The following is a 57,671-nucleotide window of genomic DNA, read 5'->3' as shown; positions in this document are numbered from 1 at the left end:
TGGCCGGCGATAATAAAGCCCTTCTCGGCGCGCAGAACGTGCATCGTTTCGGTGCCGTAAGGCGTCAGGCCATACTTTTCACCGTGCTCGAACAGCGCTTCCCAGACGTGGCGCGCGTAGTTGGCCTGCACGTTCACCTCATAGGCGAGCTCGCCGGTAAACGAGATGCGGAACACCCGCGCCGGAACGCCGGCCACCGTGCCGGAGCGCCAGTCCATAAACTTAAAGGTGTCGCGCGACAGGTCGATATCGCACACCTCCTGCAGCAGGCGGCGGGACTCCGGCCCGGACAGGGAGAGGGTGGCCCAGTGGTCGGTTACCGAGGTGAAATACACCTGCAGATCCGGCCATTCGGTCTGATGCCACAGTTCCAGCCACTCCAGCACCGCCGCCGCACCGCCGGTGCTGGTGGTCATCAGGAAGTGGTTCGCCCCGAGACAGCTGGTGGTGCCGTCATCCATCACCATGCCGTCGTCCTTGCACATCAGGCCGTAGCGCACCCGGCCGAAGCCCAGCTTCGCCCACTTGTTGGTGTAGATACGCTCCAGGAAGGTGCGGGCGTCCGGCCCCTGAATATCGATCTTGCCGAGGGTCGACGCATCGAGGATCCCCACGCCGTTGCGCACGGCGCGGCATTCTCTGGCCACGGCCTCTTCCAGGGTTTCACTGCGTCCGTCGACGCGCTGCGGGAAGTACCACGGGCGTTTCCACTGGCCGACCTCTTCAAACTCCGCGCCCCGATCCAGATGCCACTGATGCATTGCGGTGTGACGTTCCGGTTCGAACAGTTCGGCGCAGTGGCGGCCGGCCACGGCGCCAAAGGCAACGGGCGTGTAGTTGGGGCGGAACACGGTGGTGCCGACCTCGGGGATGGCGCGCCGCAGACAGCGGGCGGCGATGGCCATCCCGTTGATATTGCCCAGCTTGCCCTGATCGGTGCCGAAGCCCATCACGGTGTAGCGCTTGATATGTTCGATGGACTCAAAGCCCTCGCGTATCGCCAGTTCAATGGCGGCGGCGGTGACGTCGTTCTGCAGATCGACAAACTGCTTCGGCGCTCGGGAGGTGGGCAGATCGTGTGGTACCTGATACAGCGCCAGCGCCGCGCCGTCGCGGCGTTTTGCCACCTCTGGCAGCGTAATGTCCTGCGGTTTGCCGCCGCTTTGTTCGGCGGCCTGGCGGCCCGCCGCCGCGCCGTCGCGCAGCGCCTGTTCGGTGGTAAACGCGCCGGTTACCGCGCCGGCGGCGATCATGCCCTCCACCTGCGGCGCGACAAAGCCCGGCACCTCATCGCGCCAGATCGGCCGCGCGCCGGTATGCACCGCCAGGTGAATCACCGGGCTGTAGCCGCCCGAGCTGGCGACGGTGTCGCAGTTCAGGGTTTCCACCCGATCCACCACCCGGAAACCGGCCGGGTCGATGCGGGCAACCCGCACGCGGCTGACTCGGGAACCGCCCTGAGCCTCGATCACCGCGCTGCCGCAGAGTACGCGGATGCCGCGGGCGCGCGCCTGGGCCACCAGTTCGCCGTCCGGGTTATCCCTGGCGTCGACGATCGCCACGACTTCCCGGCCGCTGTCCAGCCAGTCCAGCGCGGCGCAGTAGGCCTGGTCGTTGCTGGTCGACAGCACCAGACGCTGGCCCGGCGTGACGCCGTAGCGGTGAATATAGGTGGAGAGGGCGCCGGCGACGAAGTTGCCGGGAATATCGTTGCCGGCGTAGACCAGCGGCCGTTCGTGGGCGCCGCTGGCCAGCACGATGCGTTTGGCCCGCACCCGGTGCAGACGCAGACGCGCGCGATGGTCCGGCGCCGTTTCGCCCAGGTGGTCGGTGCGCCGCTCCAGCAGGGTGACAAAGTTGTGGTCGTGACGGCCGGTGGCGGTGGTGCGCGGCAGCAGCTGTACGTTGTCCAGCATCGCCAGCTCGCGCAGGGTGTCCGCCACCCAGGCGACGGCGTCGCGGCCGTTTAACGGTTCGCGGCTGTCGAGCAGCGAGCCGCCCATCTCTTCCTGTTCATCCGCCAGCATTACCCGCGCCCCACTGCGCCCGGCGGCCAGCGCCGCGGCCAGACCGGCCGGGCCGGCGCCGATAATCAGCACGTCGCAGTGCTGGTTAAGATGATCGTAGCGATCCGGATCGCGCGCCATCGGGCTGCGCCCCAGCCCGGCGCCCTTGCGGATATACTTCTCCCAGGTCATCCACATCGAGGCCGGTTTCATAAAGGTTTTGTAGTAAAAGCCGGGAGGCATAAAGCGCCCAAGCATTTTACCCACGGCGCCCATCAGATCGCGTTCGGTGCTGGGCCAGCCGTTGGTGCTGCTCGCCGTCAGCCCTTCATACAGCGCCTGCTGGGTGGCGCGCACGTTCGGCACCTGGCTGGCTTCTGTGCTGCCCAGCTGCACCACGGCATTCGGCTCTTCGGCGCCGGCGGCGACAATGCCGCGCGGGCGTCCGTATTTAAAGCTGCGGTTGACGATATCCACGCCGTTGGCCAGCAGCGCCGAGGCCAGGGTATCGCCGGCAAACCCCTGCAGGGTCTGGCCGTTAAAACGAAAATTCAGCGGACGGCTGCGGTCGATGCGACCGCCGTCGGCCAGACGATTCACCTGTTTCATGCGCCACCTCCGGCCTGGATCCGCTCATCGTGGGTTACGGTTTCAGTTTCGCTGTCGTCGCGGCGCGGCAGGGGTACCACATCGGCCCCGGCGCCGGTTTTCGGCTGTTCGCCAATCCGGTAGGTTTCCAGTATTTCGTAGCTCACCGTATTGCGCGCCACGTTAAAGTATTTGCGGCAGCCTGCGGCATGTACCCAGAGTTCCCGGTGTACGCCGCGCGGGTTATCGCGGAAAAACAGATATTCTCCCCACTCTTCGTCGCTACAGGCGTCGGGATCCGCCGGGCGCACGATATGCGCCTGGCCCTTGGGGTGAAACTCTTCTTCTTCCCGGTGTTCGCCACACCAGGGGCACCAGATATGCAGCATCTTGCTTCCTCCTCGTCAGTGGGCAACGCCGGCGGCGCCGTGTTCGTCCACTAAAGCGCCGGTATTGAATCGATCGATTGAGAACGGGGCCGCCAGCGGGTGCGGCTTGCCTGCCGCCAGGCTGGCGGCGAATACGTGGGCCGAGCCGGGCGTGGCTTTAAAGCCGCCGGTTCCCCAGCCGCAGTTAAACCACAGCCCTTTGACTTTGGTGGCCGACAGAATCGGGCTGGCGTCCGGCGTGGTATCGACGATGCCGCCCCATTGCCGGTTCATGCGCACCCGCGAGAAGGCCGGGAACATCTCGACGATCGCCTGCAGCGTATGCTCGATGGTGGAGTAGCTGCCGCGCTGGCCGTAGCCGTTGTAGCCGTCGATACCGGCGCCGATCACCAGATCGCCCTTGTCCGACTGGCTGATGTAACCGTGCACGTGGTTTGACATCACCACGGTATCCAGCACCGGTTTGAGCGGTTCGGACACCAGCGCCTGCAGCGGGTGGGACTCCAACGGCAGCTTCAGCCCGGCCATGCCGGCCAGCACCCCGGAGTTGCCCGCCGCCACGCAGCCGACGGTGCGGGCTTCGATATCGCCGCGGGTGGTATGCACGCCGTACACCTGGCCGTCGCGCATCATAAAGCCGGTGACCTCGGTCTGCTGCAGAATATCCACGCCCAGAGCGTCCGCCGCGCGGGCAAAGCCCCAGGCCACCGCGTCATGGCGCGCCACGCCGCCGCGCGGCTGCCATGAGGCGCCCAGCACCGGGTAGCGGGCGTTTTTCGAACAGTCGAGCATCGGCACCAGATCCTGCACCTGGCGGGCGTCCAGCACCTCGCCGTCGATGCCGTTCAGGCGGTTGGCGTTCACCCGGCGACGGATGTCGCGCATATCCTGCAGGGTATGCCCCAGGTTGAGCACGCCGCGCTGGGAAAACATCACGTTGTAGTTGAGATCCTGCGACAGTCCTTCCCACAGCTTCATCGAGTGTTCAAACAGCGCCGCGGCCTCGTCCCACAGGTAGTTGGAACGTACGATGGTGGTGTTGCGGGCGGTATTGCCGCCCCCCAGCCAGCCTTTTTCCACTACCGCCACGTTGGTGATGCCAAACTCCTTCGCCAAGTAGTAAGCGGTACCCAGCCCGTGGCCGCCGCCGCCGATGATAATCACGTCGTAGGCCTTCTTCGGCACGGGGTTGCGCCACATCCGCGGCCAGTTTTCATGGTGGTTGAGACCATGGCGCAGCAGACTTAAACCCGAATAATGTTGCATAGCGTCTCTTCCTGTCTGTTAGGCGAAAGCGGGGCGGGTCAGCGTCATGCCGTGGGTTTCGCCGTACACCGGATAGCGGGCGCACAGCTCCGCCACGTTGGAGCGCACCCAGGCTTCAATATTGTGCTGTTCTTCATGGTCGCCATCCTTGCCCCGGGCCAGGGTATCCAGGATGTCGCAGATCCAGTGCGCCAGCATTTCGCATTCGCGCAGGTCGAAGCCGCGGGTGGTGATCGCCGGGGTGCCGATACGCAGTCCCGAGGTGACGAAGGGGCTGCGGGGATCGTTGGGCACGGCGTTTTTATTGACGGTGATATGGGCGCGTCCCAGCGCGGCATCCGCCTCTTTGCCGGTAATGCCCTGACGGATCAGCGACACCAGGAACAGGTGGTTGTCGGTGCCGCCGGAGACCAGATCGAACCCGCGGCGGATAAACACCCCCGCCATCGCCCGGGCATTGTCGATCACCCGCGCCTGATAGCGGACGAACTCTTCGCTCATCGCCTCGCGCAGCGCCACCGCCTTGGCGGCGATCACGTGCATCAGCGGGCCGCCCTGCTGCCCCGGGAAGACCGCGGCATTCAGCTTTTTGTACAGCTCCTCATCGCCGCAGGCGGAGAGGATCATGCCGCCGCGCGGGCCGCGCAGCGTTTTATGGGTGGTGGTGGTGACCACGTGAGCGTGAGGCAGTGGGTTAGGGTAGCAGCGGGCCGCCACCAGCCCGGCGACGTGGGCCATATCCACCATCAGCCAGGCGCCGACCTCATCGGCGATTTCGCGAAAGCGCCGCCAGTTCACCACCCGGGCATAGGCGGAGAAGCCGGCGATAATCAGCTTCGGCCGGTGCTCGCGCGCCAGCGCCTGCACCTCGTCGTAATCAATTTCGCCGGTTTCCGGATTCAGGCCGTACTGCACCGCGTTGTAGTGCTTGCCGGAAACGTTAGGCGCCGCGCCGTGGGTCAGGTGGCCGCCGTGCGCCAGGCTCATACCCAGAATGGTGTCCCCCGGCGCCACCAGCGCCATAAACGCCGCGGCGTTAGCCTGAGCGCCGGAGTGCGGCTGCACGTTGGCGTAGTCGGCGCCGAACAGCAGGCAGGCGCGCTCGATAGCCAGCCGCTCCACCACGTCGACGTGCTCACAGCCGCCGTAGTAGCGCTTGCCCGGATAACCTTCGGCATATTTATTGGTTAACTGGCTACCCTGAACTGCCATCACCTGCGAGCTGGCGTAGTTTTCGGAAGCGATCAGTTCGATATGGTTTTCTTGACGCACCATTTCGCCAACGACGGCGGCGAAGAGCTGCGGATCGGTCTTGTTCAAATCATCGGCATTCATCTGATTATCCTCAGGGTTAGCGCTGCGGCGGCACCATCCGCCTACCGTCAGCCAAGATAGATCGGGGGGCGCCCCTGAAGATTGAACAGATGCGACAGCTTTATGTCACAATCGCGACATGTGTATTTAATGCTTTGTTATTTAAGGTTATTTAATAATGGTGTTGTTTTGTATTTTTGCGCTTAATCGCGAAACGGCCGGCGGCTCATCGTGTCGCTGAACGCCGGCGGGCGCGCCGATATGTAAAAAGAAGGGATCGACCGCCTGTTGGTGGCCCGTTTTACGCGCCTGCGACGGGGAGTAACCAAAGGTTTCGCGGAACTGGCGTGAAAAGTGAGCGGTGTCGGAAAAGCCGCACTGTTCGCCGATATCGGTGACGCTGCGCGGGGTGTAATGCAGCAGCCACAGGCCGTAGCGCAGCCGCAGGTTGCGCATAAAGCGCTGCGGGGTGACGCCCAGTTCGTCGCGGAATTTGCGCTCGATATTGCGCCGCGAGGTGCCGATGCGCCGCGCCAGATCGTCAATCGACAGCGATTCGCCCAGGTGCTGGGAAATAATATCGATCGCCCGGCGCAGCGAGCGATCCGCCACCCGTTCGAACACCACCGGCTGCGGCTGGGGATGCTCGCCGCGCCGTCCTTCATCAATCAGCATAATATGCAGGCTTTTCATCGCCCAGGCGCGCCCCAGGTGGCGCTCCACCAGATAAGCGGCCAGATCCGCCGCCGCGCTGCCGCCGGCGCAGGTGATCACATCGCCGTCGTCGACGAACAGCCGGTCGGCCACCGGCGTCACTTCGGGAAAGCGCCGGGTCAGATCGCCATGGTGATACCAGCTGACGCAGCAGCGCCGGCCGGGCATTACGCCGGCCTGAATCAGCGCGAACACGCCGGTGCAGACGCCCACCAGCGGTACGCCCGCCGCCGCCGCCCGACGGAGGTAGTCCAGCGCCACGCGGTCGGTGCGGTCGTGCTCGTCCTGTACGCCGCCGATCACCACCAGATAGTCAAAGCGCGTCGGATCGGCAAAGGGTTCGCAGGGAGAAACGGCGGCGCCGCAGCTGGAAGACGCCGCTTGGCCGTCGCTGGTCATAAAGCGCCAGTGGCAGCGTAGCTGGCGGCTGCGGTCCCCCTCATCGGCGGCCAGCCGCAGGCAATCGACGAACGCGGCAAACGGCAGCAGCGTAAAGCGCTGCAGCAGAACAAAACCCACCGTTAGCAGCGGGGAGGCGTCGGTCATCAGAGATTCCTCGTGGTGGTGACCGTCACAGCATAGCAAGAGAAGGGCCGTAGCGGCGACCGTATTGCAGCGTCAAATCGCTGCCCGTTCAGCACCACAGCGCGTCGACCGGCGTCTGCGCTGAAAAGTGGTGGGCTACTTGGGCCTGGAACAGTTCGGCGCAGGCCAGAGCGTCGGTAAGGGCATTATGCGCCGGATAGCGGGGTAGGTTATAGCGGGCGCGGCTTTCGGGCAGGCGCAGCGAGAGCCGCGCCCGGCCGCTGAACAGCCGCGCCGCCAGGCTGGCGGGACGGCTGCGGTGTCGGCGCGCCTCCAGCGCCAGCGTATCGATACAGGGAAAGGCAATCCCTTCGCCGATGCGCCGCTGCAGGGCGGCGTCGAGAAACTGCCGTTCGATGCCGCGGTGGTGCACCACCAGCACCTTGCCGGCCATCAGCTCGAGCAGCGTAATAAACAGCGCGTTCAGATCCGGCGCTTTTTCTACTTCGGAATGGGTGATGCCGTGGATCACCACCGACTCGTCGCGCAGGGCCGCGCGCGGTTTCAGCAGCCAGTGATGGCCGTGCCGCAGGCGGATGCGCTGCAGCGTCATCGGCACCAGACCGATGCTGACGATATCATCACGGCGGGCGTCGGTGCCGGTGGTCTCAAAGTCCATCGCCAGCAGCGGCACCTGGTCGATCGCGGTGTCGGGCGCGACGGCGCCCGCGCGGTAGAAGGCCCGCAGAGCGGGGTGACGCGCCTGACGGGCCAGTTCGGCCATCCGCGCCGGCCACGGCGGTGGACATTCGGCGGCGGGCTGCCGCGAGGCGGGGGTAAACGGATGCTTGCCGATATAGAACATGGGTGACCTCAGCGTATCCGGCCGGCCTGATAGCGGTATTTCAGGAACTTCTGGGCATTGCTCAGGATCTGGAAGGCATCCTTGAGGTTTTTGCGTTCGAAATCCGACAGGTTTTCCGGCTCGATATTGTTATCCGGCTGGCGTTCGGCATCCAGATCCAGCGCCTGATGGCGGATGCGCACCATCGAGATAAACTCCAGCGCGTCGCGCAGATCCTGGCCGCGCCCGTGCGGCAGAATATCCGCCTCGATAATTTCCTGCAGGCGGGCAAAAGAGTTGCGGGCGCGGGAGCCGATCGCCAGCGCATGCACGCGGATCAGATCCGCCAGCGGGGCGGTGCCGCGCCGTTTCATATTGATGGAGCGGCTGTGCTGGCCGGAAGGTTCCATCACAAACCCCTTAAAGAAGCCGAGCGGCGGCGTGCGCAGCAGCGCGTTGCGCGCCATGCAGGCCAAAAAGCGGGCGTTGTGGCGCGTCTGCAGCGCGATGCTCTGATTCAGGTGCTCCGCCCACTCGATTTTGCCCCAGACGCCGTCGAGGTCGAAAAAGATCGCGCTGTCGAGCAGGCTCTGCGGCGTGGGTTTGCCGATCCAATCGGCGAAGTAGCGCTCCCACACGGCGAGCGGCTGACGCCATTGGGCGGTGGTGGCCATAATTCCGCCTTTGCAGTAGCGGTAGCCGCAGGCCGCCAGGCCGTCGCTGACGAAGGTCGCCAGCGCGAGGAACCAGTCGTCGTGGCGAGCCGGATCGAAGGCGTTGTCGATCACCAGCGCGTTATCCTGATCGGTGACGATCAGCTGCTCCTGACGCGCCATCGATCCCAGCGCCAGAAAACAGTAGGGCACCGGCGGCGGCCCCAGCCGCTGCTCCGCCAACTCCAGCAGGCGCTGGGTAAAGCTGCGGCCAATCACCGCCATGGCGCTGCCGATCATCTGCGAGTTGGCGTCTTCGCGCACGATGCGCCTGAAGCAGGCGCGCACCTCGCCGCTCAGGGCGCGCAGTTCCTCGACGCTGTTGGCGTGGAAAATACGGCTGACGACAAACAGACTGTTCTGGGACTCATGGCGCAGGATATCCGACTGTGAAATCACGCCGATGGGCTGGCCCTGCCGCAGCACCGGCAGATGGTGCACGTTGTGGCGCATCATGGTCAGCATGGCTTCAAACACCATCTGGTGATGTTCGCCGTAAATCAGCTCCGGCGTCATGATCTCGCTGACCGGCGTATCCACGCTCAGCCCTTTGGCGATAACCCGGGTGCGCAGGTCGCGGTCGGTCAGCATGCCGGCCATTCGGGCGGCGTTGCCCATGGCGCCCTCCGGCACGCCGGCGTTCATCACCAGCAGCGAGGAGACTCCCTCGGTGCTCATCGTGATGGCGGCCTCGCGCACGGTGCCGGAGGTTTCGATGGTGACCAGCTTACGGCCGATCAGCGTATCGATACGCGAGGTCAGCAGTTCGTTGGCATCTTCGGAGCGCGCCACGGTGTGGCGCAGCCGGGTGCGGTCCTCCACCTCCACCACGTCGGCAAACGCTTCATACTGCGTAAACAGCTGGTGGAACACCGGCGCGGGGATCAGCCAGGCCAGCGTGTCTTCCAGCGCGGTGACCGGAAAGCGTACGCTGCTTTCGCGCAGCAGGCCGAACTGGCCGAAATAGCCCCCCGCGCTGAGGCGGTTGTAGAGATCGCCGTTGCGCCGGTAGACCTCAACGGCGCCGCTGCGGATCACATACCAGGCGTCCACCTGCTGGCCGAAGGACAGGATACTGCTGCCCGCCTTGAAGTAGCTGACCTCGATACTGCAGGCCGCCAGGGCCAGCGCATCCAGAGGCAGCGCGTCGAAAGGCGGATAGCGCCGCAGAAAGTCGATAATGTCCTGATGTTCGGCCTGCATGGTGACCTCCGTGGCAGCCGTAATGGTAGAGCGGTTCAGCTGCGCTCCGCGCCGGCGTTGGTACGCAGCCGCGGTTCCGTCGCCAGCCCCTTCAGCACCGAGACCGCGGCAATCAGCAGCACGATGGCGAACGGCAGCCCGGTGGTCAGCACCATGGTCTGCAGCGCCACCAGTCCGCCGCCCAGCAGCAGCGCTATCGCCACTACGCCTTGGAAGCTGCACCAGAATACCCGCTGCGGCGTTGGCGCGTTGACTTTCCCGCCCGCCGAGATGATATCGATCACCAGCGAGCCGGAGTCCGACGAGGTGACAAAGAACACCACCACCAGCAGGATGCCGATCAGCGAGGTAATCTGCGCCAGCGGCAGCGTGTCGAGCATGGTAAACAGCTGCAGCGGCAGCTCCGCATCGGCGACGGCCTTGTAGCCCAGGTCAAAAAACTGGTGGATGGCGGTGTTGCCGAGAATGGTCATCCACATCACGCAGGCCAGCGACGGGACGATCAGCACCGAGATAATAAATTCGCGCACGGTGCGGCCACGGGAAACGCGGGCGATAAACATGCCGACAAACGGCGACCAGGAGATCCACCAGGCCCAGTAGAAGGCGGTCCAGCTGGCGACGAAGTTGCCGTCGTCACGGCCGAAGGGGTTGGACAGCGCCGGCAGATACTGTAGGTAGGAGGCCAGATTGGAGAAGAAGCCGGTCAGCAGCGCCAGGGTCGGGCCGACGATAACGATAAACAGCAGCAGCAGCGCTGCCAGCATCATGTTGATTTCCGACAGGCGGCGTACGCCTTTTTCCAGCCCCGCCACCACCGAGAGCAGGGTAATGGCGGTAATGCCGATCACCAGAATAATTTGGGTGGGCTCGCCCATCGGGATGCCGAACAGATAGTTCAGCCCGGATGCGGCCTGGGAGGCGCCCAGCCCCAGCGAGGTCGCCAGGCCGAACAGCGTGGCCAGCACCGCCAGAATATCGATGATATGTCCGGGCCAACCCCAGACCGCATCCCCCAACAGCGGGTAAAACACCGAGCGCATGGTCAGCGGCAGCCCCTTGTTAAAGGAGAACAGCGCCAGCCCCAGCGCCAGCATGGCATAGATGGCCCAGGGATGCAGCGCCCAGTGGAAAATGGTGGTGGCCATGGCCAGATGGCGGGCGGTTTCTGGGTCGCCCGCGGCGGCGGCCAGCGGCGCCGTGTCGCTGCGCACGCCGTTTTCGATGCTGACGCCGCCGAGCGAGCTGGAGAAGTGCGACAGCGGCTCCGAGACGCCATAGAACATCAGGCCGATCCCCATACCGGCGGCGAACAGCATGGAGAACCAGGCCAGATAGTTGTAATCCGGCCTCGCCAGAGTACCACCCAGCCGCACCTTGCCGAGGGGAGAAAACACCAGCGCCAGGCAGAGGATCACGAAAATGTTGCCGACGCTCAGAAAGAACCAGCTCAGGTTGGTGGTCAGCCATTTCAGCACGCTGCTGAAGATAGGCTCCATCTGGCTGTGAAAGGCCAGCGTCAAGACGACAAAGATAACGATCGCCAATCCGGAGATGACAAACACGCGGTTATGAATATCCAGCCCGAACGGGCCGACGCTGACCACGATATTGTCCTGGCCCACCTGATAGTCGGTATCGTAGGGGTTAACCTCACCATCGGGTACCATCGGATCTTTTGAATCCGGCATAGTGATTCCTCCTAAGGGAATGGTTGGTGATTGCCTGAAGCCTGCGTGGGGACGGACGCAGCCTCTGGTTGATTCAGCCCGTCCAAGACGGATGATAACGGTGGGGGAGCGGTGCAAAATGCCTGTCAACGTCTTGACGGGGTCGATTTGCGACATGCGGCGCGGGCGGGATGAGACGGCGGTTTCCGGTCGGTGTGACGCCTGAAAGCGTCGTGATACGGCATTTTTTGCCGCGTATCCGCAGTAATAATGGATGCTGACATTTCAGGTTCACGGGAGAAGGTAATGAGTATCAGCGTCTTTGATCTGTTCAAGATTGGGATCGGCCCTTCCAGTTCACATACCGTGGGGCCGATGCGCGCCGCGCAGCGGTTCGTGCAGCAGTTAAGCGAACGGGGCGTGCGTGATGCGGTGACGCGCGTCCGGGTCGACCTGTTCGGTTCTCTGAGCGCCACCGGCGTAGGGCACGGCACCGATAAGGCGACGCTGATGGGGCTGATGGGCGAATCGCCGGATACGGTCGATCCCCGTACGATCGATCCCGCCATCCGCGCGGTGTGCGAGACCGGCTTTCTGACCCTGGCCGGCGGCGCCGGCGTGGAGTTTGACTGGAACCGCGACCTGCATTTCGTCGATGAAGTGTTGGCGTATCATCCCAACGCCATGCGCCTGACCGCCTTTAATACGCAGGGCGTGGCGTATGAAAACACCTTCTACTCCATCGGCGGCGGCTTTGTGCTGGATGAGAGCGAAGCCACTGCGACCGCGCATCTGGTGCCGCAGGTGGCGCTGCCTTACGATTTTAACTCCGGTGCGGAGCTGCTGGCGCACTGCCGGCGGCAGGGATTAAGGATCGCCGAACTGATGCTGGAAAACGAAAAGGTATGGCGCGATGAGGCCGATATCCGTACCGGTATCGCCGGCCTCTGGCAGGCGATGCAGGACTGTATTGCCCAAGGGCTGGAAAATGAGGGCGTGCTGCCGGGCGGGTTGAACGTGAAGCGCCGCGCGCCCGGGCTGTACCGTTCCCTGCAGCGGGCGACGGGGGCGAATGTGATTGGCACCACGCTGTCGGCGATGGACTGGGTCAATCTCTATGCGCTGGCGGTCAATGAAGAGAATGCCGCGGGAGGGCGCATGGTTACGGCGCCGACCAACGGCGCGGCCGGGATTGTGCCGGCGGTGCTGATGTATTACATGCGCTTTAGCGAGCAGACGCGGGAGCAGGACGTGGTGGACTTTCTGCTGGCGGCGGCGGCGGTGGGGGCGCTGTGTAAGAAAAACGCCTCAATTTCCGGTGCGGAGGTGGGCTGCCAGGGAGAAGTCGGCTCCGCCTGCGCCATGGCCGCTGCCGGGCTGACCGAGGTGCTGGGCGGCACGCCGGAGCAGGTGGAGAATGCGGCCGAGATCGCGCTGGAGCATAACCTGGGGCTGACCTGCGATCCGGTGGCCGGGCTGGTGCAGGTGCCCTGCATCGAGCGTAACGCCATCGCCGCGATGAAGGCGATCAACGCCGCCCAGATGGCGCTGCGGGGAGACGGGCAGCACTTTGTGTCGCTCGATAAAGTGATCCGCACCATGCGCGATACCGGACGGGATATGCAGGACAAGTATAAGGAGACGTCGCGCGGCGGTTTGGCGGTGAATGCGATAGAGTGCTGACGCCTGGCCGATGTCTGCCCGCTTATTGGGCAGATGCACCAAAAAAGCATGTGGCGCTAGGGGATTACCCGGCTCAGCACGATCCGTGCCAGCTCTGTTTTTTTGATTGCAACAGCGGCGCTAAATCACTATCGATGAATGATTATCGAGATATTGCGCATATATTTTAAATGTAAAAAGGAAGTGGCATATTTGTTGCCTTATTGTTTTCTGTGGAAGTGAAGAAGTATCAGACCCGTTTGTTCCCTCTCCTGACGAGAGACCACAGAGGCAAGAGCATATGTCTGAAGCAAATACATCATCCCGGGCAAGTATTGATAACAATAAGACACATACGGTTGGTTTTTTACTGGTGAACAATTTCACCATGATGGCGCTGGCGACGGCGGTTGAACCGCTGCGCATGGCGAACCAGTTAAGCGGCCGCGAGCTGTATGACTGGCATACCATCAGCGAGGACGGCGGCGTGGTGATGGCCAGCGACGGCATTCACATTACGCCGGATTGCTCGATGGCCGACTCCAGCGCGCTGGACGTGCTGATCGTGGTCGGCGGCGTCAACATTACCCGCAGCTACAGCCGCCGCCAGGTATGTTGGCTGCAGGCGATGGCGCGTAAGCAAATTCTGATTGGCGGCGTCTGCACCGGCCCTTACCTGCTGGCGGAGGCCGGGCTGCTGGACGGCTACCACTGCAGCGCGCACTGGGAGTGCATTGCCTCGATGCAGGAAGCCTATCCCAAGGTGCGTTGCACTAACCAGCTGTTCGTCATCGAGCGCGATCGCATGACCTGCAGCGGCGGCACGGTGCCGATGGACATGATGCTCAGCATGATCAAGCGCGACTTCGGCTATCAGCTGACGGCGGCGATCTCGGAGATGTTTATCTGCGATCGGGTGCGCAATGAGTCCGACTACCAGCGCATACCGCTGCGCCATGTGCTGGGCACCGCGCAGCCGAATCTGGTGGAGGCGGTCTCGCTGATGGAGGCCAATATCGAAGAGCCGATCGATTTGGATGAGCTGGCCACCTATGTGGGGCTGTCCCGGCGTCAGCTTGAACGTCTGTTTCAGAAGTACCTGCAGTGCTCACCGTCCCGTTACTATATGAAACTCCGCCTGTTCCGGGCGCGGCAGCTGCTGAAGCAAACCTCGATGTCGATTATCGAGATCGCGCTGGCCTGCGGTTTTGTCTCGACGCCGCACTTTAGCAAATGCTACCGCGAGCATATCGGCATTCCGCCGCGCGAGGAGCGGCGCGGCATACGCAGCCAGGCGCTGAGCGAAACCCTGCCGCAGCTGGTGACCACCGCGCTGCCGGGCCTAAACGGCAAGAAAGAGCGCGTGGCGTCGGCGGTGGCGGTGCGCGCCCTGAGCGAGGCGCGTTTTGAACCCACCTACGGTTCGGTGTCGCTGGGCTGGAGCTCGCCGCCCTAAGACCGGGCTCACCTATCATCGCCGTCTGCCCGCAACGGGCAGGCGGTGGCTATGCCACCCAGTCTTCCAGCGCCAGTCCGGGCACGCGCGCAAACTCCTTGTGATTATTGGTGACCAGAATGGCGCCGGCGGCGATGGCATGGCCGGCAATTGCGGTATCGTTGGGCCCGATCGGCGTACCGACGGCGGCCAACGCGGCCTTCAGCGCCGTGGTTTCATCCACCGCGGCGCGGTCCCACGGCAAAATGGCGTCAAGGCGGCTGCAGAAGGCCTCGACCAGTTGCGCATGACGCGGTGAGGCCTTTTTACCGATCGCACCAAAGCGCATTTCGGCATAGGTAATGGCCGACACCACGATCCGGTGGCGTTGCATCACCGCCTGCTCCAGACGCCGGATCGCCGCTGCCGGCTGCTCGCGCATAATGTAAGAGCAAATACAGGTGTCCAGCATGTAGGTGTGGCTCATGGTTTGACGCGTCCCTCGTCATTAATGATGTCTTCACGTTCCGTCATAAAGTCCGCATCGGCTTTGTCTTCCAGCAGGAACGATCCCCAGTTCGGCTTTACCGGCCGCAGGATGATGGTGTCGCCTTCACGGGCGATCTCCAGTTCGTTGACGCCTGCAAAATCCATATCGCGGGGCAGGCGGATCGCGCGGTTATTGCCGTTTTTAAACACAGATACTGTTCTCATGTTGCTGCTCCTCGCCGGGTAAAAGCGTGTTGGTAGGCATAGGGCAAGTATATGCTCCAAATTTTCACTTGTATAGGCCAAGCATATGCCCATCTTTCCCCGGTAGGTGCGTCCAAACAAAGGCCCATGGTGAACGAAATTTTCTCCGGCGCGACATCGCGATGCGACATTTTCGAGACGCGCCGTATTTTTTCGTTCGGCGTTGGCTGCGCTGTGGGTCAGGCAGGTGACGTTTTCAGAACACTTTCTTTGTAGGGTTAACTCTATGCTGTCGAACATCAGGGCCGCTCTGGCCGTTACAGACAGGGGTGGAAAGATGAACGCAGCACAGTTGCACAACGACGCCATTGTTATCGATGGTCTGGTGATCGCCAAATGGGATCGCGAACTGTTTGAAGATATGCGGCGCGGCGGTCTGACCGCGGCGAACTGTACGGTGTCGGTCTGGGAAGGGTTCCAGAGCACCGTGGACAATATCGTCGCGATGAACGCGCTGATCGAACAGAATTCAGATCTAGTGATGAAGGTGCGCACCACCGCCGACATCATGAGCGCCAAAGCGGCGGGCAAGACCGGCGTGCTGATGGGGTTCCAGAATGCCAACGCCTTTGAGGACCAGCTCGGCTACGTGCAGATATTCAAGGATCTTGGCGTCGGGGTGGTGCAGATGGCTTACAACACCCAGAACCTGGTGGGCACCGGCTGCTATGAGCGCGACGGCGGGCTGTCCGGCTACGGCCGGGAAGTGGTGGCGGAGATGAACCGCGCCGGCGTGATGTGCGATCTCTCCCACGTCGGTGCCAAAACCTCCGAAGAGGTGATTCTGGCGTCGGAAAAACCGGTTTGCTACTCGCACTGTCTGCCTTCCGGTCTGAAGGACCATCCGCGCAATAAATCCGATGCCGAGCTGAAGTTTATTGCCGACCACGGCGGCTTTGTCGGCGTCACCATGTTTACCCCGTTCCTGAAAAACGGCATTCACTCCACCATTGACGACTATGTCGAGGCCATCGAATACATCTTTAACCTGGTGGGGGAAGATCAGATCGGCATCGGCACCGACTTTACCCAGGGGCAGGATCAGGCCTTCTTTGAGTGGTTAACCCACGATAAGGGATACGCCCGCCATCTGACCAGCTTCGGCAAAATCATCAACCCGGAGGGGATCCGCACCCTCGGCGAATTCCCCAACCTGACCGAAGCCCTGCTGCGCCACGGCTTCAGCGAACATCAGGTGCGCAAGATTATGGGCGAGAACTGGGTTCGCGTTCTGGGCGAAGTTTGGGGCGAATAACCGTCAACATAAAGATTGTCAGGGAGAAACCATGAGTTCACATGCACCTGAACTGCCGATTGCGGTAGACGACGAAACCGGCGTCTGGACCACTGATGCGCTGCCGATGCTGTACGTACCGCGTCACTTTTTCGTCAATAACCATATGGCGATCGAAGAGGAGATCGGTGCGGAACGCTATGCCGCCATCCTCTATAAGGCGGGCTATAAATCCGCCTACTACTGGTGTGAAAAGGAGGCCGAGGCCCACGGCATCGCCGGCGCCGCGGTATTTGAACACTATATGAAGCGGCTCTCCCAGCGCGGCTGGGGGCTGTTTATCATCGAGGCGCTCGATCTGGAGCAGGGCACCGCCCGCGTGCGCCTGGAGCACTCCGCGTTTGTTTATCAGTATGGCAAGGTCAACCGCAAGGTCGATTACATGTTTACCGGCTGGTTTGCCGGCGCCATGGATCAGATCGCCCAAAGTCTGGGCTACGCGGTCAGAACCCGGGCGGTCCAGACCCGGAGCGCTGCCGAAGAGGGAAGTGACTACGGCGTGTTTGAGGTAGCGCCGCTGTAATACGCGACGGCCGCCTGCGGGCGGCCTGGGTTTAAGCATTGAATCAGGGTGTAGCCATGTCCCAGTTTGATCTCCTGTTCCAGCCGTTGAATATCAATAAGCTGACCATCCGTAACCGCATCGTCAGCACCGCCCACGCCGAGGTGTATGCCACCGACGGCGGCATGACCACCGAGCGCTACGTTAAATATTACGAAGAGAAGGCGAAAGGCGGCTGCGGCCTCTGCATCTGCGGCGGCTCCAGCGTGGTGTCTATCGACAGTCCCCAGAGCTGGTGGAGCTCGGTGAACCTGTCGACCGACCGCATCATTCCCCATTTTCAAAATCTGGCCGACGCGGTGCACAAGCACGGCGGCAAGATCATGATCCAGATTTCCCATATGGGGCGGCGTTCGCGCTGGGACGGTGAGAACTGGCCCAACCTGATGTCGCCGTCGGGTATCCGCGAGCCGGTGCACCGCGCGACCTGCAAGACCATCGAAGTGGAAGAGATCCGGCGGGTGATCGGCGACTTCGCCCGGGCGGCGGTGCGCGCCAAAGAGGGCGGCCTCGACGGCGTGGAGCTGTCCGCCGTGCATCAGCACATGATCGATCAGTTCTGGTCGCCGCGGGTCAACAAGCGTACCGACGAGTGGGGCGGCAGTTTTGAAAACCGCATGCGTTTCGGGATGGAAGTGCTGAAGGCGGTGCGTGAAGCGGTCGGGCCGGATTTTGTGGTGGGCATGCGCATCACCGGCGACGAATTCCATCCTGACGGCCTGAGCCATGAAGATATGAAGCAGATCGCCGCCTACTACGACGCCACCGGCATGGTGGACTACTTTGGCGTGGTCGGCTCGGGCTGCGATACCCATAACACGCTGGCCAACGTGATCCCGAATATGAGCTACCCGCCGGAGCCGTTCCTGCACCTGGCGGCCGGGATCAAAGAGGTGGTGTCGGTGCCGGTGATCCACGCGCAGAACATCAAGGATCCGAACCAGGCGCAGCGCATTCTGGAGCAGGGCTATGTCGATTTTGTCGGCATGACCCGGGCCCACATCGCCGATCCGCACCTGATCGCCAAGATCAAACTGAACCAGGTAGACCAGATCCGCCAGTGCGTGGGCGCCAATTACTGCATCGATCGTCAGTATATGGGGCTGGACGTGCTGTGCATCCAGAACGCGGCGACCTCGCGCGAATACATGGGGCTGCCGCATATTATCAGCAAAAGCGACGGCCCGCAGCGCAAGGTGGTGGTGGTCGGCGGCGGCCCCGGCGGCATGGAGGCGGCGCGGGTGGCGGCCGAGCGCGGCCATCAGGTGACGCTGCTCGAACGCGGCGAGGAGCTGGGCGGCCAGATTTCGATCGCCGCCCGGGCGCCGCAGCGTGACCAGATGGCGGGCATTACCCGCTGGCTGGCGATGGAGCTGCAGCGGCTGGGGGTGACGGTCCAGCTGGGAACCAACGCGGACGCCGCTACGGTGCGCGATCTGCGGCCGGATGTCTGCATCCTGGCGACCGGCGGCCGGCCGTTCCTTGAGCAAAACCCGGAGTGGGGGGCGGAGGACGGACGGGTGGTCTCCAGCTGGGACATCCTGACCGGCGCCGTCGAGCCGGGTAAAAACGTCCTGATTTACGACACCATCTGCGAATTTACCGGCATGTCGACCGCCGACTACCTGACCGCCAAAGGGGCGCTGGTAGAGCTGGTGACCGATGATATCAAGCCCGGCGTCGGCATCGGCGGCACCACCTTCCCGACCTATTACCGCAGCCTGTATGAAAAGGCGGTGATCATGACCTCGGATCTGGCGCTGGAGGCGGTATATCGCGAAGGCGACAAGCTGGTGGCGGTGCTGGAAAACGAGTACACCGGCCAGAAAGAGGAGCGGGTGGTGGATCAGGTGGTGGTGGAAAACGGCACCCGGCCGAATGAGGAGCTGTACTACCAGCTGAAGGCGGAGTCACGCAATCAGGGGCAGATCGATAACGAGGCGCTGTTTGCCGCGCAGCCGCAGCCGGTGCTGGCGGAGGCGGGCGAAGGCATGATCCTCTGGCGGCTGGGGGACTGCGTGTCGCAGCGCAACGTCCACGCGGCGATCTACGACGCACTGCGCCTGTGCAAGGATCTGTAACCGAACGCCCACCCGGGTTATTGCGAGAGAGGACACCATGATACTCGACAGATTACTCCCCGTGCTGCTGACGGTTGCGCTATTGCTGGCGGCGGTCGGCATCATCCGGCGCATCCGCCTGTGGCGCGCCGGCCGGCCGGAAAAGGTGGCCCTGCTGGCCGGGCTGCTGGCGATGCCGCGCCGCTATCTGGTGGATCTGCACCACGTAGTGGCGCGCGATAAGGTGATGTCGAACACCCACGTGGCGACCGCGGGCGGCTTTGTGTTGTCGATGCTGCTGATCCTGGCGGTGCATCTGTTCGGCATCCATAGCCGCTGGCTGGCCGGCGCGCTGCTGGGGGCGCTGGCGCTGATGCTGACCGGGGCGCTGTTTGTCTATCGCCGCCGTCGCAACCCGCCGTCCCGTCTGTCGAAGGGGCCGTGGATGCGGCTGCCGAAAAGCCTGCTGGTCTTCGCGGCCAGCTTTTTTATCGCCACGTTGCCGGCGGCGGGCATCCTGCCTGAAGGCAGCGGCGGCTGGCTGCTGGCGGCGCTGCTGACGGCCGGGATCGTCTGGGGGCTGGGGGAAATGGTGTTCGGCATGGCCTGGGGCGGGCCGATGAAGCACGCCTTTGCCGGCGCGCTGCATCTGGCGTTTCACCGGCGGCCGGAGCGCTTTGGCGGCGGACGCTCCACCGCGCTGAAAGCGGTGGATCTGGCGGCGCCGAAGCTGGGAGTGGAAAAGCCCAGCGATTTTACCTGGAATCAGCTGCTCGGCTTCGACGCCTGCGTGCAGTGCGGCCGCTGCGAGGCGGTGTGTCCGGCGTTCGCCGCCGGGCAGCCGCTGAACCCCAAAAAGCTGATTCAGGATATGGTGGTCGGCCTGGCCGGCGGCTCGGACGCCCGCTTTGCCGGCAGCCCCTATCCGGGCATCGAGGTCGGCAAGGCGTGCGGCGCGCCGCATCAGCCCATCGTTTCCGGGCTGATCAATCCGGAAACGCTGTGGTCCTGCACCACCTGCCGCGCCTGCGTTGAAGAGTGCCCGATGATGATCGAGCACGTGGACGCGATTGTCGATATGCGCCGCTTCCTGACGCTGGAGAAGGGCAGCACCCCGAACAAGGGGGCCGAAGTGCTGGATAACCTGATCGTCACCGACAATCCCAACGGGTTTAACCCGCGCAGCCGCACCAACTGGGCGGCGGATCAGAACCTGCGGATCATGAAGGAGGTGAAGCAGGCGGACGTACTGTTCTGGGTGTCCGACGGCGCGTTCGATATGCGCAGCCAGCGCATTCTGCGCGCTTTTGTGAAGATCCTGAAGGCGGCGGGAGTAGACTTCGCCATACTGGGGGACGAAGAGCTGGACAGCGGCGACGTGGCGCGCCGCCTGGGGGATGACGCCACCTTCCAGCGTCTGGCGAAGCGCAACCTCGCCACCCTGGGCAAATACCGTTTCAACCGCATCGTCACCACCGATCCGCATGCCTTCCACTGCCTGCGCAACGAGTATCCGGAATTCTGCCCCGAGGGCGAGAAGCCGGATTACGAGGTGCTGCACCATACCACCTTTATCAACGAGCTGGTGAAGGCGCAGCTGCTGAACCTGAATGACTACAAGGGCGGCAGCGTCACCTGGCACGACCCGTGTTATCTGGGGCGCTATAACGGCGAGTATGAGGCGCCGCGCGAGCTGCTGGCGGAGCTGGGCATCCAACTGGCCGAGATGGAGCGTTCCGGCTTCCGCTCCCGCTGCTGCGGCGGCGGGGGCGGCGCGCCGATTACCGATATTCCCGGCGAACGGCGGATTGCCGACATGCGGATGGAGGACGCCCGCGCCACCGGCGCGGCGCTGATCGCCGTCGGCTGCCAGCAGTGCACCGCGATGCTCGAAGGGGTGGTAGAGCCGCGTCCGGAGGTGAAGGATATTGCCGAACTGGTGGCGGAGGCGCTGGCGGAGCCGAGCGCGCCGCCGGTGGTCAGACGCAAGAGTGAACAACCTGCGATGGAGGTAGCCTGATGAGCGAGATTCTGCGCAGAGACCCGCGCGCCGAATGGATTGCGCGCAACCGTCTGCATCCGCAGCACGCGGCGATGATGATGCCGGCGGGCGAGTCGCGCGGCCCGTCCGGGCTGATTCGCCGCAACCCGCACGCCGTGGGCTTTATCGGTCCGAACGGCATTCGCCGTATTGACCGGATGAATGTTGGTATGCCGGCCCTGCGCGGCGGCCAGCGGGCGGTCAGCGCGGTACAGACGACGCTGCTGCCGCTGCACCGGGTGGAGCAGCCCGACTACTACATTGCGGTGGTGCCCGATATGGTGGGCGGACGGCTGAGCGATCACGACCGGGACGTGCTGGGCCAGGCCCATGCGCTGATCCGCGAGATCGGCGGCGCCGGAGCGGTGCTGGCCGTGGTGTTCGGCGATCACCGCGAGCAGGGGTTCGCGACCGCCGGCGTTGACCGGCTGCTGGAACTCAGCGGCGACGGCTATCAGGCGTATGCGCCGGAGCTGCGCGTTGCCGCCCTGAGCGAGGTGGAGCGCCAGTTTGCGCCGCGCCACTGGCTGCTGCCGGACAGCGTGGCCGGCGGTTTTGAGCTGGGCTGCCGGCTGGCGGCGCGTCTGGGCGAGCGCCCGGCCACCCAGGCTTGGCGGGTCGATGCCGCGCAAAGCGTCTGTCGCGGGGCCGGCGGCAGTATCGATATTACCCGTGCCACGCCGCGTATGCTGCTGTTGGCGGCGGAGTGCGCCGATCCGGTGGACGAAACCCGCCATGAGGCGCTGCCGGTGCAGTTGCAGCAGGTGGTCAATGCGGCAACGCGCATTCGCGATGATGGTCAGGTGGCGGTGGATCCCAACGCGGTGGCGCTGGCGGAAGCGGAGTTTATCCTCTCGGCCGGCAACGGCGTGCAGGACTGGACGCTGTTCCACCAGTGCGCCGAAGCGCTCGGCGCCACCGAAGGCGCCAGCCGGGTGGCGGTGGACGATGGCCATATGCCGCGTCAGCGCCAGGTCGGCGCCACCGGCACCTGGGTCACCGCCCGGGTCTATGTGGCGGTGGGCATTTCCGGCGCAATCCAGCATCTGCAGGGCATCGGCCAGTGCGACAAGGTGATTGCCATTAACACCGATGCCGGCTGCGATATGGTGAAACGCGCCGCGCTCAGCGTGATTGGCGACAGCAGCGAGGTTATGGCCCAGCTGATCCGGCTGGTCAGAGAGCACCATCAGGGGGAATTTGAACATGCGGCCTGAGAAGCAGAATGCAGACCTGCGCGTGACCGCGCTGGTGTCGATCGGCAAGCATCCCGGCTCCGGGCGCGAGCGCCGCGCCGGACAGGACGCCCGGGCGGTGGAACTGGCGTTGACGCTGGCGCCGCAGGGGCTGGAGGTGCTGCACGCGGGTGACCCCGGCGCCGAAGCGCTGCGCAGCTATGCCGGTATGGGATTGAACACGTTGCGAGTGCTGGAGCAGGGTGAGTGCGCGGATGTGGTGCCCGCCCTGTGCCGCTATCTGAGCCAGGAGAAGCCGGATATCATCCTGACCGGCGTGCGCGCCGAGAGCGGCGAATCGTCCGGCATGGTGCCTTACCTGCTGGGGGAAACGCTGGGCATGCCGGTGGTGACCGGCATTGCCGATATCGTCAGTATCGACGGCGGCGAGGCGCAGCTGCTGCAGGCGCTGCCGCGCGGCCAGCGCCGGGCGCTCAGCGTACCGCTGCCGTTTATCGCCAGTGTTGATCTGGCGGCGCCGGCGCCGCGTCAGAGCGCTTTCGGCCCCGCCAGCCGGGCGCAGCTGACAAGTACGGCGGCGGGCGTTGCCTGCCACGACGAAGCGATGGCGCAGTGGAGCGAGGCGCCGGCGCGTAAGCGGCCGAAGCGTCTGCAGGTGGTGAAGGCGAAAACCGCCGCCGACCGCTTCAAGGCGGCGACCGCGAAGTCGCAGGGCGATGGCGGGCGCATTCTGCGTGATAAGCCGGCCGCCGAGATGGCGCAGGCGATATTCGATCTGCTGCTGGAAGAAGGAGTGGTGCGCGGCGGCCGGTAAGGCGCGGGTTTTTTTATCTCGGGAAAAGGACATCGCGTTGCCCGGCTCTCTCAGGCGAGAGGGCCGGGGCAAAAGGGGGAATCAGCCGTACTGCCGTTCAGCGTCGGGCACGCCGATCGGGTAGTGCTCACTATTATCCGCCGCGTCCATATTCTTCAGTACGGTATCGCTGTACCAATCCAGGAAGTTGATCACGCCAAATTCGTAGGTTTCCGAATACGGGCCGGGCTGATAGCCGATGGAGTTAATGCCGCGCTGGTTCTCCTCGCCCAGAATGCGGTCCTGATCGTTGGTCGCATCCCAGACCTGACGCAGGCGTTCTGGATCGTAATCGACGCCCGGCACCGCATCCTTATGTACAAACCATTTGGTGGTCACCAGCGACTCCTGGGCGGAGATCGGCAGCACCCGGAAAACGATAAAGTGATCGCTCTGCATATGGTTCCAGGAGTTGGGCAGATGCAGGATGCGCATCGAGCCCAGCTGACGGTTCTGAATGCGGCCGAGCAGCTTGGTGCAGCCTTCGCTGCCGTCGATGGTCATCACGTTGGCGCCCGGTTTCAGCGGCATGCGGACGATGCGGTTGCGCTGGCCGAAGCTTTGATGGCGATGCGGGATCCCTTCCTGATCCCACTGCTCCGCCTGCTGATTGTAGTAGGCGATAAACTCCGGCGTGGCGCGCGGATCGTTGGTGTCGTCCCACTCCAGCAGGGTGTTGAGCAGTTCCGGGTGGCTGCCCGCGCAGTGGTAGCACTCGCGGTTGTTTTCCAGCACCAGCTTCCAGTTGGCCTTTTCATACATCTCGGATTCGGTCGCCAGCTTGGTGTTTTCCACGTCGTACGGCGCCATATATTCTTCGAGCGTCGCCAGGAAGTCATCAAAGTCGGATTCCGGCACCTGCTCCGCGATGCAGACAAAAATAAAGCCGCCGGCGGTGCGGCAGTGCGCCGGCTTCAGCCCGTGCTGACGCGGCTCGAAGCCGTCGCCCATATGGGTGCCGGCGAACAGCAGGTTGCCCTTCAGGTCGTAGGTCCACTGGTGGTAGGGACACACCAGGTTCGCCACCTTGCCGCGCGGCTGCTGGCAGATGCGCGAGCCGCGGTGGCGGCAGGTATTGTGGAAGGCGTTGACGGCGCCGTCGGCGTCGCGCACCACCAGCACCGGATTCTGGCCGATTTCAAGGGTGAAGTAGTCGCCCTTTTTCGGGATTTCGCTGGTCATGCCGACGAACAGCCACTCTTTCTGAAACACCTCCTCCATATCAATGCGAAACATGGTCGGGTCGTTATACAGCGGCTGCGGCAGCGAGTAGTTCGGCTGGCGCCGTTTGAGCAAGTCGGTCATCTGTTCGCGAGCATCGGTAATGCTGGCGCAGGTGATATTCAGCAGATCGTTATGACTCATGATGTTGCTCTTCTCATTCAGATCAAAGTGTGTCGCGCCCGCGCGCGGACGCATCCTGGTTGTAACAACGCCCCGTTCCCGGTCACCCCATTAGAGAAATGGGTCACTGTCACAGCAGATGCTGCGCCCTGTCGAGAATACGTTATGTTCTGGCTGCGACATCAATCCCCTCCGTTAGAGACGTTGAGGGAAACTATTGTTGTCCGGTGGTTTTTTCAGATATCCCGATGTCGTGAATAAGTAAATGGCAAACGAGGGTTGAACTGAAAATTCAGTCGTATTACGGCCGCGCCGAACCATCGCGTGCTATTCATCGACACCTGGCCCACAGGAAGCATTCCCTATGACCAACCAGACTATTTCGGTAGTAAATACCGGCGCTTTTGAGCCGGTAACCACCCAGACTTGGATCAACGGTCGTCATGCTGTGCGTTGCGTCAAAGTGATTCAGGAAACCTGGGATGTAAAAACCTACTGCTTTATGGCCGAGCAGCCGATCATGTTCTTCTTTAAGCCCGGCCAGTTTGTTACCCTGGAACTGGAGATCGACAGCGAGCAGGTGTTCCGCTCCTACACCATCTCCAGCTCGCCGTCGGTGCCCTACAGCTTCTCGATCACGGTCAAACGGGTGCCGGGGGGCAAGGTGTCCAACTGGCTGCATGACAACATGAGCGAGGGGATGGAGCTGGCGGTGCATGGTCCGGTTGGCCAGTTTAACTGTATCGACAACCCGAGCGACCGGGTGCTGTTTCTGTCGGGCGGCGTCGGCATTACGCCGGTGATGTCGATGGCGCGCTGGTATTTTGATACCAACGCCGACGTCGATATGGTGTTTGTTCACAGCGCGCGTACGCCGCGCGACATTATTTTCCAGCGCGATCTGGAGAATATGGCCGCGCGCATCGCCAACTTTAAGCTGAACCTGGTGTGCGAACGCTACGAGTCCGGGCAGAACTGGGGCGGCTATCGCGGCTTCTTTAACCACGCGATGCTGGAGATGATGGCGCCCGACTTTATGGAGCGTGAAGTCTACTGCTGCGGCCCGACGCCTTATATGAAGGCGGTGCGCACCATGCTGCAGGAAGTCGGCTTCGATATGCGCCGCTACCATGAGGAGTCGTTCGGCGCGACGCCGGAGCCGGTGAAAGAGCAGGCGCAGCAGGATGCCGAACAGGCGGCGGAAGAGGCCGAAGCGATACCGCGTTCCGATCTGATCCAGGTGTTCTTCTCCGCTACCGGCAAGAGCGTGCAGATTGCGCCGGGGGAAACCGTGCATGCCGCCGCCGCCAAGCTGGGGCTGCATATTCCCAAAGCCTGCGGCATGGGCATCTGCGGCACCTGCAAGGTGAAGCGGCTGGAGGGGGCGGTAGAGATGGCGCATAACGGCGGCATTACCGATGAGGACGTCGAAGAGGGTTATATTCTCTCCTGCTGCAGCGTGCCGACCGGGGACGTGGTGGTGGAGTATTAAGCTTGCGATAACGGAGGGGGCTGGCCCCCTCCGGGCGGCTCAGCGGGCGTTCAGCGCCTGCCAGCGCTGATACACGGCGATTGCGCCCTGATGCCGTTGCTGAATCATCGGCAGACGGCGTTCGCCCATCGGCTTGGCGTACTCATCGTAGAAGGTTTCCAGCTCAAAGTACTTGCGGTCGTCCTTATAGAACGGCGCGTAGTCTTCGCGGGTGGTGAGGTAAATCACCCGTTTGGGGCTGCAGTAGTAGAGTGAGCCCAGACACATCGGGCACGGGCTGGCCAGAATGTAAATGTCGCAGTCCGTCAGGTGCTCGGTGCCGAGCTTGCGGCAGGCGGCGCGCACCGCCAGTATTTCGGCATGCGCCGTCGGATCGTTGGTCTGGGCGACCTGGTTGGCGCTTTCGGCGATGATTTCACCGTTGCGCGCGATGACGGTGGCAAACGGCCGGCCGCCTTCCTCCACGTTCTTCATGGCCAGATCGATGGTGCGTTGCACAAAATCCATAGCGTTCTCCTGCTGTGACTATCAGCGCCATGCCGCCGTCGGCATGGCGTCTGCGTGGGTTAGAACGGTTTGGTGGGCAGATACTTGCCGTCCAGCGTGATTACCGCGCGTGAACCGCCTTCCGGGTCGTCCACTTTCTGCACGTCCAGTTTAAAGTTGATGGCGCTGATAATGCCGTCGCCGAACTTCTCATGCACCAGCGCCTTCAGCGTGGTGCCATACACCTGCAGCATCTCATAGAAGCGATAAATGGTCGGGTCGGTCGGAATGCGCTGCTCAATGCTTCCGCGCAGCGGGATGGTCTGCAGCAGCGCGACGGCGTCGGCGTCAAGCCCCAGTTTCTCCCCCACGCTGGCGGCGGCCTGCGCCGGCAGCGCGTGCTGGCCGAGCAGGGCGGCGGTGACGAAGGCTTCGCTCAGGCCGGTGCCGTCGGTGATTTGGGCAAAGGAGAGGTCCTGGCGGGCCTTGGCCAGCAAAATAACCTCGGTCAGCGCCTGACGCGCGTGGTTGCTTACTTGAGACTGAATCATTAGGGTCACCTTATGGGTTAAAGACAAGGGTTACACCGCCGCCGACTGGCGGGGCAGTGCGCGGGTTTGCGGATGGTCCGCCAGAGAAACAAAGGCGCCGCGTGCGCCGTCGAAGGCATCGATGCCGCCGCTGGCAATGTCATAGACCCAGCCGTGCAGCGCGGCGCGCCCCTCCTCCAGCGCCAGACGCACCGAAGGGTGGGTCTGAATATTCGCCAACTGGGCAATCACGTTTTCACGCACCATATCGTCCACTTTGGCGCGCGGCGTCAGGTGCTGACGCGCGGCGTTAACGATGCGCGCCGAATCGGCGTAGCGCAGCCAGGCGCTGACCGCCGGCAGGTGCTCCATACAGCTGCAGTTGGCGACGGCGGTCATGGCGCCGCAGTCGGAGTGGCCGCAAATCACGATGTCGGTCACCTGCAGGGCGGTGACGGCGTACTCAATCGATGCCGATACGCCGCCCGGCTCCGGGCCGTAGGACGGCACGATATTGCCGGCGTTGCGTATTACAAACAGATCGCCCGGCTCGCGCTGGGTCACCAGCTCCGGCACCAGACGGCTGTCGGAGCAGGAGATAAACAGCGCGCGCGGGCTTTGCCGCGTGGCCAGATCCTGAAACAGCGCGGCCCGCCCGGGGAAGATATCGCGCTGAAATTTAAGGAAACCTTCAATAATGTCTTTCATGGCTGCTCCCGCAACGGCGTAGTGATGGGATGCCTGGCAGGTTACGCCTGAGTATGTATAAGGTAAAATATCGGATATGGATAAACTGAATAACTAAAACTTATAGGTGGCGTCATGCTTCTGCGGCACATCAACTATTTTATTGCGGTTGCGGAGCACCGCAGCTTCACCCGCGCGGCGTCGGCGCTGCACGTTTCACAGCCGGCGCTGTCGCAGCAGATTAAACAGCTGGAAGAGCGGCTCGGCGCGCCGCTGTTTGACCGCAGCGGACGGGAAATCCAGCTGACCGACGCCGGGCAGGTCTATCTGCGCTATGCGCAGCGCGCCCTGCAGGATCTGTCCGCCGGGCAGCGGGCGATCCACGACGTCAGCGATCTGAGCCGCGGTGCATTACGCATCGCCGTTACGCCCACCTTTACCAGCTATCTGGTCGGCCCGCTGGTGGAGGCGTTTTATCAGCGCTATCCCCGGATCACGCTGTCGCTGCGTGAGATGTCGCAAGAGCAGATGGAGGAACAGTTGCTCGACGATCGGCTCGATCTCGGCATTGCCTTCGAAGAGGTGCGTTCAACGGAGATCGTTACGCAGCGTTTGCTGGTGGAGACGCTGGCGCTGGTGGTGGGCCGCCACCATCCGCTGGCCGGGCAGCGGACGCTTGGCCTGCAACAGCTGAATAACGAGGCGCTGATTTTACTGACGGCGGAATTCGCCACGCGCGAGCAGATTGACCGTTACTGCGGCCGTCAGGGCATTTATCCCCGGGTGCAGATGGAGGCCAACTCATTAAGCGCCGTGCTGGAAATCATCCGCCGTACGCCGTTATCCACGCTGTTGCCGGCGGCGGTGGCCAAAGAACAGGCCGGGGTGGTCGCCATCGCGCTGGAACCGCAGTTGCTGCAGCGCACGGCAGTGCTGATGCAGCGCCGCGGGGCGTATCAGACCGCCGCCGCGCGGGCGTTTATCGCGCTGGCGCAGGAAAAATTACCGGATGACGGTTAAAAATCGCGCCCCGGGCTGACCGGGGCGCGTCGGTCAGGCGCGTGCGACGTCGCGCAGCTGCTGCTGGCTGCTCAGCAACGCCCAGCCGCTCAGCAGCGCCACCATCATCAGGTAGTAGCTTGGCGCCAGGCTGGTGCCGGTGAGGCTGATAAGCAGGGTGCAAATCAGCGGCGCAAAGCCGCCGAACACCGTCACCGCCATGTTATAGCCGATCGCCATGCCGCTGGCGCGGGTCTCCATCGGGAACAGATCCGCCATCAGCGACGGCACGGTAGAGAAGTACACCGATTTCAACAGCGCCATCCAGCCGACCAGCAGCATCAGCGTCAGCGGCGTGGTGTGATTAACCACCAGCCGGAACGCCGGGTAGATGCTGACCACCAGCAACAGCAGCGAACCCCACATCAGCGGCAGCCGGCCGACTTTTTCCGCCCATAGCCCTACCAGTGGCGTCACTACCGTCAGGATCACGCCGGCCAGCAGCGTCGCGCTGAAGGCGACCGAGCCGGGCAGGTGTAGGTTCTTGGTGGCGTAGGTCGGCACATAGTTGAGCATATAGTTGATAGCGGTGGAGATCACCATCAGCCCGATGGCCAGCAACAGCAGACGCTTCTGGCTGCTCATCAGCGTTTTCAGCGGCGCTCTGGCCTTGATATGCTGCTTGAAGCTGGCCGGCTCATGGATATGACGGCGAATATACAGCCCCACCGGGCCAATCAGCAGGCCGAAGGCAAAGGGGATACGCCAGCCCCAGTCCTGTATCTGCGTTTCGCTCAACCAGTAGCTCATCCCCAGGCCGAACGCCGAAGCCAGCAGGGTGCTGGCGCCCTGGGTGGCGAACTGCCAGCTGGCGATAAACGCCTTGCGTTCGGGGAAGTGCTCCACCAGAAACGCAGTCGAGCTGCCGAATTCGCCGCCGGCGGAGAAGCCCTGAATCAGACGGGCGAACAGGATCATCAGCGGGGCCGTCAGCCCGATGGTGGCGTACGACGGCATAAAGGTGATGATAACGCCGCCGAGCATCATCAGGCTGATGGACGCCAGCAGGGCTTTTTTACGCCCGACGCGGTCGGCGTAGGCGCCCAGCACCACGGCGCCCAGCGGGCGGATCAGAAAGGAAACGCCGAAGCTGCCGAACGTCAGCAGCAGCGAGACGGCGGGATCCTCGGTGGGAAAAAAGGCGTGGGCGATATAGCTGGCGAAAAAACCATACACGGCGATATCGAACCACTCCAGGGCGTTGCCGATGCAGGTGGCGAACAGCGTTTTGTACAGATGCGGTTTATTGCCGGCGGCCGGCGTCTGGGCGGAGATGCTCATCGCGTCGCCTCCCGCCGGCGCTGCGCCAGCACGTTGATGCCGTTGTCGCCGAGATCCCAGAACAGGCGCGTCATGATCTGCAGGCCCTCCCGGGCGACGGACTGCAGCAGATGTTCGTTGACGCCGTGTTGGCCGCAGGCCGGGTAGGAGTGCGGCACCCACAGCGTGGGCAGCCCGAGAATATCGGCGAACACGTCGTTCGGCAGCGAGCCGCCCAGGTTAGGCAGTAGCGCCGGTTTTTTACCGCTGGCGCGCTGCATGATATCGAGCGCCCAGTGCACCAGCGGATCCTGAGGATTGAGGCGGGTCGCGGGGGTACCGTGCAGCCACTCGACCTCGACATGGCCAAAATCGTGCGCCTGCAGGTGGGCCTGCAGGTGCTCGACCAGCCGCCGCCAGTCGGTGCCGACCACAAAGCGCAGCTGGCAGACCGCCGTGGCGTCGGCGGGAATGGCATTCATCGGCCGCTGCGGATTGCCGGTCTGGTAGGCCAGCACTTCCAGCGTATTCCAGCCGTAGAGACGCTCGCTGGGGGTTAACCCGGCTTCGCCCCAGTGTTCGTCAATCTGCGGATCGCCAGGCTGGCCGCCGACGGTCAGCTCGCGCAAAATAGCGCGCATCGCCTCATCCAGCGCCGGCGGCTGTAAGGCGGCGACCTGCAGCTGGCCGTGCTGATTAACCAGCGCGGCGAGGGCGTTGGCGAGCTGGGTGCCGGGGTTGGTGAGCAGGCCGCCCCAGTTGCCGGAGTGGTAGGCGTTGTCCCGCGCGTGAATGCTCAGGCGGAAATTGACGCTGCCGCGCGAACCAAGAAACAGCGTCGGCTGGGTGGCGTTCAGCCGCGGGCCGTCAGAGGCGATAAACAGATCGGCCTGCAACAGTTCGCGCTGGCGGCGGCAGATCTCCGCCAGCCCGGGGGAGCCGATCTCTTCCCCCATTTCGAAGATCAGTTTGCAGTTAAAGCCCAGTTTGCCGCCGCGCGCCTGAAACACCTGTTCCAGCGCGGCGAGGTTGATGCTGTGTTGTCCCTTGTTATCGGCGCTGCCGCGTCCGTACCAGCGGTCGCCTTCCTCATGCAGCTGCCAGGGAGAAAGGTCGCTGCGCCAGTTGTCATCGTCGCCGAAGACAACGTCGCCGTGGCCGTAGGTCAGCAGGGTCGGCAGCGCGGGATCTTCGATGCGTACGGCGATCAGAAACGGCCGGTTGGCCGCTTGCGGATTGTCGTACAGATGGAGCTCAAAGCCGAGCGCGCGCAGCGGCGGCATGATTTCCTGCTGCAGATACTGCATCAGCAGCGCATCGCGATCCGGCCGCTGGCTCTCCGTCTGCAGAGCAATACGGCGCGCCAGCACCTGCCGAAAAGCCCCGCTGTCAAAATAGGCGTTTGCCTGTTGTACCGCGTCTTCACCCGTCATGATGGTATCCCGTTGTGTTTGTTGTTGATGTTGTGTTGCTTTTAGTTGTTGTCTGGATATCTAAGCTAAAATCGAGGTTTGCCACAATTGTCTATTTAACAAACAAGCTTTGCTGTTATAACAAGGCTTATTTGCCCCGTTGCGAAGCATGCGCCGCCAGGAGGCCCCGTAATGATCAGTAGTGAAATGCGCTTTTTTCTGGCGGTGGCCAGCTGCGGTTCGCTGAGCGCCGCCAGTGAGCAGCTGTTTGTGGCGGTCTCGGCCATCAGCCGCAAGATCCAGCGCCTGGAGGCGCAGGTGGGTACGCCGCTGTTTGAGCGCCATGCGCGCGGGATGGTGCTTACCGAAGCCGGGCAGATTTTTGAAAACCATCTGCGCAAGAGCCTGCTCAATATTGAGCAGGCGGTGGCGGAAATTAAGGGGCTGAAAGCGGTGCGGCGCACGGCGCTGCGCGTGGCGTGCTCCAACGGCCTGGCCTTTTCGCTGCTGCCGCAGCTGATGGCTCGTTTCCGCGCGCAGAACCCGGCGGTGACCTTTGTGCTGACGGTGGCGGACAGCAAAAGCCTGGCGCGGCTGGTGCGCAACGGCGAATGCGATCTGGCGCTGCAGTTCAGCCTGCACCCCGAACAGGGGGTGGATGTGGTCGCTTCATGGGCGGCGCCGGTGCTGCTGCTGATGCACGACGATCATCCGCTGGCGAATCAGCAGGTGGCGCTGGCCGATCTGTGCCACTATCCGGTGTGTTTGCCGGAGCCGGGCACCACGGTGCGACAGCTGTTTGATATCTGCTGCCAGATGGGCGGCACCTTTATTGAACCGGTGCTGACCTGCGATAATTTTGCCGCGTTGTTCAACTTCTTGCAGGGGTCACCGCGTGCGGTGGCGATTTGCAGCCAGTTCACCGTATTGCCGCTGTTGCAGCAGCAGCCCATTACCATCAAATCGTTCGGTGTTGACCCGCTCAGCCAGCGTACGCTGCAGTTACAGCTGCCACCGGGGCGACAGCGTAGCGCCGCGCTGCAGCTGTTTGTCGACTTTGTCAGCGAGACGCTGAGCCGGGAAGACCGCGCTGTACGTCGGCGCTATGCGTTCTAGGCGGGGCGTCACGGCGTGAAGCTGGTGAAAAAACGCCCTTGGTGCGGTAACGGCGGCAAGCGCGGCTTTTTTCAACAACCGGTGTGCTAGCCCGTTGATTACGCTTGCCTGCCGGCGCTGCGCTGTATTATATTGCGCAGCACGGAGACGGAAGGTTTCCGCCAGAATTCGCCGGCTTAGCTCAGTAGGTAGAGCAACTGACTTGTAATCAGTAGGTCACCAGTTCGACTCCGGTAGCCGGCACCAATTAAAAAAGCCACCTCATTGAGGTGGCTTTTTTGCGTTATTGCCTTGTTGAACCGGCGGGTGGCGTTGTCTTACGGCAGCGCCACGGCTTTGTTTTTCTGGCCGCGTTCAATAATGGTTTTACCCAGCTTGATGCCCGGTTTTTCGACAAAGCGATACAGCAACAGGCTGATGCCGTAGGTAACGGGCAGAATAATCGCGGCGGCGGCGGCAAACCTTACCGGACCGGCCAGGTCGGCAAACGCGCTGCCTGTGAGCAGATGTGCGATAACCGGCAGCACAATCAGCAAGTGCAGCAGATAGACCGAATATGAGACGTCGCCCAGAAATACGCTGAACTTGTTGGTGAGCACCCAGCGTGGGAGGCGCAACAGTTTGGCAATGGCGCTTTGCTCGGCACGGCTCCACAGGATGGTCGCCATCATCACAATCATACCGATCTGCGCGGCATAGCGGAGCTTGTTCATACTGTCGTGCTGATACAGGCTGGCGACCGTGGCCAGCAGGGCCAACAGAATATAGCCGACGCTTTTGTCACGTACGCCCTTGGCGATCAGCATACCGGCAATAAACAGGTTCAGCTTGATCAATATCATCGATGGCATCGGGAATGCGGCGAAGTAATCGGGCCACAGCGTTCTGGCGCCGACGCAGAGTAACACCACCGCGATACAGGCTGCAGCGAAGCCGAAGCGCATCACGCCCAGCATAATGAACGGGAACAGAAAGTAGAACTGCATTTCCAGCCCGATGCTCCAGTCCGGCAACACGGTATTAAATGAATAGTAGGGCAGGAAGCCAAACAGGAAGCTGACGTGGGTAAAGAGATTCATCAGCGAGCCGTCGCTGTAGCGGCTGGTATTGGTCTGGGTGCCCGGATAGAACTGGGCGATAGCGTCGCGCGCTTCGCCAAAATAGCTGCCAAAGCCAATGGCGAACACCAGCAGCACATAATAGAGCGGGGCGATACGGAAGAAGCGGCGCAGCCAGAATTTTTTGAAGGTGCTGGCGGCGGTCCAAGGCTCTTTCTCTTTACGCTCCATGTAGTTTTTCGCCATCAGATAGCCTGACAGCAGGATAAACAGGTCAACGCCCATGGCGGGGTCAGACAGGATCGGGAAGTGAAAATCGACCAGGATGCAAATATGTCCCAGAACGACCCACAGGGAAGCCAACCCCCGTAGCCCTTCCAGTTCTTGTGACCACTTCTTAGCAGGCTGCATTGGCGGTAACCCTCAATTGATGCGCATTGTCACTGCAAAACGAATAATCGAAAGACTATAGCATCTCGCTCAAATGTTACTTATTGGTAGTAATCTGATTATTAATAGGTAACTAACAACGCGGTGGTGAATGCCGCGTTGTTATCTCATCAGTAAGTTTGCGGGCCGACGGAAGGTGCGCATTGTGCGTCGCTGCAGTGGGATACGGGCGGTCCGCCGTTATCTTGTGGCGGTGGGCCTTCTCCGGAAGAACAGGCCGCCAGCATCAGCAGCGCTAATAGTAGCGGGATTGGACGTAGCATCAGACCTCCTTGCATACGGCTTTAGGATTCACTTTAAAAGGTATAGCAGAGAAACCCCGGGCAGGCGGAGGAGAAGGGGAAATCTGAGCGCTAACTGCAGAAAGCCGTGCGTGGCGGGAAAATAATGCCGGAAGCGTCGGTGTGGGGTGAAGTATCAGCCTGCATGCCGCAGGGTGGCGAGCATAAAGCTTACTCTTTCCTCTAACGGTGCGCGCGGCAGTTCCAACAGCCGGTATCCGTATTGTTGGTAGGTTGCACGCATGATCCAGTATGTCATCTCCGCCTCGGCGAACGACTGCCTGCGCTCTGTGTCCTGGGCATAAATTTCACGCCACGGCGGGGCAATAAATACGCGCTCGGCATAGCGAAAGTGCGCTATGGCTCGCTCCAGATGAGCAGGTACGGGGAGTTGGCACAGCGTCAGATAGCCCGCCACGTCGGGAATACCGCGGTCAAAAAAGTACGCCGTCTCGGCGCTGCCGGCGCGCTGCCACGCGCATATCTCGCGGCTGAGCATCCGCTCGGCAAATGCCTGACGGTCTTCCCAGGGCAAGGCATTACCGCCCGTGGCGACCTGCTCCTGAATAATGGCCCGACCCGCCTCCGTGCTGCATGCATAGCCGCGTTGGCTTAGGGCGTCAATTAGTGTGCTTTTGCCCGAACCCGGGCCACCGGTCAGAATAATTCTTTGATTAGTCATTTGTCTTTCCTTGGGGAATGGCTGGGTGATCGATTCTCTAACTTCCGATGCACCATAATTTATAAAGAACGTATAATGGTTAGCATATTCAAATGGATAGGGGATATTTATGGCAGGATTAAGATTGCCTTGAACAAGAGGTTGCCATTACTATAACGGTGAATTTATAAACAAGGATGTGGAAAAATGGATACGGTTGAAGAGTTGGATGGTAAGTATTTTTTCAACGGAATGAGCCTCGACAAAGATGAACTTCCCCTGTGGCTGATTCTCGATGAGTTTCAGAAACAGTTCCGCGGGATGGTTGACTTACAGGCTATCGCCTCAATGTTGGTCAGTCTGCCCGTGATTCCCGTGAAGGGGAAGATCGGTAAGGCCTCTGGTAAAGGTACATCAGGACCAGCTCATTATCTATCGCCTCACGTACGCTAATTCAACAAAGGTTTAAGAAAGCTAAAAAAACTATTACATGGACCAAGTTAAGACGTGACGAGTGGGCTTACACCACAAGTATTGGTGCCTATGTTGGCCGCTGGCTTCCTTGGATTGGTGCGGTTCTGACAGCCTATGATTTAGCTATAGTAACCCGTAATGTCATCCATCGTTATGAGCTTATCATTGGGAAAGGGGTTGTCGGGAATGAATGAAGTCAATAAAGTCCACGAGTTACTCAGAAAACACTTTTGGGAAATGGTGAATGATGCGTCGCTGAGTACAGGTAAAAAGAGCGTACTCCCTGAAGATGCTTATGGTTTTCTGGAAGAGTACGCGGATCAACTGCATGTTGATATGAGCAGTTTTGAGTTTCGCAAATACTTTCCAAACTCGGGGCTTTGGTTTTTACCCAATGCTATCCTCCCCAAACATATGCAAACAGATCGCCATAAGCCGGCGGCGTTAACTGTCGATATGCTGATTGAATCTGCCAAGGCTGGCCGGTGGCTCTATGATTAGCCTCTCTCTGAAAGCCGCATTGCCGGGTTGTAATTCAAGTTAGTGCCATCCCGTGGCGTAATCCCTTCATTTCATTCGATAACTGTTCTGAATTTCTTAGGTGCGCTTAGCTTGTTACTTGGCCTATCCTCTCTCCTCTCTCCTTTCTCTCATCGAGACCCAGAATAGCTCTGTAGGGCTTATCGCAGTTATTTTTATCGCTTTTGGGATTTTTGGGGTATCTCTTTGATTGCCTTGAAAAAGAGATTGCCATTACTATAACGGTGAATTTATAAACAAGGATGTAGAAAGATGGATACGGTTGAAGAGTTAGGTGGAACGTACTTCTATGCGGGAAGGTATAATCTAAGTGCTAGTGAGTTGTTTTTTATGATCTTCTGTGAAGAGACGGCAACTCAGTTAGGTATTGAGGATATTGCCGCCGTAGCTTTTATCCATGCGGGGCGAAATATTTCACCAACACGGGGGAAATTTAGGAGGGCTATACCTGATACCTCTTTTGCATCCCGACAGGCAAGAAAAGTATTTGGCAATAGAATGTTTCCTCTCGGATTGAAAATGCCATCGGTAATCGGAGGTTATCCTCCCTCAACGTTAAGACTTCGTATGGTAAGGAAAATGGGGACATTTGTCGGTCGTGCCGTCCCTGTTCTTGGCTGGGTCATCCTTGCAAAAGACATAACAGAGATTTCATTCAGATCTACGGTTAAGTACAACAGCATCGCACGAGGTGACGACAAGTTATGGTAGATAAAATTGAAGCGCGCATTTTTGAACTGGTGGAACCTTATAACGGGCGTTCTTGGTTAACGTTTAACAAGCCGGTTCTTACTGGCGATAGCGCGTTGAATCACACCATGAGAATGGATGAGCAGGAAGCGATGGAGCTTTTGGATGAAATTTTCACAGAATTTCACCTTGAGCATGACGCCTTGGACTTCAGTACCTATTTTCCTGCTACTAAGGCGCAATCAAAACCCCTCACTATAAATATGCTGATTGAATCTGCCAAGGCTGGCCGGTGGCTCTATGATTAGCCTCTCTCTGAGAGCCGTGTTGCCGGGTTGTAATTCAAGTTAATGTAAACCCACGCCTTAACCTATTAAACCCCTCTACGGCCTTCTGAGGGCGTTCTAGAGGGTGTTTGACTTTCTGTTCCTGATGATAGTATTCCTCCTAATCTAACGATAGCAAAATCTGTATAACGCAGCAGGGCTGCGAGTAAAGGGTTTTACGCAGATAGTTATTTAAATACAGATGGTTACGCTAGAGCTATGAGAGAGGTTATTGCCATCCTTAAATAAATATTTTAATTGTTTTTGTTACCTTTTTGAAAAAATCGAGTTATATGTAGTGTATTCACGCATAAGTCTTACATGTCACCAGTAAAAATTTAATTATTTTTGTCAGGATTTTCAAAAAATCGACTTATACCCTATAAGGGGGGTTTAAAAGGGTAGGTAACTTGGTTACGCATGTAACGTTTAAGTTGTGAAATAGCCTGCCTGTTTTTGTTTATATTTCAGGAGCGTAACGAAGCCTAACAGGCTGAGTAAGCTTCTTGCGTTCTGTTGAATTTTTTCTTTGCCGCTAGTGAATGGCCGTTAGGCTATGAACAAGGCGCTCTCTATCAACTCACTTAACCCCTTATTAACGCAGCAGGGCTGCGAGCATTTATGTGTTTGTTTTTTAATCTAATAATTAATCTAATAGTGTGCCAGATTGGCACTGCCCTATTGCCAGATTGGCACTACACCAGAGGTTTTTATGGTCATTAACATACCCAAGGGGGTTTTCTCGGTGTTACGCGATGAAGCCAACGACAAACAACTATCAGTCAAGTCACTGATTACCTTAATTCTGCGTGAACACGTCAAACATTATTATTCAGAACAAAATAGCTCTCACACCTTTGGAGAGGTCATAAATGAAATTTGCGAAGATGTACCAGCAAGTCAGTGCGATTAAAAATCTTCCGATAAATGGAAAGTTAAAGTCGTTCACTTTATCTCATAAATCTGTTTATTTCTATCTACTTAGCTGGCAAGAACAAGCTGGTAAAGTGTTTCCTTCACAACAACGTATTGCTGATGATCTGGGGGCGTCAAAGCGTTCAATTAATCGTTATCTGGAGAGTCTGGAGAATTTTGGTCTTATTACACGACGCAGGCGCTTTGATACATCTACAGAATATCGGATAAGGCCCGCTCATGAGGTGATAGCAATGAATCCTCAGGGGCAGGATAGGCAACAAGAGAACGCCTATCAGGAGGCCGTACAGGAGCCTGTAGAGGGAGATTTCAATCCATGGTAGGAGTAAACAAAAATAGGAACTCACAATGTTTATTGAACAAAATAAAGAAAAAACAAAGAAATACGATAAGAAGATCCGTCCTATTATTGAGGAACTGCTTGATTATGGATTTGGTGTAACGGCCTTATCAAATGCCCTCAATCAAAAGAGTATTCCCTCTGTAAATAGACCCGCTTTAGTTCCACACACTTTTTGAGATCCCGGCCAAGTAACACTGTTGGCGGTATTCCTCCGGCGTCAGGTTGTTCAGTGATTCATGCGGGCGTTCACAGTTATATTCTGACAACCATCGCTCCGTGATTTCACGCACTTCATTCAGTGTTCTAAACAGATAAAAATCGAGTATTTCTGTGCGATATGTCCGGTTAAAGCGTTCAATGAATGCGTTCTGCGTCGGTTTACCCGGTTGGATAAATTCCAGTTTTACCGTGTGTTTCTCTGCCCATTCAGCCAGTGCCAGCGAGATGAATTCCGGACCATTATCCATGCGAAGCATTACGGGATATCCCCGGTTTGCTGCGATCCTGTCGAGGACACGAACCACTCGTTGAGCTGGTAAATTAAGGTCTATTTCGATCGACAACGCCTCGCGATTAAAGTCATCAACGACGTTGAACGTACGAAAACGACGACCGCAAATCAGGGCATCATGCATGAAGTCAACAGACCAGCTCTGGTTTAACGCTTCAGGCGTAGCAAGCGGCGATGGATTACGTACCGGTAGACGCTGCTTGCCTTTGCGACGAAAATTTAGCTTCAGCAGACAGTAAATACGGTGGATCCTTTTATGATTCCACGGGTATCCTTGCCTCCGCAGCACCTGAAACAATTTTGGAAAACCATATCGTGGATACCGTTCAGCGGCAGCCTGCAATGCGGAAATAACAGGTTCGTCACGCGTAGTATTCGGACGATAATGATAAACCGTTCTGCTCAGGTTCAGGCTCCGACAGGCCTGACGGATACTGAGTCCGAACGCCGTTATCAGATGAGTGACCAGCTCACGCTTAAAGGCTGGTTTCAAAGCTTTTTTTCGATAACGTCTTTCAATGCCCGGTTCTCAAGGCTGATGTCAGCAAACATTTGCTTGAGACGCCTGTTTTCGTCTTCAAGATCCTTTATCTTTTTAATATCAGAGGCTTCCATACCACCGTATTTAGATTTCCAATTGTAGTAGGTCGCTTCAGAGATACCGACCTCGCGGCAGACATCCTTAACAGTTCGTCCGGCTTCAACCGACTTAATCACAGCGATGATCTGATGCTCAGTAAAACGGGCTTTACGCATAACGATCTCCTTCGTTGGCAGAATGAGTATGCCGGAAGATCTCTAAATGTGAATGGTTCGATTATGCGGGATACTTACACCTCCTTACACGGTAAGGCTCACAGCGCTTCATCCGTGAAGGTGATGCTCAAAAGGATGGAACTGTCCATCAATCGGGATTAAGGGGGGGGGTATGTATAACGATATACGCAAGAGTAAGACAGAGTTATTCGACAGTAAAATAAAGCCCATTCTAGAAGAGTTGATTGAGTTCGGTTATGGGCACAAAGCAATAGCCAATGCTCTGAATGATAAAGGGTTTTTAAACATCAGGGGCAGGAAGTGGAGTCCTGATAGTGTCCGATATATTCTATCCCGAACGGGATTAAAAACGCTTTGGGGGAAGTGATGTTATTTTTAGAACTCCCAGCAAATCAAAACAAAAAACACACGGATACAAAGAACCTTTTTACCAATCTCTGGCGAGAAGAATATTACATCAAATGTCATGAGAACGGCACTTACAATATTGATGCAACATATAATTATAAAAGGAAAAGCAAATGAGTTATTCACAAGAGCAAATCACACACGCTATTAACTCCTTGGTTGAAGAGCAGGGGATGACGCAGGAGGAAGCAACCTCTTCTGTCCTTCGGGCTTTACAACAGAAAGCAGCAAGCAAAAACACCCCTGAAGGTGGATTCTTCGCCTTACGCACAGATAAAGAACGAACAGAGTACATGAAGAAGCTGAGTAGCTCTGCTCCTGATGTATGGGTTCCTGAGGAGGTACGTAAAGCGCAAGAATACGCTGGAAAGGTAAATGAGAACGGGCTTACCCCGGAACAACAGTTTGCGGCCAACATGAGAGCTAAGAACGCTGGCAGAAAGGTTTCCCAGCTTCGGAGTTTTCAGGACGCTGCTGAATGGTTTGACCGCCAAAGTAAATGAAGATCTCAAGGCTTCAAAGTGCCTCCCGTTCCTTCCTTGTTAGGGGCGGGATGTCAGTGAGTCCTACGCTCTTCAAGTTCATCCTTCAACTCCATAAATGGGAGAAAACAGGGGAGATGAACACATCCTCTCTCAGAGCTATTTCTATCCTGGGCTTTTCAGCCAGAGATGCGTTTAACCGGTGTGCTTTTACACTCCAGCGATGTGGAATTGTCCAGTTGAAGCTCTCAGAAGGAAGGATTACATCAGTGAGGTTTACACAGTCATTCATCGATGAGGTAACACGTGAATAAGAATTATGATTTTGCTTCCAACCAGAGGCAACGCTATCTGTTGCGGCTGAGGAAGCGTTTGGACAAGGAACCAATAACATCTTCCCCCAGCATGAGGAACATCACTTTCTCTTACAAGGGGGTTGTCATTGACAGGAAAGAAAGCCTATACAAAATCCGCTCTGTAAAGCTTGAGGGATTTGTGGACACCCATGTCCAAGGAGAATTTAACTCAGCTTCTAAGCTACGAGATGCTATTGATAATGCGCTGGCTTGTGTGAACCCTGACAAGCACACTGCACTCCGGGAGAAGAACCAGAACGTACAATGTGAGCATTGTGGGGCTGCGTTCCTGTTACGTGCTGGCATGTTGTCCCCTCATCTGGATGGTCAAGTTCTCAACTGTCCCTGTTGTGCCCATGAGTTATGGGAAGATCTTTTGACACGATTAAGAGACGATGTTTTTTATTAGCAATCCGGAAGGTGCAATGACCCTACCGGTAGATTTACTCCTTCACTCAGCCTAAACCCCGTTAATCCTCCCCTCCATTCCTAACCTGTGTTTCCCCTGTTTCTCTTCCCGGTGTAGAGGGCATCGCTTATCAGGTGCCCTTTACCCCCTTTGAACATCCCCTAATTTCTGTGAGTGACCCGTCCTAAATAACGTTGACACATTTTACTCACGTACAGAGGAAAATGTGATGAACCAGTATGTTAAACGCACACAACGCGATTACTCTCTATCCTTTAAGTTAGCCGTTGTCGAACAGGTCGAAAAAGGTGAAATGACTTGTCGTCAGGCCGCAGACCGTTATGGTATCCAAGGCAACGCAACCGTCATGAACTGGCTGCGCAAATACGGTCAACTTGACTGGCGGACTTCTCCTTCCCCCCAAAAGTGCGGAGGCAACATGCCCAAACTTCCCCTGACGCCCGAACAGCGAATTAAAGAACTTGAGCAGCAACTGGCTGAATCTGAAGTCAAAGCCCAGTTCTTCGAAGCCGTCGTCAAAGTGATGAATACCGACTTTGGTGCTACGCTGACAAAAAAGCAGTTAACCGCCTTATCGCGCAAACACAAGTACCGGGACTCACAGTAACGCGGGCCTGCCGATGGATGGGCATCAGCCGACAAGCGTGGTATCAGTCTCTGCAGCGAGAGGCAGGCAGAGAGGAGCAGGCCCGGCATCTCGTCGCACAGGTAACGGCTATCCGCTTGCATCAGCCCCGACTGGGGACGCGTAAGTTGCATCACCTGTTGCGGCAACGCCCGGAACCGGCGTTGCATGTGGGCCGCGACCGGCTGTTCAGTATCCTGCGCTGCGCGCGGTTACTGGTGATGCCTAAACGGGCATATCACAAGACGACGCACAGCCATCATCGTTTTTATCGCCATCCCAACCTGCTGAAAGCAGGAGACAATCAAGTAATAGCCAGCCGTCCGGAACAGGTGTGGGTGGCGGATATCACCTACCTGCCGCTGAGGACGGGAACGGCGTATGTCAGCCTGATAACGGATGCCTGGTCGAGAAAAATCGTGGGGTATCATGTACATGACAGTCTGCATACCCGACACGTCGCCTGCGCGTTCAAAATGGCGCTGGCCGGCAGACGCACGACGTTGCCGCTGGTGCACCACTCGGATAGGGGTATCCAGTACTGTTCGCAGGAATATCAGGCGTTACATCAAAGGTATGGTGTCACTTGCTCGATGACGGACGGGTATGACTGTTACCAGAATGCGCTGGCGGAACGGGTAAATGGGATACTTAAAACGGAATATCTGCTCGGCAGGCCAGAAGACATCGTACAGGCAAAAAAGATGGTCAGGGAGTCGGTGAACATCTACAACACACAGCGGCCGCACCTGTCGCTGAAATACAAAACGCCCGATGAGGTTCATCGGGCGTTATCCGGCTGAAAAGTGTCAACCTATATCAGGACTAGTCAGAGAAATACAAAAGCAGTAATGCATATGAGATGAATACCCCCATATCCCCCCTTGCTACCCTCTCCCGGGCATCTATCGATTTTTCCTTAACTCCGTGTCTCATGGAGTCTGTGCTATTTATTTTATCTTCAATGAGTTAACTCTATGCGTTCACATTGCGTTAGTGCGTATGGCATGTAGCGCAGCCTGGTAGCTGCCTATGAGCATTAGCGAATAGGGCGAAGCTGGAGCAGAGCGGCAGGTGAGAGAGGGAACGTAGCTTGCGACGTTTCCCGTTAACCGACATGAGTTGATTCGAAGAACAGGGAAAATCCATGCACAGTGAGGGATTGTGCATGCACACTTTTTGACATAAAGTAAACGGGCTAACCTTTCGATTAACCCGTTGCTTTATCAGAGTAATTTGGTCGGCATGAGAGGATTCGAACCTCCGACCCCCGACACCCCATGACGGTGCGCTACCAGGCTGCGCTACATGCCGACGCGATGCCAACAGTCTACCTTTTCCCGATGGCAATGCAAGATATCTGACGCCCGATTGCTATAGTTTTAAGCAACTTAGTTAGCGATAAAGCGTTTTACATCGGTCAGAACCTGCAGCAGCAGGGCTAGCTGCGGTTTTTCATCCTTTATCTCGCGGTCATTCTTATCGTATGAACGATAATTGCCGTTATTTTCCAGCACGATAGTCTGCTCCGGCGTGGTGATCACCAGCTGCTTGCTGTCGCCGGTCGCCACCCAGTTATGGCGGCGCTGGGCGGTAAACAGATCTTCGCCCTGAGAATAGTCATTGGCGGCGGTTTTTACGTGCAGCAGGCGCTGCATCAGGGTGCGCATCACGTCGTTGTGGCTGGTCATCTTATTGATGGTCTGCGCCGGCGTACCCGGCCAGTGGACCACCAGTGGTACCTGCAGCTGCAGCGGGCCGAAGCTGGTGCCGGCGCCCCAACGGTCCTTGCCGCTGTCATTGAATTCCACGCCGTGCTCGGCGGTGATCACCACCACGGTTTTCTCCAGCATGCCGCGTGCTTTCAGCGTGTTCAGCACCTGAGCGATTTGCTTATCGACGTCCTGCGCGCCGCTGCGGTAGCGTTGTATAAAGTCATCAGGCGTTGCGTCCTGCGCATCGCCGCCGCGGAAGTTGAGGTATGAGAACCACGGCATACTACCGCCCTGGGCGTTCAGCCAATGCTGCCACTGTTGCGTGGTGGCGGCGTCGCTTTGCGCCTGCGGGGCCGGCAGTGAGAAATCGGTCAGCAACGCCTGACGATACAGCGGCGCCTGGAAGCCGTCGGAGGAGAACAGGCCGAACTGATAGCCCTGCGCGCCGAGCGCGTTAATCAGCGCCGAAGGTTTGCGCGAGGCCAAAATACCGTCCAGATAGGTTGGCGAGATGCCGTAGAACAGCCCCATCAGGCCGGTGTCGGCGTGGTTGCCCGAACTGTAATGATCGGTGAAACGTACGTTTTCCTGCGCAAAGCGGGTGAGGGCGGGCATATCCTGCGCCACATCCTGGTTGCGAATGCCGTTCACCACAATCATCAGCAGGTTGTAGCCGCTGCCGTTATCACGGTAGTTCAGATCGTTGAGCGGATACTCGACGGCCGCCGCTTCCGGGTTACCCTGCTGCACCAATCGCCGCTCATACTCCTGCGGGTCGAGCAGGCCGTGTTTTTCCAGGAACTTGCGTGCGGTCATTGGGTACGACAACGGCAGGTTGGCGCGCTGCATGGTGATCGGGCGGTAGAAATTGGCGTCCGCCCAGATATAAATCAGGTGTGAGGCAAAGAAGGAGACGATAAACAGCGCCGCCAGCGGCTTGCCGAAGCTGCGTCGGTTCAGGCTGCGCAGCTTCTGCCAGCTCCAGGTGCCGAACAGCATCTCGATCAGGAAAATGACCGGCACGCAGATAAACATCAGCTGCCAGTCGCGCGCCAGCTCACTCTGATCCGGGTTGACCACCAGCTCCCACACCACCGGGTTGAGGTGCAGGTGGAAGCGGGTGAAGACCTCGCTGTCCACCAGCAGTAGCGTCAGCCCGGCGGTCGCCAGCGCGGCGGAGATAAAGCGTAGCAGTCGCTGCGACATCACCACGAAGGTGAGCGGGAAAACGATCAGCAAATAGATGGCGAACACGATAAAGCTGAAGTGTCCCAGCGCGCTGACCATGGCATAGACGCGGCCGAGCAGCGACGCCGGCCAGTCGGTGACAAACAGGTAGCGGCTGCCCAGCCCCAGGCTGAGCAGAATATTGAACAAGGCGAACCAGTGCCCCCAGCTGATCATCTGGGAGACTTTTTCACGATAACGCTGACGGTTTGTCACCATAAATTAAGTATTAATGCGCTTTATCTTCATGAATTGAAGCCTGTAGGGCTTCAGCAAACGATTTTGCCAGCGTTTGCCGCTGTGCGGGAGAGACGCTGGTGTTAATCAAATTGGTCACCATGTTCCCCAACACCATCAGGGACAGATCGGTGGGAGTATGGTGTTTTTCCAGAACATTGACCAGCTCGGAGAGCAGTTGTTCAACGTGTTCGTCACTATAACGCGATGATTGTGGCATAAAAATTGAACTCAAAACCTGACAAAGTCACATATCTTACCGTATAGAGCCGTGATTTTCCGCTCTTTTATCAATTCAGTTTATCTTTCAGCCTGTCGCGGCGGCAATGCGTTGCCGGACGCCATCTTTCGAGTTGCAGCTCCGGGCCTTCAGTGTTTGAATACGCGCTCAAAGAACAGGAGGATTTATCATGAGTCTGGATATTGACCAGATCGCTCTGCACCAGTTGGTAAAGCGCGACGAACAAACGCTGGATGTGGTGCTGCGCGATTCCCTGCTGCCGGCCAACGCGGCGGTGGAAGAGATGATGGCGGAACTGCACCGCGTGTACAGCGCCAAGAGCAAAGCGTATGGCCTGTTCAATGAAGAGAGCGAACTGGCGCAGGCGCTGCGCACCTGCCGCAAGGGCGACGAAGACTTTCTTGCCTTCAGCCGTGCGGCGACCGGCCGGCTGCGTGATGAGCTGGCAAAATACCCGTTTGCGGAAAGCAGCGTGGTGCTGTTTGGCCAGTACCGCTATCTGGCGGTGGAGTATCTGCTGATTGCGGTGCTGAACAGCTGCAACAGCATGCGGGTGAATGAAGAGTTGGATATCAGCACCACGCACTATCTGGACATTAACCATGCCGATATCGTGGCGCGCGTCGATCTGACCGAATGGGAAACCAATCCGGAATCCACGCGCTACCTGACCTTCCTGAAAGGGCGGGTGGGCCGTAAGGTCTCCGATTTCTTTATGGATTTCCTGGCGGCGTCCGAAGGGCTGGACACCAAGGCGCAAAACCGCGGCCTGCTGCAGGCGGTGGACGACTACTGCGCCGAAGGCCAACTGGATAAAAACGAACGTCAGAACGTGCGTCAGCAGGTTTACAGTTACTGTAACGAGCAGTTGCAGGCGGGCGAAGAGATTGAGCTGCAGGCGCTGTCGGCGGAAATCGCGCCGGTGGGAGAAAAAGATTTCCTGCAGTTCTCCAGCGAGCAGGGCTACGAGCTGGAAGAGAGCTTCCCGGCCGATCGCGGCACGCTGCGTCAGCTGACCAAGTTCGCCGGCAGCGGCGGCGGCATCAGCATCAACTTTGACGCCATGCTGATGGGCGAGCGCATTTTCTGGGATGCGGCGACCGATACGCTGACCATTCGCGGCACGCCGCCGAACCTGCGCGACCAGCTGCAGCGTCGTCTGAACGGCGGTAAATAAGCGCCGGACGACAGGCAATAAAAAACGCCGCGATTGCGGCGTTTTTTACTTCGGCGTCCCGAAATACTAAAGCTCGATAACGTTGTGCGATTAAGCGCGAACGAAGTCGATGTGAGCCAGTTTAGGCTTGAACGGGTGACGTTGCACTGCCTGAACTTTCACTTTAGTTTCTTTGCCGTCGATAACCAGCACGATAGCTTCATCGTAGAATTCTGGCTTAGCTTCCATGTTCTTTACAGAATCATGGTCCAGTTCGATAGCGATTGCAGCTTCTTCGCCACCGTAAACGATAGCTGGGAATTTGCTGGCTGCGCGCAGGCGGCGGCTCGCACCCTTACCCTGCTCTTTACGTACTTCTGCATTGATAGTGAACATTGTTCTTTCTCTTAAAAGAAAATTTACCCTGCTACAGGCGACCCAGTAACAGGTTCGATAATTCGACCCCACCCGGGCGAACCCAGGTAAAGCGGGCGGCATTTTAACGGAAAGCCGCCGCCAGGGCAACGAAAACCTGCCGCAGCGGCGGACGGGATGCGTATCAGTACAGGGCGTCGGCGCGGCGGAAGCGGCCCTGATAATCAAACACTTTTTCCCTGATCTGCCAGAACTGACCGCGCTTGCGCGCCACCACAAAGTCGGGGTGGCGCAGCAATGCCTGTTGCTTAAGCACGTCGGCCGCCTGCTGCCAGCGGAAGGGCACGCCGGGCGCCCGCTGGTGCGGCCGCAGAAACAGCATCTCGAAGGCTTTGCGCTGCGCCGGCGTCTGCAGCCGGAAACGCTCGCTGGCGCTGGCGCCGTCTTCATCGTAGTAGGTGGCCTTCAGCCATTCGCCCTTGTCGTCGCGGCCGCTGCTCAGTTCCATACCGCCGCAGCGCAGCACCAGCGCGTCTTTCAGCTTGAGCGCCGCCTTGAGCATATCGTCGGGATCCACCAGCACCGCCTGGCACTGATGGCAGCGGCGGGCGGCGATATCATTTTCCGCGCCGCAGTGCGGGCAGCTTTTAAAGCGGAAGCGGTAGTCGCACTGTTCGCGCTGACCGTCGTCATCCTCCAGCCAGCCCTGACAGCGGCGGCCATAGTGTTCGATAATCTCGCCGCCGGCGGTGCATTTACCCCAGAACAGGTTGGCGAAGCCGCAGCCGGGGCAAAAGACCTGCACCGGCTGGCTGTCGCCGTGCGGCTTGCGTACGCCGACCTCCGGGGTAAACAGATCGTGCGGGTTGCCGGCGTAATCGAGGATCAGGCAATCTTCCTTGCCCGGCGCCAGCCGCAGGCCGCGGCCGACGATCTGTTGGTACAGGCTGACGGATTCGGTCGGGCGCAAAATGGCGATCAAATCCACGTGCGGCGCGTCAAAGCCGGTGGTCAGCACCGCCACGTTGACCAGATAGCGCAACTGCTGCTGTTTGAACGCCTCGATCAGCGCGTCGCGCTCCGCCGGCGGCGTTTCCGCGCTGACCAGCGCCGCTTCGCCCGGCGGCAGCAGGCCGTGGATTTCACGCGCGTGCTCGACGGTGGAGGCGAAAATCATCACCCCCTTGCGCGTTTCGGCATATTCCACGATCTGGCTGATAATATGCGGCGTAATGCGATCCTGACGCTTCAGTTCGCGGTTCAGGTCCGCCTCGCTGAACAGTCCGCTGCTGCCCGCCTGCAGCCGGCTGAAGTCATACTGCACAATCGGCATATCGAGCCGCTCCGGCGGCACCAGATAGCCGTTCTTGATCATGTAACGCAGCGGCAGCTCGTAAATACAGTCGCGGAACAGGCTGCTGCCGTCGCCGCGGGTAAAGCCGTGGTAGTGGTACTGGTAAATCCAGCCCTTGCCCAGCCGGTAGGGCGTCGCGGTCAGCCCCAGCAGGCGCAGCTGCGGATTATGCTGCTGCAGATGCGAGATGATCTGCTGGTACTGGCTGTCGTCGTTGTCGCTGATGCGGTGGCATTCGTCGATAATCAGCAGTGAAAACGCGCTGTCAAACAGCGGCAGGTTGCGCGCGACGGACTGCACGCTGCCGAACACCACCTTGCCGTCACTCTGCTTTTGCTGCAGCCCGGCGGCGAAAATATCCGCCTCCAGCCCGTAGGCGCAGTATTTGGCGTGGTTCTGCGCCACCAGCTCTTTCACGTGCGCCAGCACCAGCACCCGGCCGCGCGCCCGTTTCGCCAGCTCGGCGATCACCAGGCTTTTGCCGGCGCCGGTCGGCAGAACAATCAGCGCCGGTTCCGGGCGCCGGCGAAAGTGGCTGATGGTGGCGTCGACCGCTTCCAGCTGATAGGGGCGTAGGGTAAATGCCATGTTGTCACGTCTCTGGCCGCAAAAAATTTGCGCTTATAGTACCGTTTGCCGGCATGGGTTGCGACCTGCAACAAAATTGCCCTGTTACGGCAACCTTTCCATGGCTATAATCAGCGGACAGCAATCGCTGTTTCCCCACGCGATGTTACTGATTCACCCTCTTCGAACCGGCTATTGCACCTGGTGCAAGGGCGGGACGTCATATTTTTTAGCAATACGATCGAAGCGATCTGACAACGACAGGCAAAGCAGACTCAATGCGACTGGACAAGTTTTTATCTCAGCAGTTAGGTATCAGCCGCGCGCTGGTGGCGCGTGAACTCCGTGCGAAGCGCGTCACGGTTGACGGCGAAACGGTAAAAAGCGGGGCGCTGAAGCTGACCCCGGAGATGGAAGTCACGTTTGACGGCAACGTGCTGGAACAAATCAACGGGCCGCGCTACTTCATGCTGAACAAGCCGCAGGGCTATGTGTGCTCCACCGACGATCCGGACCATCCGACGGTGCTGTATTTCCTCGACGAGCCGGTCGCTTATAAGCTGCATGCCGCCGGACGCCTGGATATTGATACCACCGGGCTGGTGCTGATGACCGATGACGGCCAGTGGTCGCACCGCATCACCTCGCCGCGCCACCACTGTGAGAAAACCTATCTGGTGACGCTGGAACAGCCGCTGGCGGCGGATACCGCGCAGCGCTTCGCGGAAGGGGTGCAGCTGCACAATGAAAAAGATCTGACGCGTCCGGCGCGGCTGGAACAGCTGGAAGAGCATCTGGTGCGGCTGACCATCAGCGAGGGGCGCTATCACCAGGTCAAGCGCATGTTTGCCGCGGTGGGCAACCGGGTGGTGGAGCTGCACCGCGAGCGGATCGGCGCGATTACGCTGGACGAGGATCTGGCGCCGGGCGAATACCGTCCGCTGACGGAAGAAGAGATTGCCAGCGTGGGCGCGCCACACTTGCAGCAAGACTAATCGATAAGCGCGGCTGATTAAGGAGTCGTTGAAGGTGCAACATAACCGGACATCTCACCTCGGTTTGATTTTTATTCTGGGCCTGCTTTCCATGCTGATGCCGCTGGCCATCGATATGTATCTGCCCAGCATGCCGGTGATCGCCCAGGAGTTCGGCGTAGCATCCGGCAGTGTGCAGATGACGCTCAGCGCCTATATGCTCGGCTTTGCCGTCGGCCAGCTGTTCTATGGGCCGATGTCGGACAGCATCGGGCGTAAGCCGGTGATCCTGTGGGGAACGCTGATTTTTGCCCTGGCCGGCTGCGCCTGCGCCATGGCGCAGTCGGTAGAGCAGCTGATTAACCTGCGCTTTTTGCACGGGCTGTCGGCGGCGGCGGCCAGCGTGGTGATCAATGCCCTGATGCGCGATATGTTCACCAAGGACGAGTTCTCGCGCATGATGTCCTTCGTGATCCTGGTGATGACCATCGCGCCGCTGCTGGCGCCGATGATCGGCGGGGCGCTGCTGCTGTGGTTCAACTGGCACGCGATTTTCTGGACCATGGGCGCTGCGGCGCTGATCGGCTCGCTGCTGGTGGCGCTGTTTATCAAGGAAACCCTGCCGAAGGAGCGACGGCAGAAGTTCCATCTGCGCACCACGCTGGGGAATTTCGGTTCGCTGTTTCGTCACCGGCGGGTGCTGAGCTATATGCTGGCCAGCGCCTTCTCCTTTGCCGGCATGTTTTCATTCCTCAGCGCCGGCCCGTTTGTCTATATCGAGCTAAATCACGTATCGCCGCAGCATTTTGGCTACTATTTTGCGCTGAATATCGTGTTCCTGTTCCTGACCACGTTGGTGAACAGCCGTAATGTGCGGCGCGTCGGCGCGGTGAAGATGTTCCGGCTGGGGCTGAGCGTACAGCTGACCATGGGGCTTTGGCTGCTGGTGGTCAGCGCCGCCGGTCTCGGCTTCTGGGCGCTGGTGATCGGCGTGGCGGTCTATCTGGGCTGTATCGCGATGATTTCTTCCAATGCGATGGCGGTGATTCTTGACGACTTCCCGCATATGGCGGGCACCGCCTCTTCGCTGGCCGGTACGCTGCGTTTCAGCATCGGTGCCCTGGTGGGCGCGCTGTTATCGCTGCTGCCGGGGCAGAGCGCCTGGCCGATGGTGTCGTCAATGGCGCTGTGCAGCATTATCGCCATGCTGCTTTATCTCTACGCCAGCCGGCCGCGCGCCGCGGCGGCGGCCTCCTCCCATTGATGTTATCCGCGGGAACCGGCATGTCGGTTTCCGCGGAGTAGCGTGTTTCTCCCGTCTTTTCGCATCATCATGATCTCCCTCGCCAATCAACGTTTAATTTGTTGCTAAATATAAGCATGCTAACTGACGCTGCAGATCGGTACGGCGCCGCATTTTGTTAAAAAAAGCCTTTCGCCTGGGCGCAACGTCGGCGTGATAAATCAGCCGTAGCAGGCTGGCGGGGGGCTGGCGACTTATCGGTTTGTTGCTTTATTAATCATAATGTTAACAACGGCAGGGCGCGACGTAGCGACGGCGTAATGTTTAATTGATGTAAAATTATGGCGAAGTAAAGGTGATCACAATGCAATAAAAAAGAGTTGAGATTGTGAGCGGAAAGGGTTACATATAACGCAAAAATGCGAGCTGAGTCGCAAAATATGCCAAGAAGCACGCCCAGTAAGGGTAAAAACAGCGACAAATCAGCAAACGCCGGGTTCTGTTAATAGTTTGTGACAAAATATGCCGATGAAAGCGGGCAATTCGCAGCAGAGTCAGTATTGAACGGCTATAACTTAGTTACCCGGTGATGTAAAAAAAATGTTTCAACTTTTCAAACTAGGGATTTCATGTGGATAGTATCCAACTTTCGGTAGTGCATCGCTTGCCGCAAAGTTACCGTTGGCTATCGGGGTTCACCGGCGTTAAGGTTGAGCCGCTGCCGTTGAACGGTATCGACGAAGATAACAACCTGATTGGCCTGAAACTGCTTAGCCACGATGGCAATGAAGCCTGGCGCGTGATGCAACAGCTTAAACTCACCCTGCAGGAGATTCAGGTCGACTGCGCCGTGGTCGAATGGGAAGGGGAGCCTTGCCTGTTCGTACATAGCCGGGACGAGAGCGCCACCATATGCCGTTTGAAAAACGTCGGCGCGGCGATCGCCGAACCGATAAGCGCGCAATACCCTTTCTGATTTCCCGCTGATTTTTCTGCGCCGTTGCCGCACCTCGGCGGCGGCAGGCTGACGCCACGCCGCCTCCGCCCGTCCTGTTGACTCTTCCCTGAATCTTCTCCGCACGCCGCAGATCAGCGCTGCGCCGGCAGTCGTGCGGCTTTATTCACGTCGAACCACCAGTCGTTCAGACCGACGGCGTTGGTCGGACGCACCGCCGGGGAGGAGAACTTGTCCCAGAAGGCGTAGCGAACGTGGTTGGAGTACCACATCGGCAGCATATAGCGGTTCCAGGTCAGCACCCGATCCAGCGCCCGGCCGAGCGGCAGCAGCGCCTGCGGGTTATGCTGGTTTTTGACGATCTGCGCGAGCAGGGCATCGACCGCCGGATCGCTGACGCCGGCGGCGTTATAGCCGGCGTCACGTTTGCCGGATCCCCAGTAGAATGACAAATCGGCGTTGGGGTAGGCCATCGCCGGATAGACGATGGCGGCCATCGCGTAATCGCGCTGCTGCAGGCGCTGGGCGTATCGAACGGCATCGACTTCACGCGGTTGCAGCATGATGCCCAGCTGTTGCAGGCTGTGCTGGAACGGCTGTACGTACTGGAAGGCGCTGTTGTCCGGCAGCAGCAGCTCGAAGGTCAGCGGCTGGCCGGTGCTGGCGTTAACCAGGCGCTGGTTTCTGACCTCCCAGCCGGCCTCTTTCAGCAGCCGGGCGGCGTTGAGCAGGTTTTGCCGGTTGTTGCCGCTGCCGTCCGAGCGCGGCGGCTGATAAACGCGGGTGAATACCTCCGGCGGCACCTGGCCTTTCAGCGGCGCCAGCAGCGCCAGCTCTTCGGCGTTCGGGTAGCCCTTGGCGGCGTAAGGCGTGTTCTGGAAATAGCTGTCGGTACGCTGGTAGGCGTCGGCGTAGAGCGTTTTATTCATCGCATCGAAATCGAAGGCCAGCGTAACGGCTTCCCGCACCCGGGGATCGTTGAAGGGGGGCCGCGTGATATTAAACGCCAGCCAGCGGGCGTTTTGCGCCGTCTGGCTGCTATCGTCACGTTTGACGATATAACCGCGGCTGAAATTATCGCCCTGATACTGGCTCACCCAGCTTTTGGCCGAGCTTTCGCTGCGGAAATCATAGGCGCCGGCCTTGAAGGCCGCCAGCGCCGCCTGCTCATTCGGGTAGTAATCGTAGCGGATGGTATCGAAATTGAAGCGGCCGCGGTTGACCGGCAGGCCGGCGGCCCAGTAGTCGCGCATGCGCTGATAGGTAATCGAGTGGCCGATGCGATAATCGCTGATTTTATATGGCCCGCTGCCGAGCGGCGGCGTGCTGAGCGGTTCGCTGAGCTTATGATTCTGCCAGAAGCTCTGCGGCAGCACTTTCAGCCCCAGCAGGCTGAGCATCTGTACGCGATCCGCTCTGCGCTGTTCGATGCGCACCGTCAGGCGTGAGATCGCCTTGACGGTAACGCCCTGATAATACGCCCGGAACTGCGGTACGCCTTCCGCCATAAATTTATCGAAGCTGAACGCCACGTCGGCGGCGGTGATCGGGCTGCCGTCCTGGAAGCGGGCGAGGGCGTTGATATTCAGCTCCATCCAGCGCATATCCTGCGGATAACGCGCCGACTCGGCAATCAGCGGGTAATAGCTGGCCGGCTCGTCATCCGAGGTGGCGAACAGCGGGTCGTACAGCTCGTCGGTGCGCTGGCCCGGCACGCCGCGGCCGGCATAGGGGTTGAAATGGTCATAGCTGCCGATGGCTGCCAGCTGGATATCGCCGCCCTTGGGGGCCGCCGGATTGACGTAATCGTAGTGGCTGAAATCGTTGGAGTATTTGGGATCGCCGAGCAGTGCGAACGCATAGCTTTCATTAAGCTGTTCGGCGTGCAACCCTAAACTCAGTGCGGCAAGCACCAGAGCGGCAAAAACGCGCATGGACAGGCTCCTGCTGTATCCATCGGATGCCCGGCATCTCCGCCCGCTCACGGCGGTTGCGACGCTGGGCGTAAACAACCTAAGGACCGGTGGTTTCGCCGGTCAGGCAATTATAGACCGAATTTGCCTGGCAAAAAGCGACAAAATCATCGATTTTCAACGGTTTGCTAAAATAGTAACCCTGCATGAAACTGACGCCGCGCTGCTGCAGGAAGCTGACCTGCTCAGCGGTTTCCACCCCTTCGGCCACCGTGCGCATCTGCAGTTTGTCCGCCAGCGTCAACACCGCGTCCAGCACCGGCGCGGTGACGGTATCCTGGCCGATGGTATTGACGAATCCGCGGTCGATTTTCAGGTAGTCCATGGTGAAGCGCTGTAGATAGATCAGCGCGCTGTGGCCGGTGCCGAAATCATCAATGGCAATCTCGATCCCTTGCCGGTGCAGCCAGTCAAACTCCTGCTGCGCGCAGTCTTCCTCCACGATATCGCGTTCGGTGATTTCAAACACCAGCGTAAAGTCGTGCTGCGGCAGCTGCGTTAACAGCTCCAGCACGTCCTGGTGGAAGCCGGGATCGCGCAGGTGGGACGGCGCGATATTCATCCCCAGCTTGGCGCCCGGCGGCAGTGCTTCAGTCAGTTTGACGGCGTCGTCGGCGATCAGTTTGAACAGGTGGCGGGTCAGCGGCACGATCAGGTTTTCGCTCTCCGCATAGGGGATAAACAGGTCCGGCGGGATGCGCCCCTCGGTCGGGTGCTGCCAGCGCAGCAACACTTCCAGGCCGGAAATGGCGTTGCTGGCGGTATGGAACACCGGCTGATATTCGACAAAGAACTCATTGCGCTTCATGCCGCGCAGCAGCGCGCGTTCGGGGCTTTGGCGCAGCAGCATGGCGTAATAGCACAGCACGCCGATCAGCAGAGACAGCACCAGAGCGGCCAGCAGCGTCAGGCGGATGTCATTGCTGGTCAGTTTCTGATTATAGAACAGCAGCGCCAGCGGATAGCCGGGAATGGACAGCCGGTCGGACTGATAGGCCGGCAGACGGTCCAGCGGGACCAGATCGGCAGAGAAGGTGGTGAGGGCCTGGGTGCCCATAATCACGGCCACGCCGGAGTTTTTCGCGCCGGGCGTACTGAGCAGATAGGGCAGCAGATGAATATCCAGCGTAGTCAGGACGCCGTCGGCGCTGTCGCCGGGCTTGCGCAGCCAGACCATCACGGCCGGCCGGTCGGGGATCATCGGCGTGCCCGCCTGCAGTTTCATATCCAGCGGCTGGTGCCCGTTAATTTCCGGAGCAATGGCTTTCAGTTCGCTCTGCATATTACCGGTGGCGGACGAACAATAGGCGACGCCGTTTTTGATCAGCAAAAACGTGCGTACGTCCGGCGTGAACGCGGCGCGGTAACCAATCTCCGGCAGGGCCGCCTGGCAGCTTTCCTGCGTCAGCGGCAGGATATTGCGCATCACGCCGGTCAGGGTGTTTAAATAATTCACGGCGAAGCGCTGAGTGCGCTGCGCAAGATCCTGGTGAAATTGCGTGCGTTGGTGATAGATCAAAAACAATGTTACCGAGCTGAAAAGGATAAAAAAGACCAGGGCCACAATACAACTTTTAACCAGGCTGCGCCGACGATGTGATATATGGCGGGTAAATGCCTTTTTTAACCCCATAAGCCAGCCCCCTGAGCACGGCGTAATAGTTTGTTCTGCTTTTACTATATCTTATTCGCGCAGATTTGAGCATCAAGGAAGCGGGACGGCGTGCGGTTCATTTATTTGCACTGTAAATAACGCATCACCACATCCACCGTCATTTGCCGGTAGTAGGCCAATTTCTCTTCCGCCGTGCGGTTGCCTTCAAATAAGGTATCGAAGGTATATTGGTTGGCGGCGTGGTGGAAGCACAGCGCGCTGATAATACGGTGCACATCGCGCGCATTCATATCGGGGGAGAATAATTCCTGCTGTTTACCCCGCTGTAAAATATCTTCCAGCGTTTGCAGCGCGCTGACGTTGAGTAATTTCAGCTTTTCTGACTGGCGGGCATACTGGCCGCGCTGCATGTTCTCCAGGCTGACCAGGCGGATAAACGCCGGGTGGGCGACGTGATAGTCGAAGTTGGCCTCAATCAGACGCTGCATGGCGGCCTGCGGTGGCAGCGTCGCCAGGTTGAGCGCCATTTCGTCCTGGCGGATATGCGCGTAGGCGTATTCCAGTACGGCGATATACAGCGACTCTTTATTCTTGAAGTGGTAAACCACCATGCGTTTGGTGGTATCCGCCTGTTCGGCAATGCGCTCCAGGCGCGCGCCCTTCAGGCCAGCCTCAGAGAACTCCGCCAGCGCGCTGGCGAAAATACGCTGTTTCAGCCCTTCGGGGTCGTTTTTGCGGGGATTTTTTGCGGATGTTTCGTGAGCTGTACTCAAAATAGGCTCCGTAAAAGTAGGCCGTCGCGGCGGGCTGGTGCTGACGTCGCGAACGGGAAGTCAGCCGCCACTGTAAAATCCGGCGGGCAAAAGTGCAAATCTCACCGCGGCGGCCGAAATAAAAACGCCGCCCGGAGGGGCGGCGCTGCGGCGTTCGTTTGGTATTCAGGACTTCTTTCAGGTCAGCTGTTGTTGGTCAACACCCGGCGCGCTTCGTGATAGCGCTTGTTCCAGTACACATTGGTCAGCTTGGAAATCATCACGCCATTGCTGGCGGACGCATGAACAAACTGATCGTTCCCCAGATAGATGCCGACGTGACGGCCGGTGGAACCGGAGCGGAACAGCACCAGATCGCCCGGGCGCAGTTTGCTGCGCTGCACTTTTTTGCCCATATCTTCCTGCTGATAGGTCGAGCGGGGCAGATCCATGCCGAACTGTTCGCGGAAGGTACGTTGCACAAAGGCGGAACAGTCGATGCCGCGTTTGCTTTCACCGCCCAGACGGTAGCGGACGCCTTTCCAGTCGGCGTACTGGTCCAGAATTTTTGACTTGATGTCAACATTACGCACCATGGCCTCGAATTCATCCTGAGAGGCTTGCAGTAAAAGACCGCCTTTGTCGTTAACTGCATGCATCTCAGTTTGTGCGTTGTTCGAATTGGCCGTATGAGTCGAACTACAGGCGGAGAGCAGGACTGCTGCCGCCATTGCGGGTACCAACCGCAACATGTATCTCAGAAAAGGTTGAGATTTGACCATTGTTCTCGAATTCCCTTGAAGTCCTTAACGACGAATGTCGTCACCTGAAAAATGCCAAACTGAACGAGGCCGGATTGCATCCTGTGTTATCGCCGTCATCAAACGGCAAAAAAATGTGCTCCAACGCACACTTTTCCCGGCTTTAATAGCGAAAAGAGATAAAACAGGCACAAACGTTAAAGAGATTACCGGAAGATATGGGGGATTGCGAGCCTTTTTCTCTGACTTTTTTATCAGAATTAGCGATGTAACATAATGTAAAACTTCAGATAAAAAAAACGAAACCTGCTCGGGCGATCCGGGCGAGCAACGGCGGGGCAAAATTGGGCGGGCGGCGGGAAAGATATGCGCAGGATTTGGCGGTGATTTTCCCCCGCTGCGGAGGCGTTGCGGGGGAAGATAACCTCGGTTTATGGCCGGCCTGGGCGGTGTTTGCCGGGCAACAGGCGATTTAACCCGTCAATCAGGGCATCGCTGGCCGGGGTCATCAGCCACCAGCTGGCACCGACCAGCACCACGGACAATGAGCCGACCGCGATATCGGTGAACCAGTGGGCGCCGATCATTACCCGCGGCAGTGAAAACACCACGACGATCGCCAGCGCGATAATAAAGGCGCGGACGTTAAAGTAACGCAGCATAAAGCAGGCGAAAATAATCAGCATCATGCCGTGGTCGCCGGG

The 57,671-nt window shown here is 59.1% G+C and carries 50 protein-coding genes, 2 tRNA genes and 1 pseudogene (2 of these 53 only partly in view); 24 read left to right on the top strand and 29 right to left on the bottom strand.

What is annotated here, in order from left to right; all coding sequences use genetic code 11:
- From D781_RS14635 to D781_RS14600, 8 genes are all read right to left on the bottom strand, one after another.
- Positions 1-2,615 carry the 5' portion of a sarcosine oxidase subunit alpha family protein gene (locus D781_RS14635; protein WP_015673112.1) on the bottom strand. It extends 412 nt beyond the left edge of the window, so 2,615 of the gene's 3,027 nt are visible here — the first part of the coding sequence; it begins with the start codon at positions 2,613-2,615; the stop codon falls past the left edge of the window.
- Complete coding sequence (locus tag D781_RS14630) at positions 2,612-2,983, bottom strand: sarcosine oxidase subunit delta (RefSeq protein ID WP_015673111.1); 372 nt, start codon at positions 2,981-2,983, stop codon at positions 2,612-2,614. Before D781_RS14630 ends, D781_RS14635 begins: the two co-directional genes overlap by 4 nt.
- Positions 2,984-2,998: 15 nt before the next feature.
- Entirely contained in the window at positions 2,999-4,249 is a 1,251-nt protein-coding gene (locus D781_RS14625; protein ID WP_015673110.1) for a sarcosine oxidase subunit beta family protein, read from the bottom strand.
- An 18-nt stretch (positions 4,250-4,267) separates the two neighbouring features.
- Positions 4,268-5,584, bottom strand: coding sequence for a serine hydroxymethyltransferase (glyA, locus tag D781_RS14620; RefSeq protein WP_015673109.1), 1,317 nt, complete (start codon positions 5,582-5,584; stop codon positions 4,268-4,270).
- A 147-nt stretch (positions 5,585-5,731) separates the two neighbouring features.
- Positions 5,732-6,823 (bottom strand): GlxA family transcriptional regulator, encoded by a 1,092-nt coding sequence (locus D781_RS14615; RefSeq protein ID WP_015673108.1) that lies wholly within the window; start codon positions 6,821-6,823, stop codon positions 5,732-5,734.
- A gap of 88 nt (positions 6,824-6,911) precedes the next feature.
- Entirely contained in the window at positions 6,912-7,667 is a 756-nt protein-coding gene (locus D781_RS14610) for a 3'-5' exonuclease (RefSeq protein WP_015673107.1), read from the bottom strand.
- 8 nt (positions 7,668-7,675) lie between these two features.
- Positions 7,676-9,562 carry a DUF294 nucleotidyltransferase-like domain-containing protein gene (locus D781_RS14605; RefSeq protein WP_015673106.1) on the bottom strand — a complete coding sequence of 629 codons (1,887 nt, stop codon included), beginning with the start codon at positions 9,560-9,562 and terminating at the stop codon, positions 7,676-7,678.
- A gap of 35 nt (positions 9,563-9,597) precedes the next feature.
- The gene (locus tag D781_RS14600) at positions 9,598-11,253 is read right to left on the bottom strand and encodes a BCCT family transporter (protein ID WP_015673105.1); all 1,656 of its coding nucleotides are present in this window, start codon (positions 11,251-11,253) and stop codon (positions 9,598-9,600) included.
- A 285-nt stretch (positions 11,254-11,538) separates the two neighbouring features.
- Between D781_RS14600 and D781_RS14595 the strand changes: the two genes are divergently transcribed.
- Both D781_RS14595 and D781_RS14590 read left to right on the top strand, forming a co-directional pair.
- Positions 11,539-12,915: an L-serine ammonia-lyase gene (locus tag D781_RS14595; RefSeq protein WP_015673104.1), complete on the top strand. Its 1,377-nt coding sequence runs from the start codon at positions 11,539-11,541 to the stop codon at positions 12,913-12,915.
- A 352-nt stretch (positions 12,916-13,267) separates the two neighbouring features.
- Positions 13,268-14,350, top strand: a complete 1,083-nt coding sequence (locus tag D781_RS14590; RefSeq protein WP_233494095.1) for a GlxA family transcriptional regulator — start codon at positions 13,268-13,270, stop codon at positions 14,348-14,350.
- Between the two features lie 49 nt (positions 14,351-14,399).
- Here the strand turns inward: D781_RS14590 and D781_RS14585 are convergent, their stop codons facing one another.
- Positions 14,400-14,816, bottom strand: coding sequence for a type II toxin-antitoxin system VapC family toxin (locus tag D781_RS14585; protein WP_041411835.1), 417 nt, complete (start codon positions 14,814-14,816; stop codon positions 14,400-14,402).
- Entirely contained in the window at positions 14,813-15,043 is a 231-nt protein-coding gene (vapB, locus tag D781_RS14580) for a type II toxin-antitoxin system VapB family antitoxin (RefSeq protein WP_015673101.1), read from the bottom strand. The genes D781_RS14585 and vapB overlap by 4 nt, the downstream gene beginning before the upstream one ends.
- 316 nt (positions 15,044-15,359) lie before the next feature.
- Between vapB and D781_RS14575 the strand changes: the two genes are divergently transcribed.
- From D781_RS14575 to D781_RS14550, 6 genes are read left to right on the top strand one after another with little or no spacing between them, the layout of a single operon-like run.
- Positions 15,360-16,337, top strand: coding sequence for a dipeptidase (locus D781_RS14575; RefSeq protein ID WP_041411834.1), 978 nt, complete (start codon positions 15,360-15,362; stop codon positions 16,335-16,337).
- Positions 16,338-16,368: 31 nt separating this feature from the next.
- Positions 16,369-16,899, top strand: a complete 531-nt coding sequence (locus D781_RS14570; protein ID WP_015673099.1) for a DUF5943 domain-containing protein — start codon at positions 16,369-16,371, stop codon at positions 16,897-16,899.
- 56 nt (positions 16,900-16,955) lie between these two features.
- Positions 16,956-19,019, top strand: a complete 2,064-nt coding sequence (gene dgcA / locus D781_RS14565) for a dimethylglycine demethylation protein DgcA (protein WP_015673098.1) — start codon at positions 16,956-16,958, stop codon at positions 19,017-19,019.
- Between the two features lie 40 nt (positions 19,020-19,059).
- A complete protein-coding gene (locus D781_RS14560; RefSeq protein ID WP_041412161.1) occupies positions 19,060-21,018 on the top strand; it encodes a (Fe-S)-binding protein in 1,959 nt (652 codons plus the stop codon).
- Positions 21,018-22,256 carry an electron transfer flavoprotein subunit alpha/FixB family protein gene (locus D781_RS14555; protein WP_015673096.1) on the top strand — a complete coding sequence of 413 codons (1,239 nt, stop codon included), beginning with the start codon at positions 21,018-21,020 and terminating at the stop codon, positions 22,254-22,256. The genes D781_RS14560 and D781_RS14555 overlap by 1 nt, the downstream gene beginning before the upstream one ends.
- The gene (locus D781_RS14550; RefSeq protein ID WP_015673095.1) at positions 22,246-23,049 is read left to right on the top strand and encodes an electron transfer flavoprotein subunit beta; all 804 of its coding nucleotides are present in this window, start codon (positions 22,246-22,248) and stop codon (positions 23,047-23,049) included. The genes D781_RS14555 and D781_RS14550 overlap by 11 nt, the downstream gene beginning before the upstream one ends.
- A gap of 81 nt (positions 23,050-23,130) precedes the next feature.
- Here the strand turns inward: D781_RS14550 and D781_RS14545 are convergent, their stop codons facing one another.
- Positions 23,131-24,453: an aromatic ring-hydroxylating dioxygenase subunit alpha gene (locus D781_RS14545; protein WP_015673094.1), complete on the bottom strand. Its 1,323-nt coding sequence runs from the start codon at positions 24,451-24,453 to the stop codon at positions 23,131-23,133.
- Positions 24,454-24,796: 343 nt separating this feature from the next.
- Here D781_RS14545 and D781_RS14540 point away from each other — a divergent pair, with 343 nt between their 5' ends.
- Positions 24,797-25,924, top strand: a complete 1,128-nt coding sequence (locus D781_RS14540) for a hybrid-cluster NAD(P)-dependent oxidoreductase (RefSeq protein ID WP_015673093.1) — start codon at positions 24,797-24,799, stop codon at positions 25,922-25,924.
- Positions 25,925-25,963: 39 nt separating this feature from the next.
- Here the strand turns inward: D781_RS14540 and D781_RS14535 are convergent, their stop codons facing one another.
- Genes D781_RS14535 through D781_RS14525 form a run of 3 tightly spaced genes read right to left on the bottom strand, consistent with a single transcriptional unit; the run spans position 25,964 to position 27,648 of the window.
- Complete coding sequence (locus tag D781_RS14535; protein WP_015673092.1) at positions 25,964-26,431, bottom strand: nucleoside deaminase; 468 nt, start codon at positions 26,429-26,431, stop codon at positions 25,964-25,966.
- 59 nt (positions 26,432-26,490) lie between these two features.
- Complete coding sequence (gene cynS / locus D781_RS14530; RefSeq protein ID WP_015673091.1) at positions 26,491-26,961, bottom strand: cyanase; 471 nt, start codon at positions 26,959-26,961, stop codon at positions 26,491-26,493.
- Between the two features lie 30 nt (positions 26,962-26,991).
- Entirely contained in the window at positions 26,992-27,648 is a 657-nt protein-coding gene (locus tag D781_RS14525; protein ID WP_015673090.1) for a carbonic anhydrase, read from the bottom strand.
- Between the two features lie 114 nt (positions 27,649-27,762).
- Here D781_RS14525 and cynR point away from each other — a divergent pair, with 114 nt between their 5' ends.
- Positions 27,763-28,647, top strand: a complete 885-nt coding sequence (gene cynR, locus D781_RS14520) for a transcriptional regulator CynR (protein ID WP_015673089.1) — start codon at positions 27,763-27,765, stop codon at positions 28,645-28,647.
- A 33-nt stretch (positions 28,648-28,680) separates the two neighbouring features.
- Here the strand turns inward: cynR and D781_RS14515 are convergent, their stop codons facing one another.
- Complete coding sequence (locus D781_RS14515) at positions 28,681-29,967, bottom strand: MFS transporter (protein WP_015673088.1); 1,287 nt, start codon at positions 29,965-29,967, stop codon at positions 28,681-28,683.
- Positions 29,964-31,379, bottom strand: a complete 1,416-nt coding sequence (locus D781_RS14510; RefSeq protein WP_015673087.1) for a M20 family metallopeptidase — start codon at positions 31,377-31,379, stop codon at positions 29,964-29,966. Before D781_RS14510 ends, D781_RS14515 begins: the two co-directional genes overlap by 4 nt.
- 171 nt (positions 31,380-31,550) lie before the next feature.
- Between D781_RS14510 and D781_RS14505 the strand changes: the two genes are divergently transcribed.
- Positions 31,551-32,474, top strand: coding sequence for a LysR family transcriptional regulator (locus D781_RS14505; RefSeq protein WP_015673086.1), 924 nt, complete (start codon positions 31,551-31,553; stop codon positions 32,472-32,474).
- A gap of 170 nt (positions 32,475-32,644) precedes the next feature.
- Positions 32,645-32,720: transfer RNA gene (locus D781_RS14500), tRNA-Thr, on the top strand.
- A gap of 71 nt (positions 32,721-32,791) precedes the next feature.
- Here the strand turns inward: D781_RS14500 and D781_RS14495 are convergent.
- Together D781_RS14495 and D781_RS14490 are read right to left on the bottom strand one after the other, a co-directional pair.
- Complete coding sequence (locus D781_RS14495) at positions 32,792-33,943, bottom strand: acyltransferase (protein ID WP_015673085.1); 1,152 nt, start codon at positions 33,941-33,943, stop codon at positions 32,792-32,794.
- A gap of 456 nt (positions 33,944-34,399) precedes the next feature.
- On the bottom strand, positions 34,400-34,945 hold the full coding sequence (locus tag D781_RS14490) for an AAA family ATPase (RefSeq protein ID WP_015673084.1): 546 nt from the start codon (positions 34,943-34,945) through the stop codon (positions 34,400-34,402).
- A gap of 186 nt (positions 34,946-35,131) precedes the next feature.
- Between D781_RS14490 and D781_RS24215 the strand changes: the two genes are divergently transcribed.
- The 6 genes from D781_RS24215 to D781_RS23895 all read left to right on the top strand — a co-directional run bounded on the left by D781_RS24215 (position 35,132) and on the right by D781_RS23895 (position 38,409).
- Positions 35,132-35,377 carry a hypothetical protein gene (locus D781_RS24215; protein ID WP_233494094.1) on the top strand — a complete coding sequence of 82 codons (246 nt, stop codon included), beginning with the start codon at positions 35,132-35,134 and terminating at the stop codon, positions 35,375-35,377.
- A gap of 207 nt (positions 35,378-35,584) precedes the next feature.
- A complete protein-coding gene (locus tag D781_RS14480; RefSeq protein WP_015673083.1) occupies positions 35,585-35,899 on the top strand; it encodes a DUF1493 family protein in 315 nt (104 codons plus the stop codon).
- A gap of 291 nt (positions 35,900-36,190) precedes the next feature.
- Positions 36,191-36,649 carry an STM2901 family protein gene (locus D781_RS22935; protein ID WP_015673082.1) on the top strand — a complete coding sequence of 153 codons (459 nt, stop codon included), beginning with the start codon at positions 36,191-36,193 and terminating at the stop codon, positions 36,647-36,649.
- Positions 36,643-36,936, top strand: coding sequence for a DUF1493 family protein (locus D781_RS14475; protein WP_015673081.1), 294 nt, complete (start codon positions 36,643-36,645; stop codon positions 36,934-36,936). The genes D781_RS22935 and D781_RS14475 overlap by 7 nt, the downstream gene beginning before the upstream one ends.
- 890 nt (positions 36,937-37,826) lie before the next feature.
- A complete protein-coding gene (locus D781_RS14470) occupies positions 37,827-38,213 on the top strand; it encodes a helix-turn-helix domain-containing protein (protein ID WP_041411833.1) in 387 nt (128 codons plus the stop codon).
- A 25-nt stretch (positions 38,214-38,238) separates the two neighbouring features.
- Positions 38,239-38,409, top strand: a complete 171-nt coding sequence (locus D781_RS23895) for a hypothetical protein (protein WP_015673078.1) — start codon at positions 38,239-38,241, stop codon at positions 38,407-38,409.
- Here the strand turns inward: D781_RS23895 and D781_RS22930 are convergent.
- A protein-coding gene (locus D781_RS22930) for an IS3 family transposase (RefSeq protein WP_102024942.1) occupies positions 38,389-39,500 on the bottom strand; the annotation gives its coding sequence in 2 pieces (ribosomal slippage) (positions 38,389-39,239 and positions 39,239-39,500; 1,113 coding nt in all). The two genes, D781_RS23895 and D781_RS22930, sit on opposite strands and share 21 nt — an antisense overlap.
- A 542-nt stretch (positions 39,501-40,042) precedes the next feature.
- On the opposite strand from D781_RS22930, the gene D781_RS14450 reads away from it, so the two are divergent.
- Positions 40,043-40,432 (top strand): hypothetical protein, encoded by a 390-nt coding sequence (locus tag D781_RS14450; protein ID WP_041411831.1) that lies wholly within the window; start codon positions 40,043-40,045, stop codon positions 40,430-40,432.
- Between the two features lie 973 nt (positions 40,433-41,405).
- A pseudogene (locus D781_RS14435) lies at positions 41,406-42,651 on the top strand (IS3 family transposase).
- Positions 42,652-43,059: 408 nt separating this feature from the next.
- On the opposite strand, the gene D781_RS14430 reads toward D781_RS14435, so the two are convergent.
- From D781_RS14430 to D781_RS22920, 3 genes are all read right to left on the bottom strand, one after another.
- Positions 43,060-43,136, bottom strand: a tRNA-Pro gene (locus tag D781_RS14430).
- 77 nt (positions 43,137-43,213) lie between these two features.
- Complete coding sequence (gene yejM, locus D781_RS14425) at positions 43,214-44,983, bottom strand: LPS biosynthesis-modulating metalloenzyme YejM (RefSeq protein WP_015673077.1); 1,770 nt, start codon at positions 44,981-44,983, stop codon at positions 43,214-43,216.
- A gap of 10 nt (positions 44,984-44,993) precedes the next feature.
- On the bottom strand, positions 44,994-45,221 hold the full coding sequence (locus D781_RS22920) for a YejL family protein (RefSeq protein ID WP_015673076.1): 228 nt from the start codon (positions 45,219-45,221) through the stop codon (positions 44,994-44,996).
- A 190-nt stretch (positions 45,222-45,411) separates the two neighbouring features.
- Between D781_RS22920 and yejK the strand changes: the two genes are divergently transcribed.
- Complete coding sequence (gene yejK, locus D781_RS14420; RefSeq protein WP_015673075.1) at positions 45,412-46,419, top strand: nucleoid-associated protein YejK; 1,008 nt, start codon at positions 45,412-45,414, stop codon at positions 46,417-46,419.
- Positions 46,420-46,509: 90 nt separating this feature from the next.
- Here the strand turns inward: yejK and rplY are convergent, their stop codons facing one another.
- Both rplY and D781_RS14410 read right to left on the bottom strand, forming a co-directional pair.
- A complete protein-coding gene (gene rplY, locus D781_RS14415; RefSeq protein ID WP_015673074.1) occupies positions 46,510-46,794 on the bottom strand; it encodes a 50S ribosomal protein L25 in 285 nt (94 codons plus the stop codon).
- A 163-nt stretch (positions 46,795-46,957) separates the two neighbouring features.
- Positions 46,958-48,715: a DEAD/DEAH box helicase family protein gene (locus tag D781_RS14410; RefSeq protein ID WP_015673073.1), complete on the bottom strand. Its 1,758-nt coding sequence runs from the start codon at positions 48,713-48,715 to the stop codon at positions 46,958-46,960.
- 257 nt (positions 48,716-48,972) lie between these two features.
- Here D781_RS14410 and rsuA point away from each other — a divergent pair, with 257 nt between their 5' ends.
- The 3 genes from rsuA (at position 48,973) to D781_RS14395 (ending at position 51,887) form a co-directional block, all read left to right on the top strand.
- Complete coding sequence (gene rsuA, locus D781_RS14405) at positions 48,973-49,689, top strand: 16S rRNA pseudouridine(516) synthase RsuA (RefSeq protein ID WP_015673072.1); 717 nt, start codon at positions 48,973-48,975, stop codon at positions 49,687-49,689.
- Positions 49,690-49,723: 34 nt separating this feature from the next.
- Complete coding sequence (locus tag D781_RS14400) at positions 49,724-50,932, top strand: Bcr/CflA family multidrug efflux MFS transporter (protein WP_015673071.1); 1,209 nt, start codon at positions 49,724-49,726, stop codon at positions 50,930-50,932.
- A gap of 610 nt (positions 50,933-51,542) precedes the next feature.
- Positions 51,543-51,887 (top strand): YejG family protein, encoded by a 345-nt coding sequence (locus tag D781_RS14395; RefSeq protein WP_015673070.1) that lies wholly within the window; start codon positions 51,543-51,545, stop codon positions 51,885-51,887.
- Between the two features lie 113 nt (positions 51,888-52,000).
- Here the strand turns inward: D781_RS14395 and D781_RS14390 are convergent, their stop codons facing one another.
- The 5 genes from D781_RS14390 to D781_RS14370 all read right to left on the bottom strand — a co-directional run.
- Entirely contained in the window at positions 52,001-53,806 is a 1,806-nt protein-coding gene (locus D781_RS14390; RefSeq protein WP_041412159.1) for an extracellular solute-binding protein, read from the bottom strand.
- 73 nt (positions 53,807-53,879) lie between these two features.
- Complete coding sequence (locus D781_RS14385; protein WP_015673068.1) at positions 53,880-55,472, bottom strand: cyclic di-GMP phosphodiesterase; 1,593 nt, start codon at positions 55,470-55,472, stop codon at positions 53,880-53,882.
- Positions 55,473-55,573: 101 nt separating this feature from the next.
- Positions 55,574-56,227: a TetR family transcriptional regulator gene (locus D781_RS14380; RefSeq protein ID WP_015673067.1), complete on the bottom strand. Its 654-nt coding sequence runs from the start codon at positions 56,225-56,227 to the stop codon at positions 55,574-55,576.
- Positions 56,228-56,409: 182 nt separating this feature from the next.
- Entirely contained in the window at positions 56,410-56,988 is a 579-nt protein-coding gene (gene mepS, locus D781_RS14375) for a bifunctional murein DD-endopeptidase/murein LD-carboxypeptidase (protein ID WP_015673066.1), read from the bottom strand.
- A gap of 410 nt (positions 56,989-57,398) precedes the next feature.
- Positions 57,399-57,671: the 3' end of a phosphatase PAP2 family protein gene (locus tag D781_RS14370; RefSeq protein WP_015673065.1), read on the bottom strand. Its footprint extends 438 nt past the window's final position; the window shows 273 of its 711 coding nt (coding positions 439-711); the start codon falls outside the window, past its right edge; it ends in the stop codon at positions 57,399-57,401.

It is taken from the genome of Serratia sp. FGI94 (assembly GCF_000330865.1).
GTDB lineage: Bacteria > Pseudomonadota > Gammaproteobacteria > Enterobacterales > Enterobacteriaceae > Serratia_B > Serratia_B rubidaea.
This window is presented reverse-complemented; position numbering and strand designations above follow the sequence as displayed.

Bases quoted from the DNA above. Each gene is read 5' to 3' on its own strand.
- D781_RS14630 (WP_015673111.1), bottom strand. From the start codon at position 2,983: ATGCTGCATATCTGGTGCCCCTGGTGTGGCGAACACCGGGAAGAAGAA.
- D781_RS14625 (WP_015673110.1), bottom strand. From the start codon at position 4,249: ATGCAACATTATTCGGGTTTAAGTCTGCTGCGCCATGGTCTCAACCAC.
- glyA (WP_015673109.1), bottom strand. From the start codon at position 5,584: ATGAATGCCGATGATTTGAACAAGACCGATCCGCAGCTCTTCGCCGCC.
- D781_RS14615 (WP_015673108.1), bottom strand. From the start codon at position 6,823: ATGACCGACGCCTCCCCGCTGCTAACGGTGGGTTTTGTTCTGCTGCAG.
- D781_RS14610 (WP_015673107.1), bottom strand. From the start codon at position 7,667: ATGTTCTATATCGGCAAGCATCCGTTTACCCCCGCCTCGCGGCAGCCC.
- D781_RS14605 (WP_015673106.1), bottom strand. From the start codon at position 9,562: ATGCAGGCCGAACATCAGGACATTATCGACTTTCTGCGGCGCTATCCG.
- D781_RS14600 (WP_015673105.1), bottom strand. From the start codon at position 11,253: ATGCCGGATTCAAAAGATCCGATGGTACCCGATGGTGAGGTTAACCCC.
- D781_RS14595 (WP_015673104.1), top strand. From the start codon at position 11,539: ATGAGTATCAGCGTCTTTGATCTGTTCAAGATTGGGATCGGCCCTTCC.
- D781_RS14585 (WP_041411835.1), bottom strand. From the start codon at position 14,816: ATGAGCCACACCTACATGCTGGACACCTGTATTTGCTCTTACATTATG.
- vapB (WP_015673101.1), bottom strand. From the start codon at position 15,043: ATGAGAACAGTATCTGTGTTTAAAAACGGCAATAACCGCGCGATCCGC.
- D781_RS14575 (WP_041411834.1), top strand. From the start codon at position 15,360: ATGAACGCAGCACAGTTGCACAACGACGCCATTGTTATCGATGGTCTG.
- D781_RS14570 (WP_015673099.1), top strand. From the start codon at position 16,369: ATGAGTTCACATGCACCTGAACTGCCGATTGCGGTAGACGACGAAACC.
- dgcA (WP_015673098.1), top strand. From the start codon at position 16,956: ATGTCCCAGTTTGATCTCCTGTTCCAGCCGTTGAATATCAATAAGCTG.
- D781_RS14555 (WP_015673096.1), top strand. From the start codon at position 21,018: ATGAGCGAGATTCTGCGCAGAGACCCGCGCGCCGAATGGATTGCGCGC.
- D781_RS14550 (WP_015673095.1), top strand. From the start codon at position 22,246: ATGCGGCCTGAGAAGCAGAATGCAGACCTGCGCGTGACCGCGCTGGTG.
- D781_RS14545 (WP_015673094.1), bottom strand. From the start codon at position 24,453: ATGAGTCATAACGATCTGCTGAATATCACCTGCGCCAGCATTACCGAT.
- D781_RS14540 (WP_015673093.1), top strand. From the start codon at position 24,797: ATGACCAACCAGACTATTTCGGTAGTAAATACCGGCGCTTTTGAGCCG.
- D781_RS14535 (WP_015673092.1), bottom strand. From the start codon at position 26,431: ATGGATTTTGTGCAACGCACCATCGATCTGGCCATGAAGAACGTGGAG.
- cynS (WP_015673091.1), bottom strand. From the start codon at position 26,961: ATGATTCAGTCTCAAGTAAGCAACCACGCGCGTCAGGCGCTGACCGAG.
- D781_RS14525 (WP_015673090.1), bottom strand. From the start codon at position 27,648: ATGAAAGACATTATTGAAGGTTTCCTTAAATTTCAGCGCGATATCTTC.
- cynR (WP_015673089.1), top strand. From the start codon at position 27,763: ATGCTTCTGCGGCACATCAACTATTTTATTGCGGTTGCGGAGCACCGC.
- D781_RS14515 (WP_015673088.1), bottom strand. From the start codon at position 29,967: ATGAGCATCTCCGCCCAGACGCCGGCCGCCGGCAATAAACCGCATCTG.
- D781_RS14510 (WP_015673087.1), bottom strand. From the start codon at position 31,379: ATGACGGGTGAAGACGCGGTACAACAGGCAAACGCCTATTTTGACAGC.
- D781_RS14505 (WP_015673086.1), top strand. From the start codon at position 31,551: ATGATCAGTAGTGAAATGCGCTTTTTTCTGGCGGTGGCCAGCTGCGGT.
- D781_RS14495 (WP_015673085.1), bottom strand. From the start codon at position 33,943: ATGCAGCCTGCTAAGAAGTGGTCACAAGAACTGGAAGGGCTACGGGGG.
- D781_RS14490 (WP_015673084.1), bottom strand. From the start codon at position 34,945: ATGACTAATCAAAGAATTATTCTGACCGGTGGCCCGGGTTCGGGCAAA.
- D781_RS24215 (WP_233494094.1), top strand. From the start codon at position 35,132: ATGGATACGGTTGAAGAGTTGGATGGTAAGTATTTTTTCAACGGAATG.
- D781_RS14480 (WP_015673083.1), top strand. From the start codon at position 35,585: ATGAATGAAGTCAATAAAGTCCACGAGTTACTCAGAAAACACTTTTGG.
- D781_RS22935 (WP_015673082.1), top strand. From the start codon at position 36,191: ATGGATACGGTTGAAGAGTTAGGTGGAACGTACTTCTATGCGGGAAGG.
- D781_RS14475 (WP_015673081.1), top strand. From the start codon at position 36,643: ATGGTAGATAAAATTGAAGCGCGCATTTTTGAACTGGTGGAACCTTAT.
- D781_RS14470 (WP_041411833.1), top strand. From the start codon at position 37,827: ATGAAATTTGCGAAGATGTACCAGCAAGTCAGTGCGATTAAAAATCTT.
- D781_RS23895 (WP_015673078.1), top strand. From the start codon at position 38,239: ATGTTTATTGAACAAAATAAAGAAAAAACAAAGAAATACGATAAGAAG.
- D781_RS14450 (WP_041411831.1), top strand. From the start codon at position 40,043: ATGAGTTATTCACAAGAGCAAATCACACACGCTATTAACTCCTTGGTT.
- yejM (WP_015673077.1), bottom strand. From the start codon at position 44,983: ATGGTGACAAACCGTCAGCGTTATCGTGAAAAAGTCTCCCAGATGATC.
- D781_RS22920 (WP_015673076.1), bottom strand. From the start codon at position 45,221: ATGCCACAATCATCGCGTTATAGTGACGAACACGTTGAACAACTGCTC.
- yejK (WP_015673075.1), top strand. From the start codon at position 45,412: ATGAGTCTGGATATTGACCAGATCGCTCTGCACCAGTTGGTAAAGCGC.
- rplY (WP_015673074.1), bottom strand. From the start codon at position 46,794: ATGTTCACTATCAATGCAGAAGTACGTAAAGAGCAGGGTAAGGGTGCG.
- D781_RS14410 (WP_015673073.1), bottom strand. From the start codon at position 48,715: ATGGCATTTACCCTACGCCCCTATCAGCTGGAAGCGGTCGACGCCACC.
- rsuA (WP_015673072.1), top strand. From the start codon at position 48,973: ATGCGACTGGACAAGTTTTTATCTCAGCAGTTAGGTATCAGCCGCGCG.
- D781_RS14385 (WP_015673068.1), bottom strand. From the start codon at position 55,472: ATGGGGTTAAAAAAGGCATTTACCCGCCATATATCACATCGTCGGCGC.
- mepS (WP_015673066.1), bottom strand. From the start codon at position 56,988: ATGGTCAAATCTCAACCTTTTCTGAGATACATGTTGCGGTTGGTACCC.